Raw genomic sequence first — 53,762 nt, forward strand, 5'->3', positions numbered from 1 at the left:
CAGGTCCGAGGCTTTCGACTTTTCGAACGGGGATACACGGCGGGCCGGAAGGCTGTGGCTCCCCGCTGGAGAGGAGACCGACAAGGCGCCGGTGGCAGCCGTGGTGCTGGTGCATGGCGACGGCCCGCAAGACCGGACCTCCGACAATGGCTATGCGCCGCTGATCAACAGCCTGCTGGACGCCGGCATCGCTGTCGCCTCCTGGGACAAGCCGGGCATCGGCGCTTCGTCCGGCGACTGGCTGGCACAATCCATGCAAGAGCGGGCCGACGAAACAGCGGCGGCGCTTGCGGCCCTCAGAGCGAGGTTCCCGGGTGTTGCGACCGGCGCGCTCGGTTTTTCCCAAGCCGGATGGGTGCTGCCGAAACTGCGTGCGCCGCAGGCCGATTTCCTTGTTCTCGCCGGGCCTGCCATCTCCTGGATCGATCAGGCACGGTATTTCCGCATCACCTCCCATGTGCGGGACGGCATGGATCGAGGCACTGCCGAGAGGGCGGCCGACGCCCAGGCGCTGCGCGACAAAGTGGACTTCGGCCCGCAGGCTGATGAGGACGCCATCCGGCGGACGGGTCTCACCCCTGCCCGCCATGCCTTTGTCCGGCGCAATCTGCACGCCGACGCAACCCAGGACCTTCGTGGACTTGACATCCCGCTGCTGGCGATCTGGGGCACGGAGGACATGAATGTCGACGCGAAGGGCGATTCCGAGATCTATCGAACCGTCCTCGCCGGTCGGGCAGATACACAGGTGGTCTTGGTGCCGAATGCGACCCACGGCCTGCTGAAAGCCGATGTCTATAATGCCCAACTTGTCTCCGAATGGTCGACGGCCCGCATCCTGCGTTTTCTTGTTGAAGGTCGCCGTGCCTATGCCCCGTCAGCGCTCGATACCATCACCGGCTTCATCCAAGCGCATAGCCGCGCTCGGGCGGATCATCGCTGATCCAGCCGATCGTCGCCTTTAAAAAATTCCCCGAGTCGCTGCTGCCGGCTGTGAATCGACGCGAATTTGGAACCCTGACAATTTCCATGCCGGAAGAACTGGATTATTGAGTCGCTTTTCCCGACGCAGCACCGGAGCCTGCCCCCATGTCCCTTCCCGATAAAGCCTTCCCCGTTTCCTGGGATCAGTTCCACCGCGATGCGCGCGCGCTTGCCTGGCGCCTTGCCGGCCTCGGCCAGGAGTTCCGCGCCATCGTCTGCATCACCCGCGGCGGCCTCGTGCCGGCAGCGATCATTTCGCGCGAGCTCAACATCCGACTGATCGAGACGGTCTGCATCGCGTCCTACCACGACTACGTCAACCAGGGCGAAATGAACCTGCTCAAGGGTATTTCGGAAGAACTGAAGGTCAACGGCGGCGAAGGCGTGCTGGTTGTCGACGACCTGACGGACACCGGCAAGACGGCGCTTGAGGTGCGCGAGATGATGCCGAAGGCGCATTTTGCCTGCGTCTATGCCAAGCCCAAGGGCGTCCCAACCATTGACACCTTTGTGACCGAGGTCAGCCAGGACACCTGGATCTACTTTCCCTGGGACATGGGCTTCACCTATCAGGAACCGATCGCCAAGGGCTCCAAGGGCTGAAAAACACCAAAGCGTCGAGCTTTTCTCACCCGCCTCCCATGAGGCGGGTTTTTTATTGGCCCGGGTCACGTTCGTCGGACCCGGCCTCATCGACACGTCTGCGCCTCCCGGTTTCGCCGCCGTCTTTCCGCGCGGGCGGAACAAAAGCCCCCCTCGACCGTATGGCTTTCATGTTCCACCCCCAACGGTAGAGATCGATTGATGGCCATCCATTCACCGCCCGCCGCCAGAAACGCCTATCCGCTTTCGGCGCTGTTCGTTCCCTTTCCCTTCGTCTGCTTCACGCTGACGCTGATCACCGACATCCTCTACTGGCGAACTTCGCATCTGATGTGGAGCAACTTCTCCGACTGGCTGTTGTTCTTCGGACTGATCTTCGGCGCGTTTTCGGTCATCGCCGGGCTGATCGACCTTGCAAGGCCGGCGACCAGGGCCCTCAGACCGGGATGGCTCGCCGTCGTCGCCTATGTGGCAGTCCTGGTTCTCGCCATCATCAACAGCTTCATCCATGCCGGAGACGGCTGGACCGCGATCGTCCCTTACGGGCTCACGGCCTCCGCCGTCACGGTCATCGCGATGATTGCCTGTGTCTATCTCACCGCCGAACAACGCAGCGCCGACGCCTGGAGGACGCCATGACCCGCAAGCACCTTACCCTCCGTCACGCGGCCCTCGCCTCGACCGCCGTCCTGTTGCTGGCGATCAGCGGCTGCAGCGACGACAACGAAAACTTCGATGTTTCGACCCAGATCGGCCCGGATCCGGTGCTTCCCGAACCGTCCCAGGACCTCCTGCCCGACCTCAAGGTTGCCGAGGTGGTCGGCTGGGCGGAGAACGAGACGCCTGCCGTCGTCGACGGTTTTGCCATCTCCGCCTATGCGAGGGACCTCGCCAATCCGCGCACCCTGCACACCCTGCCGAATGGCGACGTGCTGGTCGTGCAGAGCAAGGCCCCGCCGGGCAAGCCGGTCGAGCGGCCGAAAGATGTCATCCGTGACTTCATCATGGCCTTTGCGGCCGGCAGTGGCGGGGACAAGCCGACCAACCTCATCACCCTGCTGCGCGATACGGATCGGGACGGCACCGTCGATGAGCGCCATGATCTGCTGACCGATCTCAACTCGCCCTTCGGCCTTGCCTATGTCGATGACACCCTTTACGTGGCCGCCGCCGATGCCGTGCTTGCCTATGACTACCAGCTCGGCCAGAACGAGATCACCACGCCGCCGCGGGTCCTGACGCCCCTGCCCGGCGGGCCGATCAATCACCATTGGACCAAGGATCTGGCGCTGAGCCCGGACGGCCGATTCCTCTATGCCTCCGTCGGCTCCAATTCCAATGCCGGCGAGCGCGGGCTCGAAGCGGAAAAGGGCCGCGCAGCGATCTGGCAGATCGATCGGGAGACGGGGGCCTCACGCGTCTACGCGTCCGGACTGCGCAACCCGAATGGCCTTACCTTCAATCCGGAGAGCGGCGCGCTCTGGACCGTCGTCAACGAGCGCGACGAACTCGGCCCCAATCTGGTGCCGGATTACATGACATCCGTTCAGGATCGCGGCTTTTACGGCTGGCCCTGGAGCTATTTCGGCAACCATGTCGATCCCCGCCTGCATCCGCCTCGTCCCGACATGGTCGAGCAGGCCATCAAACCCGATTACGCGCTGTCCAGCCATGTGGCTGCCCTCGGCCTTGCATTCTCGATGGGCATGGCGATGCCGGAAGCCTATGCCAACGGTGCCTTTGTCGGCAATCGCGGCAGTTGGAACCGCAGCCAGTTCAACGGCTACAAGGTGCTCTATGTGCCCTTCGAGAACGGCAGGCCCACCGGCGAAGCGCGAGACGTGGTGACCGGCTTCCTCGACGCCGAAGCAGAGGAAGCCCATGGTCGTCCGGTCGGTCTGGGCTTTGATGGCACCGGAGCATTGCTGATTGCCGACGATGCAGGCAACACCGTATGGCGTGTCGCTGCCCAGGATGCGGCCGCCCTGGCGGAGCCGATCGGCACGGATCAGATGCCCCCTGGGTCACCCGTTGCCGAAGAGCAGGCCGCCGCCGCAGAAGCCGTTGAAGGTGCAACGCCGTCCACCGCACCGGCTGCGCCAACAACGGCCACGGATGCGCCTGCATCCGGCAGCGCCCCGGCCCCGGATGCCTCGGCGTCGCCCACCGCGCCGCCCCCCGCCGAGGATCCGGCTGTCGCACCGACACCGGATGCCCCCGCCAATACAGGCGACGGCACGCTGGCCGCGCCGACGCCCCCGCAGACGGATGTCCCTGCGACAGGACCGGAAGGTGGCGTGCAGGATGCCAACCCACCTTCGGCGCCCACACAGCCATGAGAGCTGCTGCAGCTCGTCGATCAGGAAAAGCCCCCTCACCATCGGCGAAGGGGCTTTACCGTGGACTGGTCGGTCTTTGTGATTTGCGTTTGTGTCAGGCGGGGATCCGACGATCGTAATCGTCCTTGAGCCTCAGCCATCCGTCCCAGAAGGGGTCCGCCTGCCTGCCAGTCAGCTTTGCCGCGAGGATGTCGAGATGCATGTGCCAACCGGCCCCGACCATAAGCAGATTTGCCCGGTCCGTGATCCGTCTATGCGTGACGGTCAGCAGGACCTCGTCGCCCTCTTCCTTCAGATCGAATGACACCTCGCCGCTTTCGCCCCAGGTGAAGACCAGCCGCCTGTGCTTGTGAACTTCGAGAATGCGGCTCTTCATCCGCATCTCTTCGCTGAAACCTTCCGGTCGGCTACCGGGCGGATCGGTGAGTTCGTCATTGCGCCAGACGAGCTCGAAGGTGGCGCCCGCCTTTTCGTCCATGTCTCCGTCGGCCAGCCATTGCCGGCGCATGTCACCTTCGGTCAGATAGCGCCAGATCCGCGAGGCGGGCCCGGGAAGCAAACGTTCTATCACCAGCGTCGCCGGCTCGGTCACGCGACCATAGGGATCGATGTCCAGTCGTTGTGTCATCGTCATTCTCCATCCTGTTTGTCGTGGGGGAATGCGGCATCCTCCGCGCGGAGGAGCTGTTCGAGGACATCCAGCCGGCCGGTCCAGAAGTGCTCGTAGGCGCTCAGCCACTGGTGGGCGTCCGCGAGCGGCCCCGGCTCCAGTCGGCAAAGATGGGTGCGACCTCGGACCTCGCGCCTGATCAGCCCGGCCGCCTCCAGCACCTTGATGTGCTTCGATGCGGCGGCAAGCGACATGGTGAAGGGTTCGGCCAACTCGCCGACGCTTCTTTCCCCATCTGCGAGCGCAGCCAGCATTCGCCGTCGCGTCTCATCGCCCAGTGCGTGAAAGATCATGTCCAGAGGATTTTGTGTAATTTCAACCATGTGGTTGAATATGACCCCGACACGACGCATTGTCAACCAATCGGTTTAATGAAAGTGCGCCGGTTTCCTTCGCTCAGATGAGGAGCAGGCCGCCCAGCACCAGCAGCAGGAACGCTGCGCCAATGACAAGCGACCAGGCCGACAGCGCGAAGCCGGGCTTGGTCCCGTGATCGGACTGAGCGCTATAGTCCGTCTCCTGCCGCACCTCAGTCTTGCCGTCACCTGAATCCGTTGCCATCCGATCCTCCGGGGCCGATTGCCTGAGCGGGAAACACGCCGATGCCCGTTCGGTTCCGGCGGTGGCCCCGGATGGGGTCGTGCCAAGTGTCGATGATGGGGACCCATGGGATCGGCTCGACCGCCCTTTCTGGCTGGGAGAGGTCCGAAGGGTGATCCTGTCGCATCGGTCAAGGAGCTTGACGACGCCGGAGCGGGCGGGAAGCCGAGCAAAGCTGGGCGCGCCGCGCCTAGCCAGAGACCCGCAATAATCATCCTATCGGTTCCTGTCATCGACACTTGGTATAACGAGCCCAACGGAACCCAGCCTTCCCTCCTCCGTTTTCCGTGCAGACAAGGAGAGGGTTTCATGAATACGCGTTCCAAACTTCACCTGATGGCCCGTGCCGGGTATGGCGCGCGCGGCGTCGTCTTCCTGCTGGTCGCGGCGCTTGCCCTGTTTTCCGGATTTGCGGGCGCCAGGCCCGACACCAATTCGGCGCTGGAAACCCTGCTGCAGCAGCCTTTCGGACGGATCTGGATCGGACTGATCGGTCTGGGGCTCGCAGGCTTCGTCATCTGGCGTCTCGCCCAGTCGCTTGGCAATGCCGATGGACAGGATGACGACGCAAAAGGTTATGCCATTCGCATCGCGCTCTTCGGCAGTGCAATCACCTATGCCGGACTTTCTCTCACCAGCCTGATGATGGCGTTGCAGATGTCGAACGGCAGTGGCTCCGGCGGTGAAGAAGGGCTTGCGGCCTGGGTCATGGCACAACCCTTTGGCCGCTATCTTGCAGGTGTGATCGGCATCGGCTTCGTGATCGGCGGCATCGTCACGGCCATCAAGGGCGTCAAGCGCAGGTTCGGCCGCTATCTGGAACTCGATGCAGAGAAAAACTCGCCGGCCGTGCTGATCTCGATATATGGCCTCGTCGCCAGGGGCACTGTCTTCGGGATCATTGGTGTATTTTTCCTCTACGCCGCCTTGACCGTCAATCCGGAGCAGGCGGGCGGCATGGCCGAAGCGCTTGACTGGGTGCGCGGCCTGCCTTTCGGCGGGATCATCTATGCCGTGGTCGCGCTCGGGCTCGCAGCCTTCGGCCTCTACAACTTTGTCGAGGCGCGCTACAGGCGCATCCATGCGCCCGATGCTGCCGACATCCGTCGAGAGATTCCGCTTGGCCGCATGCATTGATGCACCAGTCCAGACGGACGAGCCTCGCCTGATGCTAGAGCATGGCCTTCGAGGGCACGATGGTCACGCCCTGCCTGGCATTCAAGGCGGCCTCCAGCATGACACGCGCAATTGCCTCGGGCTTGTTGGCCCGAGCCGAAGCAGGGAGCACCGGCCTTAAGACCGAAAGCACTCTGCGCGCCAATTGCTCCATCGGGCGGGGTTCATTGCGGGGACCATCGATCAGTCCCGGACGGACCAGGACGGTACGTTCGAAGCCGAGCGCTACAATATCCCGCTCGACCTCGCCTTTGACCCGACTGTAGAAAAACAGCGACTTCACGTCCGCGCCCATGGCAGAGTTCAGAACGAAGGTGTTGGCTCCGTTTGCTTTTGCCAGACGGGCGATCTCCAGCGGATAGTCGTGGTCCACCCGGTAGAAGCGTTCGCGCGATCCTGCCGTCCTCAACGTGGTACCGAGAGCGCAGATCACCGCGTCGGCCGTCCAGATCGACGGGTCGCGCGGCAGATTGTCGAAGTCGACACGTGGCGCTGACAGTCCATCTCGCGGCTCAAGGGCGCGGCGCGTCGGGGCGATGACCTCAGCAATCCGCGGGTCGGCGAGCGCCGTCTCGAGCACATGGCTGCCAACAAGTCCGGTTGCCCCCAGCAACAGCAGTTTCACGATGACGCGCCTCCTCAATCGACCGCTCGGCTTTCCGGCCTGCGACCAGGATGGTTCAAGCGATCCGGCAGGATGGCTTGTCTCGAGCAGACTGCCCGTTCTGGACCGCAAAGAAAAGAAGCGCCGCATGGCAACGGCGCTTCCAATATTTCGGTAATTCGATAATTCTCGAAGGATCAGGCTGCCGTGCGGTAGCCTGCAGCTCCAGCAGATGCGCCGCCTTGAAGCTTGAAGCGCGCGAGCTGTCCCTGCAGCTGGCGCGATTCGCCGGCGAGTACCTGGCTGGCAGCCGTCGTCTCTTCGACCATGGCGGCATTCTGCTGGGTCATCTGGTCCATGTGGTTGACCGATGTGTTGATCTCGCCCAGCGCTGCCGACTGCTCTTCTGCCGCACGGGCGATCGTCACGACGTGATCGTTGACGCGGTTGACCAGCGATTCGATCTCCTTCAGCGCCTCGCCGGTGGAAAGGACGAGCGACACGCCGCCCTTCACTTCTTCGGCGGAGGTGTTGATCAGCGTCTTGATCTCCTTGGCCGCATTTGCCGAACGCTGGGCAAGTTCGCGCACTTCCTGGGCCACCACGGCAAAGCCGCGACCGGCTTCACCCGCACGGGCCGCCTCGACGCCGGCATTCAGCGCGAGCAGGTTGGTCTGGAAGGCGATCTCGTCGATGACGGAGATGATCTGGCTGATCTTTTGCGAGGACTGTTCGATACGGCCCATGGCGTCGATGGCGTTGCGGACGATGTCGCCCGACTTGCCGGCGCTGTTCTTGGTTTCCTGCACCATGTGCGAGGCTTCCTTGGCGCGCTGGGTCGAGGTCTTCACCGTTGTCGTGATTTCCTCGAGCGCGGCTGCGGTTTCCTCGAGCGAGGCGGCCTGCTGCTCGGTGCGGCGAGCAAGCTGGTTGGCAGCCGAGGACAGCTCGCCGGAATTCCCGGTAATCGTGCCGGCCGCATGCAGAATGTTCTGCATGGTCTGGCGCAGGACGGCCATGGTCTGGTTGACGTTGCCCTGCAATTCGGCAAAGGCGCCCTGGAACTGGCCTTCCATTTCGTGCGTCAGGTCGGCATCGGCGAGGGCTGCAATCACGCGGCGGACTTCGGTGACGCCGCGATCAACGTTTTCGACGAGTTCGTTGACCGAACCGGCAAAGCGCTGCAGGTCGGCATCGTCATAGGTCTTGGAAATGCGCTTGGAGAAGTCACCGGCTGCGGCAGCGGCGACAATGCCGCTGATCGAGGTCTGCAGGTCCTTGCTCTGGGCATGCAGGGCCGCTTCCTGAGCTTCCATGACGCGCATCTGCTCTTCGTTCGTGCGGAAGATTTCCAGCGCACGCGCCATCTCGCCGATTTCGTCCTTGCGCTCGGTGCCCGGAATGCTGTTGCCGAGCTTGCCGGAGGCCATTTCGGTCATGATCGCGGTCAGGCTGCGGATCGGGTTGACGATGCCGCGCCGGGCAAGCAGGAAGCTGATGGCGACACCGGCGAGAATGCAGACGGCGGCGGTGATGACCTGGACCAGCATGGTGAAGCCGGAGGCCGTGAGCGCGTTCTCACGCGATGCCTTCAGGCTTTCGGCCGAAGAGGTCGAATACTCCTTGACCACTGATGTGACGACCTTCTGGGCTTCGAGCGCCTTGGCCAGCTCCGCCTTCATGACGGCGATGTCCTGGCCGGCGGGGGTTGCGGCCACGGCGACCATTGCACGGATCTGGTTGAAATAGGCGTCGAGCGCCGTCTTCGTGCGGTCGAGGATCTGGACTTCCGCCGAGCTTGCGGTGGTCGCGATCTTGGGCAGGCGGGCCAGCATCTCGCCGGCACGCTTGTCGGTCTCTGCGGCGAAGTCGGCCGCCTTTTCCGGCGATAGCGCCAGCTGATAGGTCATGCGGGAGATGGCGATGATGTCGATGCGCAGGTCCATGGCCTCGCGGGCCACCTCCTCGCGGGATCCGGTTTCCTTGAGCGCCGATCCGAGCGAGGAGAGACCGCTCGCACCGACAGCCGCGATTGCGGCCGCTGCGACGCCCATGAGGACGACGACAAGGCTGACCTTTTTCAAAATGGAAAGATTGGCAATACTCATGGAAAACTCACTCCGTGCGACCCGCCGTCCTGGCAGGCGGCCCTGACGGCCGCGCATGGAGCTCATTCCACACCCATGCCCACCCAATAGCGGGCACATGTTTCGATTTGGTTGATAGCGGATACCCCCATATGCGGCGCACAGGGGCCCGCATTGTGGCGGGGGCAATGTCGCGTCACATCTTGATGTCAAGCATTGCGAAGGGAAATCTTGATCCCCAGATTTTTGGGGCTGTCGACAAGATCTTGGCACGGTCGGAATGAAACGCCTGAAATCCCGCCTAAACGCCTCTTTTCGGGACGATTTTTCGCTCGTGACATTTCTTCGACGATGCGGCATGGACCGGGGGCTTCGTCACACCAGCGGAGAAAGCTCTGTCATTCCCGTGACTTCGCTCTTTTGCCCGTTATCCACAATCAATCACCACAACATATAGCGTTAATATTTCCTTCACAGACCACCCCTTGACGGAATCAGTCGAGCCGATGTTAATGGACCCTGTTGCGGCGGCGACTGGACCGGGCATTAACGAGGCCGGGTTTCATCAAACATTGTGGCGGCTTTCTCACATGTGGAACGGCGTTCTGACGTCGCCTTCCGCAGCAGGAAAATTGTGCGATTTTTGACCGCTGAGCGGGGGTCTTGGATCTGGCGGCAATAAGTTGTTAGTACTATATTTAGTGTTTGCAGCCACCATCTCTACCATATACAGGGTGCCCATCTCCGGATGAATCACCTGACGGACGAACAAGAAGACGGCTGCGCGGTTCGGCGTGCAGACGATACATTTTATCGCGCCGATTAGCGGCGCCCTAGATCGAGGGACACAGGCAGATGCGCATTGAACGTCGCTTCACCAAACCGGGGCAATCCGCTTACGCGGAGATCGAGTTCCGCAAGGCCATCAGCGAAATCAAGAACCCCGACGGCTCAATCGTATTTCGTCTTGCCGACATCGACGTCCCCGCCCAGTTCAGCCAGGTGGCGGCAGACATTCTCGCCCAGAAGTATTTCCGCAAGGCCGGCGTGCCGAAGATCCTGAAGAAGGTCGAGGAGAACGACGTTCCCTCCTTCCTCTGGCGCTCGGTCGCCGATGAAAAGGCACTCGCCGCCCTGCCCGAGAACGAGCGCTACGGCTCGGAAACCGATGCCCGCCAGGTCTTCGATCGCCTGGCCGGCACCTGGACCTATTGGGGCTGGAAGGGCAAGTACTTCTCGTCGGAAGAAGACGCTGCCGCCTTCAAGGACGAGCTTGCCTATATGCTCGCCACCCAGCGCGTCGCTCCGAACAGCCCGCAGTGGTTCAACACCGGCCTGCACTGGGCCTATGGCATCGACGGTCCCGGCCAGGGCCATTTCTATGTCGACCCCTTCACCGGCAAGCTGGTGAAGTCCAAGTCGGCCTATGAACATCCGCAGCCGCATGCCTGCTTCATCCAGTCCGTCGAAGACGATCTGGTCAACGAAGGCGGCATCATGGACCTCTGGGTCCGCGAAGCCCGTCTCTTCAAGTATGGCTCCGGCACCGGCTCCAACTTCTCCTATCTGCGCGGCGAAGGCGAAAAGCTCTCCGGCGGCGGCCGTTCCTCCGGCCTCATGTCCTTCCTGAAGATCGGCGACCGTGCAGCCGGCGCCATCAAGTCGGGCGGCACCACCCGTCGCGCGGCCAAGATGGTCGTTGTTGACATCGACCATCCGGATATCGAAGCCTATATCGACTGGAAGGTGAAGGAAGAGCAGAAGGTTGCCGCCCTCGTCACCGGCTCCAAGATCGTCGCCAAGCATCTGAAGGCGATCATGAAGGCCTGCGTCAATTGCGAGGCCGACAACGGCGCCTGCTTCGACCCGAACGAGAACCCTGCCCTGAAGCGCGAAATCAAGGCCGCGAAGAAGGACCAGGTTCCGGAAAACTACATCAAGCGCGTCATCCAGTTCGCCCAGCAGGGCTACAAGGATCTCGAGTTCAAGACCTACGACACCGACTGGGATTCGGAAGCCTATCTCACGGTCTCGGGCCAGAACTCGAACAACTCCGTCTCGCTGAAGGACGACTTCCTGCGCGCTGTCGAAAACGACGGCGACTGGAACCTGACGGCCCGCAAGGACGGCAAGGTGATGAAGACGCTGAAGGCCCGCGACCTCTGGGAGAAGATCTCCTATGCCGCCTGGGCATCGGCCGATCCGGGCCTGCACTTCAACACGACGATGAACGACTGGCACACCTGCCCGGCTGCCGGCCCGATCCGCGCGTCGAACCCGTGCTCGGAATACATGTTCCTCGACGACACGGCCTGCAACCTGGCTTCGCTGAACCTCCTGCAGTTCAAGGATGCCAAGACAAAGAAGATCAACATCGCCGATTACGAGCACGCCGTTCGCCTCTGGACCGTTGTTCTCGAAGTCTCCGTGATGATGGCGCAGTTCCCGTCGCGCCAGATCGCCGAACTCTCCTATGAATACCGCACGCTCGGCCTCGGCTATGCGAATATCGGCGGCCTCCTGATGTCGTCCGGCATCCCCTATGACTCGGCCGAAGGCCGCGCCATCTGCGGTGCGCTGACCGCCATCATGACCGGCGTCTCCTATGCGACATCGGCCGAAATCGCCTCGGAACTCGGCCCCTTCCCGGGCTTTGCGCCGAACCGCGACAACATGCTGCGCGTCATCCGCAACCATCGCCGTGCCGCCCAGGGTCTGTCGGATGGCTATGAAGGCCTCTCCGTCAATCCCGTGCCGCTCGTCCATGCCGACTGCACGGATCCGGCCCTGATCGCCCATGCCACCGCGGCCTGGGACAAGGCTTTGGCGCTCGGCGAAAAGCACGGCTATCGCAATGCGCAGGTCTCGGTCATCGCGCCGACCGGCACGATCGGTCTCGTCATGGACTGCGACACGACTGGCATCGAGCCCGACTTCGCGCTGGTCAAGTTCAAGAAGCTCGCCGGCGGCGGCTACTTCAAGATCATCAACGCCGCCGTTCCGGAAGCGCTGCGCACGCTTGGCTATTCGGAATCCCAGATCGCCGAAATCGATGCCTATGCCGTCGGCCATGGCAACCTGAACCAGGCGCCGGGCATCAACCCGACGACGCTGCGTGCCAAGGGCTTTACCGACGAGAAGATCGAAGCCGTCAACGGCGCGCTGAAGAGCGCCTTCGACATCAAGTTCGTCTTCAACCAGTGGACGCTCGGCGCCGACTTCCTGAAGGAGGCCCTCAAGGTCTCCGACGAGCAGCTCTCCGACATGAGCTTCAACCTGCTCGAGCACATGGGCTTCTCGAAGAAGGACATCGAGGCCGCCAACATCCATGTCTGCGGCGCGATGACGCTGGAAGGCGCGCCCTTCCTCAAGGCCGAACATCTGCCGGTCTTCGATTGCGCCAATCCCTGCGGCAAGATCGGCAAGCGTTATCTCTCGGTTGAATCCCACATCCGCATGATGGCGGCTGCCCAGCCCTTCATCTCGGGCGCGATCTCCAAGACGATCAACATGCCGAACGAAGCCACCGTTGAGGATTGCGGCTCCGCCTACATGCTGTCCTGGAAGCTGGCACTGAAGGCCAATGCGCTCTATCGCGACGGCTCGAAGCTCTCCCAGCCGCTCAATGCCTCGCTGATCGAGGACGAGGATGACGAGGACGGCGTCGAGGAGTTGTTGGCCCAGCCGGCGGCTGCCCAGGCCGTCACCATCACCGAACGCATCATCGAGCGTGTGGTGGAGCGTGTCGTGCGCGAGCAGGAAAAGCTGCCGACGCGGCGCAAGGGCTACACCCAGAAGGCCAAGATCGGTGGTCACACCATCTTCCTGCGCACCGGCGAATATGACGACGGTCGTCTCGGCGAAATCTTCCTTGACATGAACAAGGAAGGCTCGGCCCTTCGCGCCTTCATCAACAACTTCGCCATCTCCGTCTCGCTCGGCCTGCAATATGGCGTGCCGCTCGAGGAATATGTCGACGCCTTCACCTTCACCAAGTTCGAGCCGGCCGGCATGGTCACCGGCAACGACGCGATCAAGAATGCGACGTCGATCCTCGACTACGTCTTCCGGGAACTGGCGATCTCCTATCTCGGCCGCCACGACCTCGCGCATGTCGACACCTCCGACTTCTCTACCACGGCGCTTGGCCGCGGCATGAAGGAAGGCAAGGCCGACGTCGTCTCCAAGGGCCTGACCCGCGGCTACAAGCCGACGCTCGTCTCCAGCCACGTCCCGGCCGCCGCCGGTGCCGAGCCCAAGGGTGCAGCCACCGCCGCCCCCGCCAAGGCCTCGGCCACGGTCACCGCCTTCGCCTCCTCGGGCGCCACCGCCCGCAAGCTGGAAGTGGCCACCGCCATCTCCACCCATGAAGTCGTGTCCTTCAAGCGCGACTACGAGGAACGGGCCGCGGAACTGGCGGAAGAGATCGCCGAAGAAAGCGTCTTCACCGACGCCGCCGCCGACGAAGCCGCCGCCGCCAAGGCGGAAGCCAAGAAGCTCGAGGCCTCACGCCGCATGCGCTCCATCGCGCAAGGCTATACGGGCAACATGTGCTCGGAATGCCAGAACTTCACGATGGTGCGCAACGGCACTTGCGAGAAGTGCGACACGTGCGGCGCGACGAGCGGGTGCAGCTGAGGCACACAGGGATGAAAGTTCAAGATGTACCTCATAGGTCTAATTGAACCTTATCGTGCTGAGATAGCTTCGGTAGCCCTCCCTTTAGTGGGAGGGCTCATCAAATACTTGGTCAGCCCTCGATCAAAGATCGTCTACTCTAAGTCACACGCGTTCTGGTATGCCTTGAAAGGCAACGAGGGCGCTCCCAGTCTTGTGTATACAGAATCTCTTATATTCAAGAATTCAGGTAGAAAAACTGCGACAGAAATCGAAGTCGTCTTGGGTCGAGAACCGCAAAATTTTGCTATCTGGCCACAAAGAGACTACCAGACGAGCCGGAACCCAGAGGGTTTCTTTATACTGAAAACGCAGAATCTCGCTCCGAGTGAGCATTTCACACTTAACATGCTAGAGGTCGGAAACGATCCTCCGATACTCACGAACGTGCGCTGCGCTGATGGGCCTGCTAAATCAATTACCGTAGCTCCTGCTCAAGTTTACTCACGCTCAGCGAATATCAGCGCTGTAGCCCTGATGTTTCTGGGTTTCTGTACAGCGCTTTATTCTATCATCAAGTTTCTTGAATACCTCACGGGGTGAGGTTGATAAAGTACTAGGTCTTGCGACGCAGTTTGATGGTCTCCTCGTCTTTGCGGGGAACAGCAAATAAATAGAAGGCTTAGGCCAGCGCAAGCCACTTAAACTTCAGATTTCGTTGGTGAGTGGATCAGTTCCGTGGGCGCCTACCGTACCGAGCCCCCCTCTTGCGAAATCTGAGGTTTGGCCCTGATCGGGCCAATTCCTCGATTTCGCTTTCTCCCCCGCAAGGGGGGAGATAGGCGCCGCGCTCGACCATCATCCTGTGCTCCTCAGCAAGGTAGGAAATATCGCCCCTCACTGGCCGCAGTTTCTCAACTCCCCAAGAAGGAAACTGCAGACACCATCGAGATTGTCCTCGATCTCGCCGTTCCAGATCCTCAGCACCCGAAAACCCTGATCACGAAACCAGGCGTCCCGCCGTACATCGTGCTCGTTATCGGCATGCTGATGTCCATCCACCTCGACGATCACTCGGGCCTCGAAGCAGACGAAGTCGAGGATGTAACCGTCGAGCGGCACCTGCCGCCGGAACTTGAAGCCGCCGAGCTGTTTTGCGCGCAGCACCTGCCACAGCCGGTCCTCAGCCCAGGTGGCATCGGCCCGCATGGCGCGAGCAAAACGACGATGACGCTGCGGCACTTCTCTGTGCGTCATTCGAGCCTCCTCGAAACCACCAGAGATTGCATCCGGTTCGTGGCAAAGGAAAGAGGCATCCGCTAGGCATCGAGGCTGCTTTCGGAGGGAGGTCACTATGGAAAGCTGCAAGGACCGGAATGGCGATACCTGGGAGATCTACAAAAGCGATGGGTGGCGGTGGCGTCGAACTGCAGCCAACGGCAGAATTGTGGGTGCTTCTGCAGAGAGCTACGTTAACAAGAGCGACTGCATCAGCAACGCGCAACGCAACGGTATGACCTGCACCCCAAAATGAGGCGACCACCTCCCCCCATGCGGGGGAGGACGGAAAATCGAAGGCTTAGGCGAGCGCAAGCCGCCTAAACTTCAGATTTTCCCGGAGAGGGGCGCAGTTCCGTTGGCGCCAACATAACCGAGCCCCCCTCTTGCGAAATCTGAGGTTTGGCCCTGATCGGGCCAATTCCTCGATTTCGCTTTCTCCCCCGCAAGGGGGGAGATGGGCCCGCGAACGTCTTGCCCTCCCAATCAGACCCACCGATGCGTTGGAAATCGCCACGACATTGGCTGGGTCGAAATCCCGGCCGCAGTGCCCCCTCTCCCCCTTGTGGGAGAGGTTACAAAATCGAAGGCTTAGGCCAGCGCAAGCGGCCTAAACTTCAGATTTTGTTGGTGAGGGGATCGGTTCCGTTGCCACGACATAACCGAGCCCCTCGCTTCCGATTTCAGATGTTTAGGCGGCTTACGCTCGCCAATTTCTCTTCCGGCCTTCGCGCGACGTCGCGCTCAGGCCTCCGTTCGCTGAAATCGATTCACGGGATCGATTTCTGGCCTTCGGCCACCGCTCCGAAGTCTCCCCCACCAAGGGGGAGATGGGCGTCGCGCTTTCGGCCTTTGCGCCTCATCCCAATAACGTCAGCCCCTCATCCGCCTGCCGGCACCTTCTCCCCGCAGGCGGGGAGAAGGCCGAAACCTCAACCGCACGTGCCTCCCTCTCCCCGCCTGCGGGGAGAGGGTAGGGTGAGGGGCAAGGACCACGAATTCGGCGCCAACTTCCGAAAAAAGGGGGATGACTTCGAGACATTCCCCAACAAAATCAACAAAACAAAGTTTTTTCATCCCCGCCCATTTCCACCCTCTTAGACTCCTCGCTGTCCCGCCCTCGGATACACCTGACGATGCGATGTCAGGCGAGGCGGGGCCGGCGCCGGGGTGGCGTGCTCTCGCAGGCGCAAATCCCCGGCCCGCTGCAACGGTCTCCCTCCGGACGAGGGGCTGGATACGAAGGTGACGGGGTCGGATGCCCCGGAGCTGGATACCCCGATCGGAAGGACGTGCCTCAGAGGCACACAGACAAGGCGCCCACGCCGTCACGAACACACCAGACGGCGGGGCGGAGAAAACGGCGGGGATGAGCGCTGGGCCGCAAATGGCCAGACGATCATCCCCCGGGCGAGGGTCCCGGTCGGAATGGTGCACCATCCGGCGGGAACCTCCCGGGCCACCAGCCAGGCTCTGGCAGACATTCCCACGGGAGGTGTTTGTCGAAGCCGGACCCGCGCCCGGTCAATCTTTGGGACGAAGGTCCCGAAGACCGTCGCCGCCTTGCCAGAGAGACGCATGCAGCGGGAATAGACGCTGAACGAGGCGCCGGAAGGAGCCACATACATTCCTTAGACAGGTTGCTTCTGGCGCCTCGTCCGATCCCTCGGGGCAAACCCGAGGACAAGTTTTGACCCACCCGGAGGGAGATGATCCCGACCGGTGGCGAAGCTTGCGCTTTTTGACAGCAATAGATTTCCCCTCACCCTGAGGCGCCCGACCGCGTCGGGCTTCGAAGGGCGAGGCCACCACCCCTGCCCCAACCTCATGCTGAGGTGCCGGGCTTGCCCGGCCTCGAAGCACGAGGCCACAGGTACAGCAAGAAAGAGGGATGCTTCGAGGCCCGCGCTTCACGCGGGCACCTCAGCATGAGGGCGTTCAACCGACCGCAGTCCCCATGGGCGGCAGCAGGCCCCCGGAACCAATCTCATTTGAAACTGTTAGCCCCAGACCACACCAACGGAGAGAACATCATGCGCGCCCTCAACCTCGTCACTCTGTTTCTTGTCATCGTCGGCGGCCTCAACTGGCTGCTCGTCGGCATCGCCGATTTCGATCTCGTCGCCGCCCTGTTCGGTGGCCAGGATACGGCTCTTGCCACCATCGTCTACGTCCTGGTCGGCCTATCCGCACTCTGGCAGCTCGTGCCCTTCGTCAAGGCCATGTCGGTTGGCGAGACCCATGCCGAAGCCAATATCGGCAGCCATCGCTAAGTCCGAAGCCGCTCACCCGTCTTGCAGCAGGGCCGGTCGTTCCGGCCCTGCTTTCATTTCGGTGAATGCAGAGTCCCGAAAAAGTCCGTCCGTCCAGGGCATGGCGGGCGGTCCGGCCAACGCTTCCTTAACGGCATGGCGGTATCATGGGCCAGCTTGAAAAGACTGGACGGAGACTTAAGCGAAATGTCCAAGCCGACCTTCCGCTTCACCCATTACGACCTCAAGGAACAGCGCGCCGGCACGATCATCGAGGTGACGCTTTCCGCCGTCAACAATGTGCGGCTGATGACGCCGACCAACTTCCAGCGCTTCAAGGAAACGCTCGACTACAAGTTCCTCGGCGGTGTCGCGAAGAAATCGCCGCTCAACATCGTCATCCCCGAAAGCGGTCACTGGCATCTGATCGTCGATATGGAAGGCCATCACGGGCTTGCCGAATCCAAGGTGAAGATGATCGCCGCCCCGGCCGCCCAGCCGAAGCAGAAGGCCTCGTAACAGGACCCGTCCCCGTCTGCGTTCGATCAGCCCTTGCGCCCGGCCAGCAGCGCTTCAGCGGCCCTTTCGCCACTCATCAGCGCCCCGTGAACGGTGCCGAAATAGTCGGCACTCGTATGCTCGCCGGCGAGAAGCAGGCGTGGCGAGGCGGGCATGGCGAGCGCCTCGAAATCGGATGGCGAAGCGCCCACCGCAATGAAGGAATAGGCTCCCAGCGCATGGGGATCCCGCGACCAGACATGGCGCAAGACGGCCTTTGGCGCGGAGGCCTTCTCGCCGAAGATGTCGCGGAGCACCGCCGTGACATCGGCACGAAGGGCCGCCTCATCCATGGCATCGACCTTTTCGGCATAATCGCCGCTCGCCACCATGGTCAGCACGGGCGCCTCGTGGATCGGAACCAGATTCAGCATATCGGCGAAACGACCACGGGTTTCTGCGGCATAGCCGATGAAATGCGGCTCTTCCGGCCAGAAGGCCTCGTCGAAGGCGACGGCGACCTTGGCGAGGCGACCGAAGCCGAGGGCGGCAATCGCCTTGCGCTGCGGCTCCGGCAGCGGCGGATCGAAGGTGATCGCACCGGACTTCAAGACCCCGAGCGGAACCGTGACGATGCAGTGATCGGCGGTCAGGACACCGCCTGAGGTTTCGACGGAGACCACGTCGCCGGCATGGCGAACAGCGCGCGCCGTCTGGCCGAGACGGATGTCGAGCCCTTCGGCCAGATAATCGGCAAGCGTGACATAACCCTCCTTCAGCACCGCATCCGGACCGTCAAAGCTCTCGCCCGCATCGAAATGCAGGGCGGAAATCTGAGCGAGAGGCGCACCGAACTCACCCTCGTAGGCGTCAGTCAAAGCCCAGTTGCCGATCGGCTCCTTCAGCAAGGCGGGGTCGAACATCTCGATGATATCGAGCAGCGACTGTTGGGCATCACCATCGGCCTCTTCGACGGCCCTGTCCTCGATCACCTCGAGGTCGTCGAAGACATCGTCGAGCTCGAAGTCTTCCGGCTCGGAGCCGCCCCGCTCGAAAACCTGCCACTGCTCGCCGTCGATGAAAAACGGCGTGGCGCCAGCCTCGGTCGACAGTTCGGCCACCGGATTGCCGTTGAAGCCATGGATGAAGTTTGCACCATGCTCGACCGGAATGCCGAGGCTGTGATCGGTGAAGATACGGCCGCCGATGCGATCGCGGGCTTCGAGCACGATGACCTCGGCACCGGCCTCGGCCAGACTGGAGGCGGCGGTGAGCCCTGCGATTCCAGCCCCGATGACAATGACCTTCAGGCCCTTGCCAGCCCCATCCGCCGCTGTCCCGGACGCCGTCCTCGCACGACGCGTTTCCTGCGCCAGCACCTGGCGGGACAGAGGCAAGGCGGAAAGGCTGGAGGCCGCCAGCAGCAGAAGCAGGCGGCGGCGCAGCGGGTCAGGCCGCATGGACGGCCACCTTTTCCGCGTTTTGCGCAAGATCCTCGGCGAAGAAGGCGCGGCCACGCCCGCCTTCCTTGGAGGTATAGAGCGCCCGGTCCGCCATTTCCATGATATCGCCCGCAGATGCGCCGCTTTCCGGTGCAGTTGCAATGCCGAGACTGATGCCGACATCGACCACGGCGCCGGTCGAGAGCGTGATCGGCAGCGAGACCGAGGAAATGATCGTCTGGGAGAGAAGCGAAAGACGTGTCCGTTCGCGGAAGGCATTGATCAGGATGACGAATTCGTCGCCGCCGACGCGGCTTACAAGTCCGAGGTCGCCGACCGCCTCGCGCAGCCGCTCCGCGACGATCCGGATCACCTCGTCTCCGGCCGGATGGCCGTGAATGTCGTTGACTGCCTTGAAGCGGTCAAGATCGCCGGCGATCACCGCAAAGGGGGCATGGGCGAGCCGGTCTGCAGCATCGTTCAGGGCCTTCTCGAAACAGAGGCGGTTGGCGAGACCCGAAAGGGCATCGCGATGGGCAAGCTCACGGTTCTGCCGCTCGCTCTCCTCCAGCCGCGCAGACAGGCGGCTGATATAGCGACCGAGGACGAAGCTTGCGGCAAACAGCAGGCCGCAGAGCAGGAAGACCGCCGGCACGACGATCTTCCAGATGTCGGCGCCGGGTTTGAAGACCTTCCAGCCGAAGCTGCCGAGCAGCTTTCCGTCAGCGCTCATGATCGGCAAAAGACCATCCGCATTGCGGTTGAAGCTCAGGTCTTCGAATTCCATCTGGCTGTTGATGTCTCCAATGAATTCCGCATCGATCGGGCGGGCAGAGACGAGAATGACGGGATCGCCCTCGGGCAAGGCCACCTCCCCGTCGTCGGGCACGATGGCCATGGCCGTGGTCAGCATCACGTCGCCATCGATTTCGGCAAAACCGAAGGCGGCGATGGCGTGAACTTCCGAGGCAGGCACGGGCTTCTGGCCAAAGCCGCCGTCGATGGTGGTGCGATGGTCGAGATGGCGGGCCACGGCCTGCTCGGCGATGGCGCGCAGATGGTCGCCGACGGGCAGATCGCGCGCCGTGAGGTCGACCTCGTCGTGCCAGGCTGACATCAACAGCCGGCCGCCCGGCGCGATCAGGAAACTGCGCTCATGGCCGAAATCGTACCAGAGCGAGGAGACGAAATCCTCGATGACATAGGAGCTGCGAAACTTCAGGGTGATGTATTTGACCGAGCGATCCCAGCGGGCCAGACCCAGTTGATCCCGCGCCATCAGGTTGTGGCGATCCCGCAGAACATTCTCCAGGAGCACAACCTGTTTATCGGCTGCAATGTCGTCAGCCTTGCGCGACGAAATGTAACCGACAAAGAGCAGCGAAAGCGCCGAAAGGGTGATGAGAACACAGGCAAAGACCTTGACCAGTGTCGGCAAGCCAAAGCGCAGCGATCGATCGCCGCCTGGATCGCGCCTCGAATATCCGTCCTTGCCAGCCATGTCATACCCCCTATTTGGCCGGGGATATTAAGCCGGATCGCTTAAAACCAGCTTAAGCTGAAATGACGATGGACAAATCGATGATCAGCCGCCGCCCCGCTCGCGGCGGAGCTTTGCCCACCAGTCGAGGCGCTTCCTGATTTCGCGCTCGAAGCCGCGCTCCGGCGGATCGTAGAAGGTCTTGCGGCCCATCTTTTCCGGGAAATAGTCCTGGCCGGAAAAGGCGTCCGGCTGGTCGTGGTCGTAGAGATAGCCGTCGCCGTAACCTTCGCCCTTCATCAGCTTGGTCGGGGCGTTCAGGATGTGTTTGGGCGGCAAAAGCGAACCGTGTTCCTTGGCCGCGCGCATGGCTGCCTTGTAGGCGACATAGACACCGTTCGATTTTGGGGCGGTGGCGAGATAGACGCAAGCCTCTGCCAACGCCAGTTCGCCTTCCGGAGAGCCGAGATAGTCGTACGCGTCCTTGGCGGCATTGCAGACGACCAGCGCCTGCGGATCGGCAAGACCGATATCCTCGACGGCCATGCGCACCAGCCGGCGGCCGAGATAAAGCGGGTCTTCACCGGCATCGAACATGCGGCAGAGATAGTAGAGGGCTGCATCGGGATCCGAGCCGCGCACGGCCTTGTGCAGGGCCGAGATCAGATTGTAATGGCCGTCCTGGCCCTTGTCGTAGACCGGCGCGCGGCGCTGGACGATGCGACCAAGACCCTCGGTGTCGAAGATTTCGCCCGGGCGGGCAGCGCGCCACACTTCTTCGGCCAAGGTGAGTGAGGCACGTCCATCGCCATCGGCCATGCGGATGAGGCTTGCGCGGGCGTCGGCATCAAGCGGCAGCGGCTTGCCTTCCGTATCCTCGGCGCGCTTGAGCAACGTCTCGATGCTCGCTTCGTCATGGCTCTTGAAGGTCAGTACCCTCGCCCGCGACAGAAGAGCGGCGTTGAGTTCGAAGCTTGGATTCTCGGTCGTTGCACCGACAAGGATGACGGTGCCGTCTTCCATGACGGGTAGGAAACTGTCCTGCTGGGCGCGGTTGAAGCGATGGATCTCGTCGACAAAAAGCAATGTCTGGCGGCCCTCCATGCGCCGCAGACGGGCGCTTTCGAAGACCTTCTTGAGATCCGCCACGCCGGAAAAGATTGCCGAGATCTGCTCGAAGGCGAGCCCCGCCTCGCCCGAGAGCAGTCGGGCGACGGTGGTCTTGCCGGTGCCCGGCGGGCCCCAGAAGATCATCGAGCCGAGCGAACCCGACGCGATCATCCGGGCGAGAACGCCGTCCTCGCCGGTCAGATGCTCCTGGCCGGTGACCTCGGCGAGGCTTTTCGGCCGCAGCCGATCGGCGAGCGGGCGGCGCTCGGCCATTTCCTTCGACATCTGCGGCGCGAAGAGGTCACTCATCGGAAGATCTGCCGGATGCGCTGGCCGTCGCGCTCGATCTCCACCCGCCAGAAGCCGGGATCGGCCTGGGAGATCTCGGCGAGATCGTCCACGGAGCGGATCGCCTCGCCATTGACGGAGACGACGATGTCGCGCGGTGAAAAGCCGAGACGGGCGGCCGGAGATCCGCGAAGCACCTCGGTCACCACGACACCGGTGACTTCAGATGGCATCTTCAGTTCATAAGCCAGGCGTGGCGACAGGTTGCCGGCGCGAATGCCGGCAAAGGGGCTGCGGCCCTCGATCAGTTGGATGTCACGCGGGCGGGTTTCGGGGGCTGCGGCCAGCGTCAGCGGGATGGTTGCCTCGCGCCCGTCCTGCTGCACGGTCAGTTCGGCGATCCGGCCAAGACCAGCTGTCGTGAGACGGTATCCCAGGGCATCCGGATGCTCGACGGCTATACCGTTGACAGCGGTGACCACCTGCCCCGGCTTCAGGCCCGCCTTCTCGGCCGGCCCGCCCTCAACGACACGGACGACGAGGGCGCCTCGCACCGTCTTGAGGCCCAGCGCCTCGGCAACATCCGAGGTCACCGGCTCGAAGCTTGCACCGACATAGGGGCGTTCGAAGGAGGCATCACCCCGGTCGGCGGCATCGAGGAAGACACGGACAAGATTGGCGGGGATGGCAAAGCCGACGCCGTTGGAGCCGCCGCCGCGCGAGAAGATCGCCGTGTTGATGCCGATCAGCTCGCCATTCATGTTGACCAGCGCGCCACCGGAATTACCGGGATTGATCGCTGCATCGGTCTGGATGAAGAAGCCGAAATCGCCCTCGGTCACCTGGTTGCGGGCGAGTGCGGAGACGATGCCGGAGGTGACGGTCTGGCCGACGCCGAAGGGGTTGCCGATGGCAAGCACGAGATCGCCGACCTCGGTCGCATCGGAATTGCCGATCGGCAGCGTCGGCATGACTTCATTGGTCTCGAATTTCAGCACCGCGAGGTCGAGCCGGTCGTCCTTCAGCACGACCTTGACGGGGAACTCCCGGCCATCGGCGAGCGCCACCTTGATGTCGTCGGCGCCATCAATGACGTGGTTGTTGGTAACGACCACACCATCGGCCTCGACGATCACGCCCGAGCCGAGCGAAGACTGCCGCTCCGTTCGGTTGGGCATGCGCTGGCCGAAGAACTGCTCGAAGAAGGGATCGCCGGCAAACAGGCTGGAGCGGGTCTGGACCAGACGCTCGGCATAGACATTGACGACCGCGCCACGCGCCTGCTTGACCAGCGGCGCGAAGGACAGCTGCATCTCGATCTGGCTTTTCGGCACGGTCTTGTCCTGCGCCAATACCGGAGCGGAAACCGGCAAGACCAGGGCAGCGATGACGGCGAGGGATTTGAGACAGTCGAAATGCGGCATGCGACGATCCTTCATGCGATATGGACGTTCTAGTCCCGGTTCGTGCGCCGGCAAATAGGCAGAACCAAGGAAGACCGATCGCAGATGGGGATAACGCCCCTTCGGCTCAAGCCCTGGCGGCTCCGATGATACGCGTCATCAGTTCGTGCAGTTCGTCGCGGTAGCCGGTGCGCGCCGAAGGTGCTGCTTCATTCGAGGTCATGACGACCGTCAGACCGAGGCTCGGAATGATGTAGAGCATCTGGCCGCCATAGCCCCAGGCATAGTTCACCTGCACGCCCCCCATCTGCTTCAAAAACCAGGCATAGCCGTAGCCATCGCCGTTGAAGACGGAATTGGTGCGCCGGATCCAGCTTTCGCGGATCCATTTCTCGGAGATGAGGCGCCTGCCGTCTTCAGTCACGCCCCCACGACGGTAAAGTTCCCCGAAGGCATGCAGCGAGCGTGGCGTCATGGCCATCTGGTTGCCGCCCAGATAATAGCCCTGGGGATCGCGGTGCCAGGAGCCGATGCGGAAGCCTTCGAGCGGCTCCAGCCATTCGCGGGCAAGCGCCAGGGTCGGCTTGCCGGAGACCTTGCTGAGGATGACGGACAAGAGATGGGTCGAGGCGGTCGAATAGAGCATGCCGCCGCCCGGCTCATCGACGAAATCAGCGGCAAGAGCAAAACGCGTCCAGTTGCGGCTTGCGACCCAGCGGCCGTAATTCGGGCCCGACATGCGATCAAGGCCCGCCCGCATCGAGAGCAGATGGCCGATGGTGATCTTCGACAGGCGCGGGTCTGGGTTGGCCGGAAATTCCGAACGCAGCACCGTTTCGATGCGCTGATCGACGCCTTCCAGCAGACCCTTGTCGATGGCAATGCCGACCAGGGCAGAGACGACGCATTTGGATGCGGACTTGATGTTGGTTGAGCCCGTGAGCGAACTATTGCCATAGGCACGTTCGCCGATCGTCTGGCCGTTGCGGGTGGCGATCACGGTTTCCAAAGTATCGAGCCGCCGGGCCTCCTCCAAAAGGGCGGCTATCCGCGGTCGCACCACGTCGAGATCGACTGCGGTTGCGGCCTGGAGAGACGCTGCCGGCTCCGTCGCAGATGGCGCGGGAGGCGCTGCGGTCTGCGCCAGGGACTTCGAACTCGAGAGGACGGAGACGGCGCTGGAAGCTCCGAGAAGGGAAAGGAAGGTTCGTCTTTGCATAGGCAGAAGGTAATGGCTGCCGCGCGCAAGGAAAGGTCGAAAACGCGCGTCCTCACTGCATCGTGACGCAATCGCTTCAAATCGAAGGGCGGAACGTTCTGCCGCTCACGATCGTTGCCCCGGCAAGTCGAAAGGAGACCAACCATGTCCCGCACCCGCTTCCTCACGAGCAGCCTTGCCGCCCTTACGCTCGCTGCACCACTGATCACCGCCCTGCCCCAGTCTGCGCGGGCTGCAAGCTTCGACTGCCGCACGCCGGGCCTTGCCCCAGACGAGGCGGCGATCTGCCAGAACATCGACCTCAACGACATGGATGTGCGGATGGTCACCACCTTTGAGCTCCTGCGCGAGGTCCTGCCCATGGGCAGCCGCGGCGCACTCGAGACCGCGCAGATCGAATGGCTGGAGAAGCGGCGCGCCTGCGAAGCCAATCTCGACTGCCTCGCGGCCGCCTATGCCAGCCGCATGGCGGAGCTTAGAAATGCAGTTGGCGAGGTCATCAAGATGACCGAGACGCAGGGGCAGACGACGCAATCCAATTAGCGAATTTCCTAATTCCCGATTTACTTTTACAAAAGGCGTAGACATGCGCTCCAAAAACCAAAGCGCTCGGCCTCAGGTTGCGTGACTGGCGAGCTTCTGGTCTTGTCTTGACCACTGGGGACTCTTCCTCAAGTGCCACAACAAGGAGCCGCGATGACTGCCCCAGTGCTCTACGGCGCGGATTATAGTGCCTATGTCCGGATTGTACGCCTCGTTCTGATCGAAAAGGGCGTGGATCATCGTCTACAGCCAATCGACATCTTCTCTCAGGACGGTGTGCCCGGTTCCTATCGTGACTTGCACCCGTTCGGCAAAATACCCGCTCTGGATCACGACGGCTTCGTCTTGTACGAGACGAGCGCCATCACCCGCTATGTCGATGAGGCTTTCGACGGCCCTCCCCTCCAGCCCACTGACGTGCGGCGTCGGGCGGTGATGAATCAGGTCATTGGGATAGCCGACAGCTACCTGTACCCAGACCTCGTCTGGGGGATCTATGTGGAGACTGTCGAAAGGGCCGCCCGCGGGAGCCCGGTGGACCAGGAACGCCTCGCACATGCAGTTTCACGCGCATCGCACGACCTCGGTATCGTCGCAGGCTTCGTTGACGAAAGCCGGTGGATGGCAGGTCCAGACATCAGCCTCGCGGATTTTCACCTGGCGCCGATGGTCGGATACCTGTTGAAGGCTCCGGTCGGCCCCGAATTGTTGGCGATGCACCCGCGCCTTGCAGCGTGGTGGCATGCTCTCTGCGAGAGAGCGAGCATGGTTCAGCTGTTGAACGGTCCGGGCGAAGAAGAGCGCTTTAGCGCGGAGTGAGCGGCGTCAGGCCACCCCTTCGCCCCCTTCCGAGTTTGCGCCAAGCCAGGCGACAAAGGCCTTCACGGGCGGTCGTTTGGCAGCCGCGGGTGCCACCGTCGCAAAGTAGGCGGTGCCGAGGTCAAGCGCGGCGTCGGGCCAGGGCTTGAGACTGCCATCGGCGACGAGCGCGTCGGTGATCGAGCGCCAACCGAGCATCAGCCCGCGGCGGTCCAGCGCCGCCTGCACCGCCTGCACATAGTTGTCGAAGATGTGGGACTGGCCACGCGGTTTGGGCAGGCCGCGCCTGCCGAGATAATCGGTCCAGCCCTCCCAGTGACGCGCCTCGACCGTGCGGACATGGATCAGCGGCGCTGCGTCCAGACCCTCGCCCTTGGCCAGCAGGCTTTCCACCAGCGCTGGGTGACCGACGGGACAGACGATCTCGGAGAAGAGACGCAAGGTGGTGCCGTCCGTCCAGGTGCCACGGCCGTAGCGCAGGACAAGATCGGTCCCCGGCCAGATCTGCGGCAGGTCGGTGGGTGGCACCTGCACATTGACGAAGAGGCCGGGGTTTCGGGCATAGAAGTCGCTGAGGCGCGGCATCAGCCAATGGGTCGCAAAGCCCATGGTGCAGGCCACGGTCAGGCGCTGGTCTTCGAGACCGGTGCTGGTCCGGATTTCCTCGATGGTGTCGGCGATCAGGTCGAGGCCATCGCGGGTGGCGCGGGCAAGCTCAAGACCGGGCTCGGTGAGCCTGGCCGGCCGGGTCGAGCGGTCGATCAGCACGGCCCCGACATGATCCTCGAGCGCCTTCAGGGCTTGCGTCACGGCTGGCTGGCTGACGTTCAAGGCGGCGGCCGCTTCGCGCATCGAGCCGAGGCGGGCTACGGCCTCGAATGTGGTCAGCAGGCGCAGGGGCGGAAGACGGCTCAACTTAACCTCCAGCTTAACTCAGCATAAGCATAATCGGTCTGGCTTCTCCTGCAAAGTCGGATGATGATCGTCAAATGCGAGGTGCTCGCCGCCCATCCATACTTAAGGAAGCCGACCATGAACATGCATGTTGCGACCGACGCCGTAACGCTCTCCGACAAGGGCCTGCACCTGCCGCTTGGCGACGGCAGACAGGCCTACTTCAACTACTACTGGCTTCGCGACAATTGCCCCACCTCCTTCGACAGCAAGACGCGCGAGCGCAGCTTCGACATCTTCCATCTGTCGGCAGCACCGCGCGCTGATAGTGCCGAGATCGAGGGAGACACGCTTGTCATTCGCTGGGCGGGCGAAAACCACGTGTCGCGGTTTCCGCTGTCGCTGCTTGCGCTCTATACCGAGGGCAAACACCGGCCGGATCCCGCCGACCTGCCGCGCAAGGCCTGGTTCAGCGACCACTATCCCGACATCCCACGCTTTTCGCAGCCGGAGTTGATGCGCGATCCGAAGATGGTGGCAAAATGGCTGGAAGCGATGATCGTCGAAGGCCTGACGATCGTCACCGACATGCCCGACAGCAATGAAGGGCTGACCGAAACGGTCAAGCTGATGGGCCATGTGCGGCCGACCTTCTTCGGCGAATATTTCGACGTGAAGACGCATATCAACCCGACCAACACGGCCTATACCGCCAAGGCGCTGGAACTGCACACCGACACACCGGCGGAGGAGCATGCGCCGGGCATCCAGTTCCTGCACTGCCGGGCCAATACCGTCGAGGGCGGCATGAGCATCTATTCGGACGGCGTGGCTGTCGCGAATGCCTTCCGGGAGATCGATCCTGAGGGGTTCAGACTGCTGTCGGAGATCGACATCCCCTTCTATTGCGAGCATGACGACTACGACATGCGCTCGCGGCAACGGGTGATCGAGCTCGACAAACATGGAGAGGTCTCGGGGCTTACGATCAGCCAGCACATGGCTGACATGTTCGATCTGCCCCAAACCGTGCTCGACGACTATTACCCGGCCTTCTGCCGCTTCGGAAAGATGCTGCAGGACGACAAGTTCATGATGCGCTTTCTGATGAAGGCTGGCGAGTGCATGGTGTTCGACAACCATCGCATCGTGCATGGCCGCATGGCCTATTCGGCGACCAGCGGCGATCGTTATCTGCGCGGCTGCTATGCCGATCGCGAGGAGATGCGCTCGACCTACAGGGCACTGACGACGGAAGGACGGTTCAAGGCATGAACATCGCGGCTTCCCGAAACGACATGCTCGATGAGGCAGCACTCACCACGCTGCGTCAGGATCTCGCCGCCGCCTTCAGGCTCTGCCATCGCTTCGGCTGGAGCGAGTCGGTCGGCAATCATTTCAGCGCGGCGGTTTCAACCAATGGGCGGAAGTTCCTGCTCAATCCGCGCTGGCAGCATTTTGCGACGGTGAAGGCGAGCGACCTGCTGTTGCTCGACGCCGACGATCTCGATGTGATGAACCGGCCCAATGCGCCCGATCCCTCGGCCTGGACGGTGCATGGCACGCTGCACCGGATGCTGCCGGAGGCGCGCGTGATCCTGCATTGCCACTCGCCTTATGCCGTAGCGCTCTCCTGCCTCAAGGACCCGACGCTGCTGCCGCTCGACAACAACACGGCGCGCTTCTTCGGGCGGATCGGCTATGATCTCGACTTCGGCGGGATCGCGGATGCGGCAGAAGAAGGCGAGCGGCTGGCGGAGATGATCCGTGGCAAGGCGGTGCTGGTCATGGGCAATCACGGCGTGTCGGTTGCCGGCGAGACGGTGGCGGATGCCTTCGAGGACCTCTATTTCTTCGAGAAGGCCGCTCAGACCATGATCCTGGCGCTCTCGACCGGCCAGCCACTGGCGGTTCTCTCCGACGAGATCGCGCAAGGCACGTCGGACGGCTGGATCCCCTATCGCGGCATGGCGGAGAAGCATTTCGCCTATCTGAAATCGTGTCTCGACAAAGAGGATCCGAGTTACCGGGACTGAGGTCCAGGCGGTGTCGCTGGCCAGTTTCTTCGCTTTCGCGGCAATTGGAATAGTCAACACGCATTGCGCGAACACCGAGCTGCGCCTATCTGCTCTGCGTCATGGCTATGGGCGGAGGAGCAGCAATAGTGAAAGCCGAACGAATCATGGTGGCGCTGGCACAGGTGCTGCCGGGCGTGGATATCGAGGCGCTCTTCGCCCAGGCGGCAGCGGAAAGCGCCGACGTTATCGTCTTTCCGGAAATGTTCTCGAATGGATATCGCCGGTATGACACGACACCATCAGGCCGCGCGGCGTGGATCAACGCGGCCGAGCCGATTGACGGGGCTTTTGTCGAACGGTTTCGCCAGGCGGCGCAGCACTACCGGATCGCTGCTGTCGTGACCCTGCTGGAGCGGGGTCAGGAAAAGCCGTTCAACACCGCGCTTTTCATCGACCGAGAGGGCCGTACGGTGTTGCAGCAACGCAAGCGGCATATCTGCTTTTTCGATAATCCGGAAGACGCCTGCGCTGCGGGGGAGCGGTCGGACGTGGTCGAACTCGGCACCGCGCACGGCTCGGTCACGGTCGGGATGATGATCTGCATGGACCGGGAGTTTCCGGATGTCGCCACAGACCTGATGCGCGCGGGCGCCGAGATCATTCTGGTTCCCAACAGTTGCGCGCTGGCCAACGATCCCGAGATCGGGGATGTGCGTCTAGCTGGGATTCGCGCCACGGCTTTCCAGACTGTGACCTGCATGGCGGTGGCCAATTATCCTGAACCCAAAGATGACGGGCATTCGGTGGCTGTTGACGAGCTAGGCCACGTCGTCGCTATCGGCAAGCCCGATACTGGTCTGGTGTTTGCCTCGTTCGATCTGACGAGGGTCCGCGAGACCCAGAAGCAGGAATGGTTCCGACGGAAACGGTGATCGCCCACGCGAACGGGCCCGTCAGCCACGCCCGTCCGGGTACTCGGCCGGGCCCTTGATCTCGATCGTATTTCCGAAGGGGTCCTTCACGTAGAAGGAATGGCCCATGCCGCGGGCGCCGCCGTGTAGGGCTTCGCGGTCGATCGCAACGTTATGGCTTGCGAGATGCGCGCGCAGTTCGTCGTGGTCGAAGGGGCCGGTGGCGATGCAGATGTGGTCGACGTTGCGACCTCCTGCAACCGGCGGGGCGGCTTTGTGGCCGCCCGGATGGGTGATGTCCCAGAGCACGATCAATGCGCTGCCACACCAGACCTGCTCCATGCCGAGCGCCGGATAGGTATAGCCGGGCCGGCAGCCGAGGACGTCGTAATAGAAGCGCAGCGCCTTTTCCATGTCGTCGACGATGAAGACGACATGATCGATGCCGACGAGGCTGAAAGGGACGGTCATCTGGGCTCCTGAGAACAAGACATTCAGGCGAGCGGCTGGCCGTCGGGAGAGCGATTTCCAGCGGAGGAAACAAGCAAAGGCTACAGTATTTGAGAGGCGGCGAACCGCCTCCCAAGCAGTTTCTTAGCCGCTTATTCCGGCAGCTGGCGTACCGCGCCCTTGTCGGCGGAAGCCGCAAACGCGGCGTAGGCCTTGAGCGCGGTCGTGACGTTGCGCTTGCGCGTTTCGGCCGGCTGCCAGCCGAGCTTGTCCTGTTCCGCGCGGCGGCGTTCGAGTTCGGCCGGATCGACGACTAGATTGATCGTGCGGTTGGGGATGTCGATGTCGATCAGGTCGCCTTCGCGCACCAGGCCGATCGCGCCACCCTGGGCGGCTTCCGGCGAGGCATGGCCGATCGAGAGACCCGAGGTGCCGCCGGAGAAGCGGCCGTCGGTGACGAGCGCGCAAGCCTTGCCGAGGCCCTTCGACTTCAGATAGCTCGTCGGATAGAGCATTTCCTGCATGCCCGGGCCGCCCTTCGGGCCCTCATAGCGGATGACGACGACGTCGCCGGCGACGATCTGGTTCGACAGGATCGCCTTGACGGCGGAATCCTGGCTTTCAAAGACGCGGGCCGGGCCCTTGAACTTCAGGATCGACTCGTCGACGCCAGCGGTCTTCACGATGCAGCCGTCGAGGGCGATATTGCCCTTCAGCACGGCGAGACCGCCATCCTTCGAGAAGGGATGTTCGACGGAGCGAATGACGCCCTTTTCGCCATCGGTGTCGAGTTCTTCCCAGCGCGAGGCCTGCGAGAAGGCCTGGGTGGTGCGGACGCCGCCGGGCGCTGCCTTGAAGAATTCGCGGACCGTCTCGGAATTGGTGCGGGTGATGTCCCAGCGGTCGATAGCGTGGCCGATGGTCTCGGCATGGACGGTCGGGCAATCACGGTTAATCAGGCCGCCGCGGTCGAGTTCGCCGAGGATGCGCATGATGCCGCCGGCGCGGTGGACGTCTTCCATGTGCACGTCCTGCTTGGCCGGTGCCACCTTGGACAGGCAGGGCACCTTGCGCGACAGACGATCGATATCGTCCATGGTGAAGTCGATGCCACCTTCATGGGCCGCCGCCAGGATGTGCAGGACGGTATTGGTCGAGCCGCCCATAGCGATGTCGAGCGCCATGGCGTTTTCAAAGGCGGCCTTCGAGGCGATGTTGCGCGGCAGGACACTTTCGTCGTCCTGCTCGTAGTAGCGGCGGGTGATGTCGACGATCAGATGGCCGGCCTCGACGAAGAGGCGCTTGCGGTCGGCATGGGTGGCGAGCGTCGAGCCATTGCCGGGCAGCGACAGGCCGAGGGCTTCGGTCAGGCAGTTCATCGAGTTGGCGGTGAACATGCCCGAGCACGAGCCGCAGGTCGGACAGGCATTCTTTTCGATCTCGTCGACATCGGCGTCGGAGATCTTGTCATCGGCTGCGGCAACCATGGCGTCGACGAGGTCCAGCGCGACCTTGCGGCCCTGCAGCAGTGCCTTGCCGGCTTCCATGGGACCACCGGAGACAAAGACGGCCGGGATATTCAGGCGCATGGCGGCCGAGAGCATGCCGGGGGTGATCTTGTCGCAGTTCGAGATGCAGACCATGGCGTCGGCGCAGTGAGCGTTGACCATGTATTCGACGGAGTCGGAGATGATTTCGCGCGACGGCAGCGAGTAGAGCATGCCGTCATGTCCCATGGCGATTCCGTCATCGACGGCGATGGTGTTGAACTCCTTGGCCACCCCGCCGGCGGCTTCAATCTCGCGTGCGACGAGCTGGCCGAGGTCCTTGAGGTGGACGTGGCCGGGCACGAACTGGGTGAAGGAGTTGACGACCGCGATGATCGGCTTGCCGAAATCGCCATCCTTCATGCCGGTGGCGCGCCAGAGGCCGCGCGCGCCGGCCATGTTGCGGCCATGCGTGGTGGTTCTCGAACGATAGACGGGCATCGGGTGATCCTCTTTTGTCTTTTTTCTGGCCGTTCCGGGTTTGGGAACACGGCCAAGCAGCTTCATTTGCTGCACTTCTACCCGATTTGGCAGATCGAAGCACCATCAGAAGCTTGAAAAGCGGTACGCTTTCCGAAACGTGATTTGCGGCAGCGCGGGTGGAAGGCTGCAAAGTTTGGACGCTGTGGGCACCTGACATCTGCCTAATCTCGCCGGATATCAAACCTGTCCGGGGATCTTCATGACCAAAGCACTCAGCCGCCTCCTGTTTTCCGGCCTGCTCGTCGCCGCTCTGCCCGCGCAGGGGCAAATGCTGCCGGATTATCCGGTCTTCCTGCGCAATGCGGCCAGCGGCCTCTGCCTCGATATCTTCCAGAACGACACCCGTCCGGGTGGCCAGCTCATTCAGTGGGACTGCCACAGCAATGCAAACCAGCAGTGGATGCTCTATCCGCTCGGCCGGGCCTATCAGATCGTCAATCGGAACAGCGGCCTATGCCTCGATGTGCGGGGGGCGCAGCGTGGCAACGGGATTGATGTCATCCAGTGGAACTGCAGCGGCCAGGCCAATCAGCTCTGGTACGTGACGCCTGGGCCGAACGGCCTGTTCTTCCGCAACGTCAACAGCAACAGGTGCATGGATGTGCGCAGCTCCTCGACGCGATCAGGCGAACGGCTGATCCAATGGGACTGCAATGGCGGGCTGAACCAGTCCTTCGGCGCGGAGGTCGGCTGATAGCTGCCCCGGGGCAGAGCTGGTCCAGCTCGTGCGTTCCGGATGCCATCTTTGCCGATCGGGCGCATTGCGGGTCGGTCTTCGTTCAAATTTGAATGATCGGCTTAAGCCTGAGGCAAGACGTCTTTCCTAAAGTTTACTGCGGAAGGAGGCGTCATGATGACCCGGAAACCTGCCCGCGTGATCTTGCTGAAGGATGCCCGTCAGAAGCTCAATCCGCCGCCTCCGCCGCGCTGGAAGCCGTTTGCCGCGCTCTATCGCATCCGCCATGCCCTGGTCAGCATCTGCCTTGTCAGCCTGGCCGTCATTCATTTCGAAAAGCTTCCCTACTCCTATCTGATTGTGCCGATCGGCAACAAGCTGATCGATTATGGTGTGACCGGTGCAATCTCCCCCCGGACTGAGGCGATCGACGGGCGTTTCGTCACCTGCTCCGGGCCCCACCGCGTGAACTGCGTGGTCGATGGGGACACGTTCTGGTACCGGTCGGTGAAGTACCGGATCTCCGATATCAACGCGCCGGAGATCGGACGTCCTTCCTGCGAGGCCGAGAGGCGTCTTGGGCAAGAGGCACAGGTGGCGCTCTTGCAGACGCTGAATGGTTCTGGACTGACCATGGAACGACGGGAGCGGCGCGATGTGGACCAGTATGGCCGCAAGCTGCGCGTTGTGCTCCAGGATGGCCGATCGATCGGGGATGCCCTGATCGCCCGTGGTCTTGCCCATCGCTGGGAAGGCCATAAGCTCAGCTGGTGCGGCTGAGGCGTCGCGGCAGCGGGCCTTTTCTTACATTCGAAAGCCTGCGTTCCCCTACACGAAATTGTTCCTCGCCACCTTCTTTTCCATGGCGTGAAACTCTGTTCTCCTCTGTATCGTCTCCTATGTCATAGGCACTGAGAGTGCGAAGAGGTCCACCATGTCCACGTATCGTCCGTCCAAAATCGCCAGTTCCGAAATCACGCCGAAATCGCTTTATCTTCGGCGCCGGGAATTCATGGGCGTGGCTGCGGGCGGCCTTGCGGCGGCCGGGCTCGGATCGCAGGCGCTGGCTGCACCGCTTGCCGCAAAGCCGAGCATCTACAAGCTCGACGAGAAGCTTACCTCCAAGGAAGACGTCACCAGCTACAACAATTTCTATGAGTTCGGCACGGGCAAGGAAGACCCGGCCCGCAATGCCGGTTCGCTGACAACGCGGCCCTGGTCGATCGAGGTTGGCGGGCTGGTGGCAAAGCCCCAGGTGATCGACATCGAGACGATCATGAAGGAAATCCCCATGGAGGAGCGCGTCTACCGGATGCGCTGTGTGGAAGCCTGGTCGATGGTGATCCCGTGGATCGGTTTCCCGGTCTCGGCGCTTCTCGACCGTGTCGAGCCGCTGGGTTCGGCGAAATATGTCGCCTTCGAGACGCTGGTGCGGCCAGAGGAGATGCAGGGACAGGCCGGGCTCTTCCAGGCGCTGGAATGGCCCTATGTCGAGGGACTGCGGCTCGACGAAGCGCGCCATCCGCTGGCGATCCTCGCGACCGGACTTTATGGCGAGACGCTGCCGAACCAGAACGGTGCGCCGATCCGGCTGGTGGTGCCGTGGAAATACGGTTTCAAGGGCATTAAGTCGATCGTCAAGATCACGCTGACCGAGCAGGAGCCGCCCTCGACCTGGAACCGGCTGCAGCCGTCGGAATACGGCTTCTACGCCAACGTCAATCCTGCGGTCGATCATCCGCGCTGGAGCCAGGCGACCGAGCGGCGGATCGGCGAAGCAGACGGGCTGTTCGGTGGCGCGCGCATCGATACCCTGCCGTTCAACGGCTATGCCGACGAGGTCGCCAGCCTTTATGCCGGCATGGACCTGACGAAGTTCTACTGATGACAACGCTCGCCTTCCCTGCCCTGCCCGCCCGCTACAAGCCGGCGTCGATCTGGGTGCTTTATGCGGTCGGGCTGATGCCGGGGCTCTATGCCTTCTATCTCGGGATCTATGGCGGACTGGGCGCGGATCCGGTCCGTGCCTTCGAGCATCTGCTGGGCCTCTGGGCGTTCCGTTTCCTGTGTCTCGGGCTTGCGGTGACGCCTTTGCGTGATCTCTTCGGCATCAACCTCATCGCCTATCGGCGGGCGCTCGGCCTCATCGCCTTCTATTACGTTTTGGCGCATTTTGCCGTCTACCTGACGCTCGACCGGGGCATGATCCTGTCGTCGATCGCCGGCGACTTGCTGAAGCGGCCCTATATCATGCTCGGCATGGCGGGGCTTTTGATGCTGATCCCGTTGGCGCTCACCTCGAACCAGTGGTCAATCCGGCGGCTCGGCCCGCGCTGGAACCGGCTGCACAAGCTCACCTACCCGATCCTGATCGTCGCGATCCTGCATTACGCGCTGTCGCTGAAGGTGATCGATCCGGAGGCGGCCTTCTACATCGTGGTGACGATCGTGCTTATCGGCTATCGGCTGGTCAGGCCGAAGATCATGGAGCGGCGCAGGGCAAAGCGAATGGCGGGTGCGACCCGCTAGTGCATTTCCGGTGAAAACGATATCACCTGAAATGCTCTATCTATTTGTTTTTACGCAGTCCGGACGCAAAACCGCTGACGCACTTTTGCTGGACCTGCTCTAATCCGGCGCCCGGCCCGCATGGGTGACACCACGCGCTTCGAAGAGTGCAGCCAGGGCAATGCCTGCTGCATAGGCCAGGATGTTCCACCAGGAAAAGATGCGGCCCAGCAGCAGCGCTCCCGCGAGGGACAGGCGGAATTCATCGAGCCATGGCGTGTGGTAGAGGCGGCTGAACTCAACCAGCGCTGCGATAACGACGGCCAGAAATGCCAGGCGTATGAGCGGCTGTCGCGGCAGGAGCAGGCCGAGCAGGAAGTAGACCATGGCGCCCCAGAGGGTCGAGCCGCCATATTTGACCAGGAGATACGGCAGGCCAATTTCATAGCCGCCGAGCCGGAGCGCCAGACCACAGGCAATGATGCCAAGCGCTATCCCCAGCCGGCGCATGCGAAGTGACGTCGATGCCTTGATTTCTTGCATGGCCGCTTAGTAGTGAGGTTGCAACGGAATGCAACTGGGAAGGCGGTCGCGATGACACTGGTGGCGGAGGGGCGAAGCGGCCTCCTGAGCGCGATCGACCACAGGCTTATCCACCACAAGCCCCATCCCGCGCTGACCGGCTTCAGGCGCTTCGTCGTCGAATTCCTGCTGTTTGGCATCAAGGAAGCTCGGGCCTGCCTGTTTGCCGGGCTTTTCTTCCTGTCGATCTTCGTCGTTCCGCGCGCCGGGCTTCTTGGCATTCCGCGCTACGATGTGCTCCTGATCATCGCGCTTGCGATCCAGATCTGGATGGTGTGGACGAAACTCGAGACCACGGACGAGCTGAAGGCGATCTGCCTTTTCCATATCGTCGGCTTCGCGCTCGAGGTGTTCAAGACATCGGGCGCCAATCCCTCCTGGTCCTATCAGGACTTCGCCTATACCAAAGTGCTCGGCGTGCCGCTGTTCTCCGGCTTCATGTATGCCGCCGTCGGCAGCTATATCATCCAGGCCTGGCGGCTCTTCGATCTCAGGGTGCGCCACCACCCGCCCTACTGGATGGCGACCCTCGTGGCACTTGCCATCTATCTCAATTTCTTCACCCACCACTATATCGGCGATTATCGCTGGTATCTGGCAGCGCTCGCCATCGGGCTCTATGCCCGCACCACCGTGATCTTCCGTCCCTTCGACCGCGACCGGCAGATGCCGATGCTGCTTGCCTTCATCCTGATCGGGTTTTTCATCTGGGTGGCGGAGAACATCTCGACCTTCTTTGCCATCTGGCACTATCCGAACCAGCTCGGGGCCTGGTCGACGGTGCATCTGGGCAAGTGGAGTTCCTGGACGTTGCTGGTGATGATGACGTTTACGATCGTTGCTTCGCTGAAACACATCCGGGCGACGATCCATATTCCGAAGTGATCCGCTGCTGGAACCGCAGATTCCGGCAAAGTTTTTTTTCGCATGCCGTGTCGAAATCGGGTTAGCTCGTTCGTTAGGGGGCAGGATCGAAAAAGCGGTCCTTCAGAACGAGAGGAGAGACGACATGCGTGTCATGGTTATGGTCAAGGCGACGGAAGACAGCGAAGAGGGCATCATGCCGCCGCCGAAGCTGTTCGAGGATATGGGCAAGTTCAACGAGGAACTGGTGCAGGCCGGCATCATGCTCTCGGGCGACGGGCTCAAGCCATCGAAGATGGGCAAGCGGGTCGCCTTCGACGGTCCGGACCGCCGGGTGATCGACGGACCCTTTGCCGAAACACGGGAGCTGGTTGCCGGCTACTGGATCTGGGAGGTGAAGGACATGGACGAGGCGATAGCCTGGGTCAAACGCTGCCCCAATCCGATGATGGGACCGAGCGAAATCGAGATCCGGCCCTTCTACGAGATGGAGGATTTCGCCGAGATCGCCTCACCCGAGGGCCAGGCGAGCCACGATCGCGCCGCTGAAGGACTTGCCGCGCAGCAGAAGTCGAAGGGCTGAGCATCATGAGCAAGATGATCTTCATCAACCTGCCGGTCACGGACCTCGCCGTCTCCACCCGCTTCTACCAGGCACTGGGGGCGACGAAAAACCCGCAATTCTCCAACGACAATGCGGCCTGCATGATGCTGACCGACACGATCGGCGTGATGATCCTGACACACGACTTCTACCGGACCTTCACCAGCCGTCCGATTGCAGACGCCAAGGCGACGAGCCAGATGCTTCTGGCGCTGACCGTCGACGCCCATGCGGATGTCGACAGGGTGGTGGGCGCGGCAAGTCACGCCGGCGGACGCGCCGATCCCAACCCGCCGCAGGATCACGGCTTCATGTGGAGCCGGTCGGTGGAGGATCCGGACGGGCATGTCTGGGAGATCTTCTGGATGGACCCGGCAGCCGCAGCCGGCGACACGACCGGTGTCGACGCCTGAACGCAATGACCGCGGTTGACCGGGCGGGTGGTCGGTCCATACTCCTGACCATGAGACGAGACGGAGACCCCTGTTCGGCCTCACCTGTCAGGGTCGAGGCCATCGCCCGGGACATCGAAGGCATCTATCGCATGGAGCGGGTCCGGCTGACTGCCGGGCTCGCAAGACATGTCAGGGACCTGAGCCTTGCCGAGGAGCTGGCGCAGGAGGCGCTGGTGTCAGCACTTGCGACATGGCCGACCTCCGGCATCCCGCCCAATCCCGGCGGTTGGCTGATGACGACAGCGAAGCGCCGGGCGGTCGATCTCTGGCGCCGGCGCCGGATGATGGCGCGGCACGAGGCCTCACTGGCGCATGACATCGAAACCGGCAGGGCGGACGAACAGGCGACCATCGAGGCCGCACTTGACGACGAGATCGGCGACGAGCGGCTGTCGCTGATCTTCACCGCCTGCCATCCACTGCTCTCGCGCGACCAGCGCACCGCACTGACGCTGAAGGTGATCGCCGGACTGACGACGGAAGAGATCGCCCGCGCCTTCCTCACCCCGGAAACGACCGTGGCGCAGCGGATCGTGCGGGCGAAGAAGATCCTGCGTGACGGCGACGTGGCCTTCGATGTGCCTGTCGGAGAGGCGCGCGATGCCCGCCTCGCCTCGGTGCTGGAGGTGATCTATCTGATCTTCAACGAGGGTTATGCGGCAAGCCGGGGCGAAGACCTGATCCGGCCGCAGCTTTGCGACGAGGCGATGCGGCTGGGACGCATCCTGGTGGGCCTTGCGCCAGCCGAACCCGAAGCGCATGGGCTGCTTTCACTGATGGAGCTGCAGGCCTCGCGCTTCAAGGCACGGGTCGGACCGGATGGCAGCGCGCAGACGCTGGAAACGCAGAACCGGCGCCTTTGGGACAGGTTGCTGATCCAGCGCGGGCTGGACGGCCTGGCGATGGTGACGCGACTTGGCGGCGAGGACGGGATCTATGCGCTGCAGGCGGCGCTCGCAGCCGTGCATGCGCGAGCGGTGACGTTTGAGGATACGGACTGGGGCAGAAGTGCCGAACTGTATGACCGGCTGCTGAACCGTGTCCCCTCGCCCGTGGTGGCGCTGAACCGGGCCGTGGCGCATGCCATGGCGTTCGGACCGGAGACGGGGCTCGCGCTGCTGGCGGAGATCGAGGCGGAGCCGCAGCTTGCCGACTATCTGCCGCTCTATGCGGCAAAGGGGGATTTCCTCTTTCGACTGGGGCGGAAGGCGGAAGCGCGGGCGGCATACGACCGGGCGGTCACTCTCAGCGATAATGCGGTGGAGCGGGCATTTCTAATGGGGCGTGTTGCCGACTGTGGCCGTTGAATTGCGGTCCGTCAAACGCAAAAAGCCGGGTGATCGCTCACCCGGCTTTTTTCATCCTTCCCTTGCGGGAGGAAACTTACGCAGCTTCAGCTTCGGCTTCAGCAGCAACGCGGGCCTTGTCGGCTGCGCCCTTGGCGTCAACGTCGCGCTCAACGAACTCGATGACAGCCATGGCGGCGTTGTCGCCCTGGCGGAAACCGGCCTTCATGATACGCAGGTAGCCGCCGTTGCGGGTTGCGTAACGCGAAGCGATGGCGTCGAACAGCTTCTTGACGGCATCGACGTCCTTGATCTGCGAGATGGCCTGACGACGAGCGTGCAGGTCGCCGCGCTTGCCGAGGGTGACCAGCTTCTCGACGATCGGGCGAATTTCCTTCGCCTTCGGGAGCGTGGTGACGATCTGCTCATGGGTGATGAGCGAAGCAGCCATGTTGGCGAACATCGCCTTACGGTGGCTGGCGGTACGGTTCAGCTTGCGGCCGGCTTTCTGGTGGCGCATTGCTATTCTCCTTTAAGTGCAGGCTCTGTCTCAGAGGCTGCCGTTTCCTGACACATACGGGCATTCGCCCGCAGTTTGACTGGAAAAGGCAGAGACGGCCCTGCCTTTTTGTTTCTTAGTACTGGTCTTCGTAGCGCTTGGCGAGATCTTCGATGTTCTCGGGCGGCCAGGCCGGTACTTCCATACCGAGGTGCAGGCCCATGGAAGCGAGAACTTCCTTGATTTCGTTCAGCGACTTGCGGCCGAAGTTCGGCGTACGCAGCATTTCTGCCTCGGTCTTCTGGATCAGATCGCCGATGTAAACGATGTTGTCGTTCTTCAGGCAGTTTGCCGAGCGGACCGAAAGCTCCAGCTCGTCGACCTTCTTGAGCAGCGCCGGGTTGAAGGCGAGCTCGGTGACGGCTTCCTCTTCGGCTTCCTTCTGCGGTTCGTCGAAGTTGACGAAGACCGAGAGCTGGTCCTGGAGGATGCGGGCAGCGAAAGCGACGGCGTCTTCACCGGTGACAGAGCCATCGGTTTCGATGGTCATGGTCAGCTTGTCATAGTCGAGAACCTGGCCCTCGCGGGTGTTTTCGACCTTGTAAGACACCTTCTTGACCGGCGAGTAGAGGCTGTCGACCGGGATGAGGCCGATCGGAGCATCTTCCGCGCGGTTACGCTCGGCCGGGACATAGCCCTTGCCGTTGTTGACCGTGAACTCCATGCGGATCTCAGCGCCCTCGTCGAGAGTGCAGATCACATGGTTGGGGTTCAGGATCTCAATGTCGCCGACCGTCTGGATGTCACCGGCGGTTACAACGCCCGGACCCTGCTTGCGGACAACCATGCGCTTGGCATCGTCGCCGTCCATCTTGATGGCGATTTCCTTGATGTTCAGGACGATGTCGGTGACATCTTCGCGAACGCCCGGGATAGACGAGAACTCGTGCAGAACGCCGTCGATCTGGACAGCCGTGACGGCTGCACCACGAAGCGACGACAGGAGAACGCGACGCAGAGCATTGCCCAGCGTCAGGCCGAAGCCACGCTCAAGCGGCTCGGCGACGAGGGTCGCCTTGGTGCGGCCGGAGGAGGAAAATTCCACCTTGTTCGGCTTGATCAGTTCCTGCCAATTCTTCTGAATCATGATTTTACCTTCCGTTCGCCATCACCATTCAATCGTGACGGCCGAATATGAGAAGCACCGGGAAGGCGAATAAGCCTGCCCGGCAAAACGAAGAATGATTAGACGCGACGCTTCTTGCGCGGACGGCAGCCATTGTGCGGGATCGGGGTCACGTCGCGGATGGACGTGATCATGAAGCCGGCAGCCTGGAGGGCGCGCAGAGCGGATTCACGACCCGAACCCGGACCGCAGACTTCCACTTCGAGGGACTTCATGCCGTGTTCCTGGGCCTTCTTGGCGCAGTCTTCAGCAGCGATCTGGGCCGCGAACGGGGTCGACTTACGCGAACCCTTGAAGCCCTTGGCACCAGCAGACGACCAGGCAATCGCATTGCCCTGTGCGTCGGTGATGGTGATCATCGTGTTGTTGAAGGTCGAATTGACGTGGGCAACGCCCGACGAGATGTTCTTGCGTTCGCGACGGCGGACGCGTGCGGCTTCCTTGGCCATGGTCTTCCTTTCAGTTGATCTAAGCACCGCCGTAATGCCAGCGGCTACACCAATCGAGGCAATAGGATTTAGGCAGTAGCCAGTAGTATCCCTACTGCCCACTGCCTATTGCCAACTGCCTCGAAAAAATTACTTCTTCTTACCAGCGATCGCCTTCGCCGGACCCTTGCGGGTGCGGGCGTTGGTGTGCGTGCGCTGACCGCGAACCGGCAGACCACGACGATGGCGCAGGCCACGGTAGCAGCCGAGGTCCATCAGACGCTTGATGTTCATCGCGGTTTCGCGACGCAGGTCACCCTCGACCTGATAATCGCGGTCGATGGTTTCGCGGATCTGGAGAACTTCAGCGTCGGTCAGCTGGTGAACGCGCTTGTCAGCCGGAAGACCGACCTTCTCCATGATTTCCGATGCGAACTTCGGGCCGATCCCGTGAATGTAGGTCAGCGCGATAACAACGCGCTTCGCAGTCGGGATGTTGACGCCAGCGATACGTGCCACGCCTATTCTCCTTGCTTCCAGTTGCCATCCGGCAAGTGGTGTCTCGTTACACGGCCCAGAGGGACCGCAATTACAATTCGGGTTCTCGACAAACCAAAACGATCGAACCCGGTCTCCCAGCGTTTTGGAAGAACGCGCCGATCGCAGTCATGTCGCGAGTTGGCGCGGTCTTTAACGGAATCGGTGGCCAAAAGCAACCGGCTCCGCGAAGATTCTTAAGGTTGCCAGGCTTCAGACCTTGGCGAGAATGGCATCGATCTCGCCGGTCACGGCATCGATCTCACCCATGCCATCGACCGAATGCAGCTTACCCTTGGCGTGGTAATATCCGATCAGCGGCGAGGTTTCCTTGTAATAGGCCTGAAGGCGGGTACGGACCGTGTCCCGGTTGTCGTCGGGGCGGCGCTTGAAGTGGGTGGAACCGCACTTGTCGCAGACGCCCTCAACCTTCGGCTTCAGGTTTTCGTCGTGATAACCGGCACCGCAATTGGCGCAGGTATAACGGCCGGCGATTCGATCGGCGAGGATCTCGTCGTCGACGCGGATCTCGATCACGGCCGACAGATCCAGGTTCTTGCCCTTGAGCATGGCCTCGGTGGCATCGGCCTGCACGAGCGTGCGCGGGAAACCATCCAGGATGAAGCCATTGGCGCAGTCGGGCGCATCGATGCGCTCGGAGACGATGGCGATGACAATCTCGTCAGAAACGAGCTTGCCGGCGTCCATGACAGCCTTGGCGCGTTTGCCGACCTCCGTGCCGGCGGATACCGCGGCACGGAGCATGTCACCGGTGGAAAGCTGCGGGATGCCGTGCTTCTCCACGATCCGCTGGGCCTGGGTCCCCTTACCCGCGCCCGGCGGTCCTAACAGAATCAGTCTCATCGTCCCCTCTTTCCTCCACGCAACTTCGACTTCTTGATCAGGCCCTCATATTGCTGGGCGATCAGGTGTCCCTGAATCTGTGCTACAGTATCAAGGGTCACGCTGACAACAATCAAAAGCGAAGTACCACCAAGGGCTAATGGGATCCCGGTGCGTGCGATGAGGATTTCGGGCAGGACGCAGACGAAGACGAGGTAGACGGCACCGACAACCGTGATGCGGGTCAGCACGTAATCGATGTATTCGGCCGTGCGATCACCGGGGCGAATGCCCGGAATGAAGCCGCCGTGCTTCTTCAGATTGTCGGCCGTATCCTTCGGGTTGAAGACGATGGCCGTGTAGAAGAAGGCAAAGAAGGCAATCAACGCGCCGTAGAGCAGCATATAGACCGGGTGGCCATGCTGCAGGGCTGCAATCACGGTCGTTGCCCAGCCCGGAAGCTGGCTCGTGCCGGCAAAGCCTGCCGCAGTTGCCGGCAGAAGCAGCAGCGACGAGGCAAAGATCGCCGGGATGACGCCTGCGGTGTTCAGCTTCAGCGGCAGGTGCGAGGTATCGCCCTGGAACATGCGGTTACCCACCTGGCGCTTCGGATACTGGATCAGAAGGCGGCGCTGGGCACGCTCGACGAAGACGATCAGAGCAATGACGGCAATCGCCACGACGATGACGGTCAGGATCAGGAACGTCGACAGGGCGCCGGTGCGGCCAAGCTCGAGGGTGCGGGCGACCGCGGTCGGCAGCCCGGCTGCGATACCGGCGAAGATGATCAGCGAGATACCGTTACCGATGCCGCGCGAGGTGATCTGCTCACCGAGCCACATCAGGAACATGGTGCCGCCGAGCAGGGTGAGCACGGTGGAAATGCGGAAGAACCAGCCCGGATCGGCCACGATGCCCTGGCCCGATTCGAGACCGACGGCGATGCCGTAGGCCTGCAGGGTGCCGAGCAGAACGGTGCCGTAGCGCGTGTACTGGTTGATGATCTTGCGGCCCTGCTCGCCCTCTTTCTTGAGCTGCTCGAGGGCGGGGACGACGGAGGTCATCAGCTGCACGATGATCGACGCGGAGATGTAGGGCATGATACCCAGCGCGAAGATCGCCATGCGCTCGACGGCGCCGCCGGCAAACATGTTGAAGAGGCCGAGGATGCCACCGGACTGGCCCTGGAAGGCCGCGGCGTAAGCTTCGGGATTGAGGCCGGGCAGCGGAATATGCGTGCCGAGGCGATAAACCAGCAATGCGGCCAGTGTGAACCACAGACGCTTCTTCAGATCTTCCGCCTTGGCGAAAGTCGAGAAGTTGAGGTTCGAGGCCAGTTGTTCCGCTGCAGAAGCCATAGAATTCTCCGCAAACCTAAACCGGCGACGACAGATCGTCAGACCGGGAGGCTATTCGTTCAAACTGCTTTTAAGAAAACAGGGCGCGGGAGAAGTTGCGAACAACCGCATGCCTCACACCCTTGTTTTCCAGATGACCCGGAAGACGAAACGACGTCCATTCCGTCCTGGGATCGTGAGGCTCACATATGGGAGCAAAATCGCCCGGTGTGAAGCACCCCGGGCGATTGTCTTTCACTTATTCAGCGGCTTCCTTGGCTGCTTCGAGCAGCTTGATGGAACCGCCAGCCTTTTCGATTTTCTCGACGGCAGCCTTCGAGGCGCCGGCAACTTCGATCGTCAGCTTGGCCTTCAGTTCGCCATCGGACAGAACGCGAACGCCGTCCTTGGCACGACGGATAACACCGGCGGCCTTGAGCGAAGCGGCGTCAACCGTTGCCTTGGCGTCGAGCTTGCCAGCATCGATCGCGGTCTGGATACGGCCGAGCGAAACGGTGACGTATTCGGATGCGAAGATGTTGTTGAAGCCGCGCTTCGGAAGGCGACGGTAGATGGGCATCTGACCGCCTTCGAAGCCGTTGATGGCAACGCCCGAACGAGCCTTCTGACCCTTGACGCCGCGACCACCGGTCTTGCCCTTGCCGGAACCGATACCGCGACCTACGCGGATACGCTCCTTGGAGGCGCCTTCGTTGTCTTTGATTTCATTCAGTTTCATGATGACTTCCCCCGTCTCACTTCTCGTCGACGACGCGAACGAGATGCTGGACAGCACGGATCATGCCGCGAACCGAAGGGGTGTCCTCCAGGGTGCGGACCCGGTGCATCTTGTTGAGGCCCAGACCGATGAGCGTCTTGCGCTGCACTTCCGGACGGCGAATGGGCGAACCGATCTGCTCGATCGTGATCGTCTTTGCTTCAGTCTTCTTCGTAGCCTTAGCCATGGATCCGACTCCTCTTATTCTTCAGCTGCGTTGCCAGAGGCAGCGCGGCGAGCCTGGAGGGTAGCGTACTTCAGGCCACGCTGAGCAGCGATGTCCTTCGGATGTACCTGGTGCTTCAGGGCGTCGAAGGTGGCGCGAACCATGTTGTAGGGGTTCGACGAACCGGTCGACTTGGCGACGACGTCGTGCATGCCGAGCGTTTCGAAAACGGCGCGCATCGGGCCACCGGCGATGATGCCGGTACCGGCCTTGGCGGAGCGAAGGAGAACCTTGCCTGCGCCGTGACGGCCGTTGACGTCGTGATGCAGGGTGCGGCCATCACGCAGGGGAACGAAAATCATGTCGCGTTTGGCGGCTTCGGTCGCCTTGCGGATGGCTTCCGGCACTTCACGTGCCTTGCCATGGCCGAAGCCTACGCGGCCCTTCTGGTCGCCGACGACGACGAGGGCTGCAAAGCCGAAACGACGGCCGCCCTTGACGACCTTGGCGACGCGGTTGATCGCGACAAGCTTGTCGACGAACTCGCTATCGCGCTCTTCACGGTTCTGGCGATCTTCGCGCGAACCACGCTTTTCTTGTGCCATTGTCCTTTTCCTTTTTCTTTTCCGGGTGCAATCGGCAGATTACGCAAAGTTCCACCCTGCCCTTCCGGTGCAAGGTGGAATCCGGTGTGACCGGCTTAAAGCCGGAAATCCACCCGGACGCAAGCCCGGGTGGAAACTTCTGATTAGAAGGTCAGGCCACCTTCACGAGCCGCCTCGGCGAGAGCCTTGATGCGGCCGTGATAGATGAAGGCGCCACGGTCGAACACAACTTCCTTGACGCCAGCCTTGGTGGCGCGCTCGGCGACCAGCTTGCCGACGGCAGCAGCTGCTGCGATGTCCGCACCGGTCTTGAGCGAGCCCTTCAGGCCGCCATCGAGAGTCGAGGCAGCCGCGAGGGTCTTGCCAGCGACGTCGTCGATGATCTGAGCGTAGATGTTCTTCGACGAGCGATGTACCGACAGACGCGGACGGCCATTGGCCACCGCCTTGATCTGACGCCGTACGCGGTTGGCACGACGAACAAGTGCTTCTTTTCTGCTTGCCATTTCGCGCGTTCCTTACTTCTTCTTGCCTTCTTTGCGGACGATCCGCTCTTCGGCATACTTGACGCCCTTGCCCTTGTAGGGCTCGGGGCCGCGGTATTCACGGATCTCAGCGGCGACCTGGCCAACCTGCTGCTTGTTGATGCCGGTCACGATGATTTCGGTCGGCTTCGGAACAGCAATGGTGATGCCCTGCGGCGGCTCATAGACAACGTCGTGGCTGAAGCCGAGAGCCAGCTGCAGGTTCTTGCCCTGGAGCGACGCGCGGTAACCAACACCGTTGATTTCGAGCTTGCGCTCGTAGCCGTCCTTAACACCCTTGAAGATGTTCTCGATCATCGTGCGGGACATGCCCCACTTCGAACGAGCATTCTTGGAGTCGTTGTTCGGCTGAACGACAACAGCGTTGTCTTCGAGCTTCACGGAGATTTCGTCATTGGCGACGAAGAAAAGTTCACCCTTCGGGCCCTTCGCCGTGACCTTCTGGCCATCGACGGCGGCAGTCACACCAGCCGGAACCGGAACGGGCTTCTTACCGATACGAGACATAGTTTTTATCCTGTCTGTTCGCTATGGAGATCCCCTGCCCGTCTTAGAAGACGGAGCAGAGTACCTCACCACCAACGTTCTGTTCGCGAGCCTGGTGATCGGCCATCACACCCTTCGGAGTCGAAAGGATGGTGATGCCGAGGCCGTTCGCGACCTGCGGGATGGACTTAACCGAGACATAAACTCGGCGGCCCGGCTTGGATACGCGGCCGATTTCGCGAATGACCGAAGCACCTTCGTAGTACTTCAGTTCGATCGTGATCTCAGACTTGCCATTGTCGTAATCGACCTGGCTGTAGCCACGGATGTAACCTTCGGCCTGCAGAACGTCGAGAACGCGTGCACGGAGCTTGGAGGCCGGGGTGGTGACGGAGCTCTTGCGGCGAGCGGCACCATTCCGGATACGGGTGAGCATATCGCCCAACGGATCAGTCATCGTCATATTGGCCTCTCCTTACCAGCTCGACTTCACAACGCCCGGCACCTTGCCGGTGTTGCCAAGCTCGCGAAGCGCGATACGCGACATTCCAAGCTTGCGGTAGAATGCACGCGGACGACCGGTGACTTCGCAACGGTTGCGAATACGGGTCTTGGAGCCATCGCGCGGCAGTTCTGCCAGCTTCAGGGTGGCCTTGAACCGCTCTTCAATCGAAAGAGACTGGTTCATGATGATCGCCTTCAGGCCTGCGCGCTTGGCAGCCTGGTTGGCGACGGTCTTGCGGCGGCGCTTGTTCTTTTCAACTGCGCTTGTCTTCGCCATATCGAAGTTCCTCTTCTACGCTCGTCGTTACGGTTACTGACGGAACGGGAAGTTGAACTCTTTCAGAAGAGCCCGAGCTTCGTCGTCGTTGGTCGCCGTCGTGCAAACGATGATGTCCATGCCCCACATCTGATCAACCTTGTCGTAGTTGATCTCCGGGAACACAATGTGCTCCTTGATGCCCATGGCGAAGTTGCCACGGCCGTCAAAGGACTTCGGGTTCAGGCCGCGGAAGTCGCGAACGCGCGGAAGCGCGATGTTGACCAGGCGGTCCAGGAACTCATACATGCGGGCGCCGCGCAGGGTGACCTTTGCGCCGATCGGCATGTTTTCGCGGACCTTGAAGCCAGCGATCGAGTTGCGAGCGCGCGTGATGACCGGCTTCTGGCCGGCGATCGCTGCGAGGTCGGCAGCAGCAACGGTGGGCTTCTTGGAGTCGGCAGTCGCCTCGCCCACGCCCATGTTGATGACGATCTTGTCGAGCTTCGGGATCTGCATCTCGTTGGCGTAGGAGAACTGCTCCTGCATCGCCTTGCGGATGCGGTTTACGTATTCGGCCTTGAGCCGCGGCTCATACTTTGCCTCAGCCATCGATCACTTCTCCCGAACGCTTGGCCACACGAACCTTCTTGCCGTCGACGACCTTGAAACCGACGCGGGTCGGCTTGCCGTCCTTGTCGACGATCGCGATGTTCGACAGGTGGATGGAGGCTTCCTTGCTGATGATGCCGGCTTCCGCGGTCTGCGTCTGGCGCTGGTGGCGCTTGACAACATTGATGCCGCGGACGACCGCACGGTCTTCCTTCGGCAAGACCTGGAGGACTTCGCCCGAACGGCCCTTGTCCTTGCCAGCGAGTACGACGACCTTGTCGCCCTTACGAATCTTGTTCATCGCTCGTCGCTCCCCTTACAGTACTTCCGGAGCCAGCGAGATGATCTTCATGTGGTTCTTGGCGCGAAGTTCGCGCGGAACCGGTCCGAAGATACGGGTGCCGATCGGCTCTTTCTTGTTGTCGATAAGAACGGCTGCGTTGTTATCGAATCTGATGACGCTGCCGTCGGCGCGACGGATGTCCTTGGCGGTGCGAACGACAACCGCCTTCATCACATCACCCTTCTTCACGCGGCCGCGCGGAATCGCTTCCTTGATCGAAACGACGATGATGTCGCCGATCGAAGCGTACTTGCGCTTGGAGCCGCCCAGCACCTTGATGCACATGACACGACGTGCGCCGGAATTATCCGCCACGTCGAGGTTAGTCTGCATCTGAATCATGTCAGGTCGCCTTCTTGTTGTAACCCGAACGGTTGGGCCGAGGCCCCCTATCCAGGCTTATGATAAATTTCTGGTGTGCGCGGGAAGATAGATACAGGGTGGTTTCCCATACGGGACCTTCCGTGCGCTCAAAGCAAAAGAACGCCCGATTCCGAGCGTTCTCAGCCAGTGGCCTGCTTCATACAGATTTCTGCGCAAGGTGCAAGCCCTTGCGCAGGAAGTCCGTAAATTAAGCCTGGGCGGCAATCACCGTCCAGCGCTTGTCCTTGGAGATCGGTGCACATTCCTGGATGGAAACGACGTCACCGGTCTTGTACTGGTTGTTTTCGTCATGTGCCTTGTACTTCTTCGACCGGCGAACGGTCTTCTGAAGCAGCGGGTGGGCGAATCGACGCTCAACGCGAACAACGACAGTCTTGTCGTTCTTGTCGCTGACAACTACGCCCTGCAGAATGCGTTTCGGCATATTCTTCTGGTCCTTAGGCCTTGGCTTCTGCCGCCTTCTGGCGGGCAATGGTTTTCACGCGTGCGATGTCACGACGGACTTCCTGAATACGGGAAGACTTCTCGAGCTGGCCGGTGGCCTTCTGGAAGCGCAGGTTGAACTGCTCCTTCTTCAGCTTAGCAAGCTCGTCGTTCAGCTGGTCGGCGCTCATGGCGCGTACGTCTGCGGCTTTCATCGACTTGATCCTCACTCTGCAATGCGCTGTACGAAGCGCGTCGTGACAGAGAGCTTGGCGGAACCGAGGCGAAGGGCCTCGCGCGCGATCTCTTCCGAAACGCCGTCGATCTCGAACATGATACGGCCGGGCTTGACCTTGCATGCCCAGTATTCGACCGAACCCTTACCCTTACCCATACGAACTTCGGTCGGCTTGGCCGTGACCGGAACGTCAGGGAATACGCGGATCCACACGCGACCAGCACGCTTCATGTAGCGGGTGATCGCACGACGGGCGGCTTCAATTTCGCGAGCGTTGACGCGGTTCGGTTCCAGAGCCTTCAGGCCGAATTCACCGAATGCCAGATCAAAACCGCCCTTGGCGACGCCCTTGATGCGGCCCTTGAACTGCTTGCGGTACTTTGTACGCTTTGGCTGCAACATTTTCTTACTTCTCCGAGCTTATCTTTCGCCAGCGTTCAATCAAGCGTTCTCGCGGCGACGATCGCCACGTTCACGGTTCGACGACGGACCCTGGGCGTCGCCCTCGAGCGCACGGCGCTCGGAGGCCATCGGATCGTGCTCAAGGATTTCGCCCTTGAAGATCCAGACCTTCACGCCGCAGATGCCGTATGCGGTTTCGGCTTCAGCCGTACCGTAATCGATGTCTGCGCGCAGGGTGTGGAGCGGAACGCGACCTTCGCGATACCATTCGGTACGCGCGATCTCGGCACCACCGAGACGGCCGGCGCAGGTGATCTTGATGCCTTCGGCACCCAGACGCATGGCCGACTGAACGGCGCGCTTCATGGCGCGACGGAAAGCGATACGACGCTCGAGCTGCTGGGTGATCGACTGGGCAACCAGGGTTGCGTCGATTTCCGGCTTGCGCACTTCAACGATGTTGAGGTGCGTTTCCGAGTTGGTCATCGACGAGATCTTCTTGCGAAGCTTCTCGATGTCTGCACCCTTCTTGCCGATGATCAGACCCGGGCGAGCCGAGTGGATCGTGACGCGGCACTTCTTGTGCGGACGCTCGATGACGACCTTGGCGATGCCGGCCTGCTTCAGCTCGTCCATCAGATACTTGCGGATCTTCAGGTCTTCGTGGAGCAGCTTGCCATATTCGGCGTTGTCGGCGAACCAACGGCTATCCCAGGTGCGGTTAATCCCGAGGCGGAAGCCAATCGGATTGATTTTCTGACCCATTATGCGGCCTCCCCTTTGGCTTCGACTTCGCGCACAACGATGGTGAGGTGCGAGAACGGCTTTTCGATGCGCGATGCGCGGCCGCGGCCACGAGCGTGGAAACGCTTCATGGTGATCGACTTGCCAACATAGGCCTCGGCGACGATCAGCTGATCGACGTCGAGATCATGGTTGTTCTCGGCGTTGGCGATCGCGGATTCCAGGGTCTTCTTGACCGTGCCGGCGATGCGCTTGCGGGAGAATTCCAGGTCAGCGAGAGCGCGCTCGACCTTCTTGCCGCGGATGAGCGCGGCAACCAGGTTGAGCTTCTGGGGGCTGACGCGGATCGTGCGGGCGACTGCCTGCGCTTCGTTGTCCTTCAGCCGGCGTTCGGCTTTTGCCTTGCCCATTGTTACTTCCTCTTCGCCTTCTTGTCCGCACCGTGACCGTAGTAGGTCCGGGTGGGAGCGAATTCACCGAACTTGTGGCCGACCATGTCTTCGTTGACAGAGACGGGCACATGCTTTGAGCCGTTGTAGACGCCGAAGGTGAGACCGACGAACTGCGGCAGGATGGTGGAGCGACGGCTCCACATCTTGATCACTTCATTGCGGCCGGTCTCGCGAACCTTCTCAGCCTTCTTGAGAAGATAGCCGTCGACGAACGGGCCTTTCCATACTGAACGAGCCATTTCTGACTACCTCTCTTACTTCTTCTTCAGGTGGCGCGAGCGCATGATGAACTTGTCGGTCGACTTGTTCGAGCGGGTGCGCTTGCCCTTGGTCGGCTTGCCCCACGGGGAAACCGGGTGACGACCACCGGACGTGCGGCCTTCACCACCACCGTGCGGGTGGTCGACCGGGTTCATGACAACACCGCGGTTGTGCGGGGTCTTGCCGCGCCAGCGGGTACGACCAGCCTTGCCGTCGTTGATGTTGCCGTGGTCCGGGTTGGACACGGCGCCAACGGTGGCGAGGCAGGCGCCCGGAACGAGGCGCTGTTCACCCGAGTTGAGACGCAGGATCGCCATGCCGGCATCGCGGCCGACGAGCTGGACGTAGGTGCCAGCCGAACGTGCGATCTGACCGCCCTTGCCGGGCTTCATTTCGACGTTGTGAACGATCGAGCCGACCGGGATGTACTGCAGCGGCATGGTGTTGCCGGGCTTTACGTCGACGGCCTTGTCGGACGAGATGACCTTGTCACCGGCAGCGATGCGCTGCGGCGCCAGGATGTAGGCCTGCTCGCCGTCGGTGTAGGTGACGAGAGCGATGAAGGCCGAACGGTTCGGGTCGTATTCCAGGCGCTCGACGGTGCCTTCGACGTCGAACTTGCGACGCTTGAAGTCAACCAGACGATAGGTGCGCTTGTGACCACCACCGATGAAGCGAGCCGTGATGCGGCCGAGGTTGTTACGACCACCGCTCTTGGAGAGACCTTCCGTCAGCGCCTTGACCGGCTTGCCCTTCCAGAGGCCCGAACGGTCGACGATGACCAGCTGACGCTGGCTGGGGGTCGTCGGATTGTAGCTTTTCAATGCCATTGTTCTTGTTCCCTACCTCAGACGCCCGTCGACACGTCGATGGACTGACCTTCGGCGAGCGTCACGACGGCCTTCTTGACGTCCTTCTGCTTGCCGGCGAAGCCGCGGAAACGCTTGGTCTTGCCCTTGCGGACGAGCGTATTGACGGCGGTGACCTTGACGCCGAAGAGGGCTTCGACAGCAGCCTTGATTTCCGGCTTGCTTGCACCCTTGGCGACGTTGAGGACGACCTGGTTGTACTCAGACACCATGGTCGACTTTTCCGTGATCGACGGAGATACGATCACGTCGTAGTGGCGAAGATCCGTCATTTGAACCGCTCCTCCAGAGCTTCCACCGCAGCCTTGGAAAGCACGAGCTTGCCACGGCGCAGGATGTCATAAACGTTGATGCCCTGAACCGGCAGAACATCGATGTTCGGGATGTTCGAAGCGGCGAGCTTGAAGTTGCTGTCGATCTCGGCACCGCCGATGACGAGAGCGTTGGTGAGGCCGAGCGAGGCGAAGCTGCCGACGAGCGCCTTGGTCTTGGCTTCAGCCGCAACCAGATTGTCGACGATGATCACGTCTTCCGACTTGAACTTGGCAGACAGAGCGTGACGCAGAGCGAGCGCACGGACCTTCTTCGGCAGGTCATGGGCGTGGCTGCGAACAACCGGGCCATGAGCCTTACCACCGCCGCGGAACTGCGGAGCGCGGGCCGAATGGTGACGAGCACGACCGGTGCCCTTCTGCTTGTACATCTTGGAGCCGGTGCGGGAGACTTCCGAACGGCCCTTGATCTTGTGCGTGCCGGCGCGCTTCTTGGCGAGCTGGTAGCGGACCATACGGGCGATCAGGTCTTCACGGGGCTCAAGGCCGAAGATTTCGTCCGACAGAGAAACCTTGCCGGCGTCCTTGCCCTCGAGGGTCTTGACGTTAAATTCCATGTGCTTGGCTCCCTTACTTCGCCGACTTGACGGCGTCGCGGACGATGATCCAGGAACCCTTGGAGCCGGGAACGGCGCCCTTCACAAGGATAAGACCGCGATCTTCATCAGTCGAAACGACTTCGAGGTTCTGGGTGGTGACGCGCGTCTGGCCCATGTGACCAGCCATGCGCTTGCCCTTCCAGACCTTGCCCGGATCCTGGTTCGAACCCGTCGAACCGTGCGAGCGGTGCGAAACGGAAACACCGTGGGTAGCGCGGAGACCGCCGAAGTTGTGGCGCTTCATGGCACCAGCAAAACCCTTACCGATCGTCGTGCCGGTGACGTCGACCAGCTGGCCGGCTTCGAAATGGCTCGCGGTCAGCTGGGAGCCGACATCGATGAGGTTGTCTTCGGAAACGCGGAACTCGACGAGCTTGGCCTTGGGCTCAACGCTCGCAGCAGCGAAGTGGCCACGCAGGCCCTTCGTGGTATTCTTGACCTTGGACGTGCCGGCACCGAGCTGGAGCGCGGTGTAGCCGTTCTTGTCAACCGTACGCTGGGCAACGACCTGTACGTTATCCAGCCGCAGAACTGTTACCGGGATATGTTCGCCGGCGTCGTTGTAGACGCGGGTCATTCCCACTTTCTGTGCAATCACACCTGAACGCATTGGTTCATTCCTCTTGAGAGTCGCGGCCTCGAT

At 61.8% G+C, this 53,762-nt stretch carries 63 protein-coding genes (1 of these 63 only partly in view); 22 read left to right on the forward strand and 41 right to left on the reverse strand.

What is annotated here, in order from left to right; all coding sequences use genetic code 11:
- From H6M51_RS13850 to H6M51_RS13865, 4 genes are all read left to right on the forward strand, one after another.
- Window positions 1-943 carry the 3' portion of a S9 family peptidase gene (locus tag H6M51_RS13850; protein ID WP_246780516.1) on the forward strand. Its footprint begins 110 nt before the window's first position, so the window shows 943 of its 1,053 coding nt (coding positions 111-1,053); its start codon lies beyond the left edge, outside the window; it ends in the stop codon at window positions 941-943.
- Window positions 944-1,089: 146 nt separating this feature from the next.
- Window positions 1,090-1,587 carry a xanthine phosphoribosyltransferase gene (gene gpt / locus H6M51_RS13855; RefSeq protein WP_185810406.1) on the forward strand — a complete coding sequence of 166 codons (498 nt, stop codon included), beginning with the start codon at window positions 1,090-1,092 and terminating at the stop codon, window positions 1,585-1,587.
- A gap of 201 nt (window positions 1,588-1,788) precedes the next feature.
- Window positions 1,789-2,226: a DUF2231 domain-containing protein gene (locus H6M51_RS13860; protein WP_185810407.1), complete on the forward strand. Its 438-nt coding sequence runs from the start codon at window positions 1,789-1,791 to the stop codon at window positions 2,224-2,226.
- Window positions 2,223-3,926 carry a sorbosone dehydrogenase family protein gene (locus H6M51_RS13865; RefSeq protein ID WP_185810408.1) on the forward strand — a complete coding sequence of 568 codons (1,704 nt, stop codon included), beginning with the start codon at window positions 2,223-2,225 and terminating at the stop codon, window positions 3,924-3,926. Before H6M51_RS13860 ends, H6M51_RS13865 begins: the two co-directional genes overlap by 4 nt.
- A 94-nt stretch (window positions 3,927-4,020) precedes the next feature.
- On the opposite strand, the gene H6M51_RS13870 is transcribed toward H6M51_RS13865, so the two are convergent.
- The 3 genes from H6M51_RS13870 to H6M51_RS13880 all read right to left on the reverse strand — a co-directional run bounded on the left by H6M51_RS13870 (window position 4,021) and on the right by H6M51_RS13880 (window position 5,157).
- Window positions 4,021-4,560 (reverse strand): SRPBCC family protein, encoded by a 540-nt coding sequence (locus H6M51_RS13870; RefSeq protein ID WP_185810409.1) that lies wholly within the window; start codon window positions 4,558-4,560, stop codon window positions 4,021-4,023.
- Window positions 4,557-4,850, reverse strand: coding sequence for an ArsR/SmtB family transcription factor (locus tag H6M51_RS13875; protein WP_407073584.1), 294 nt, complete (start codon window positions 4,848-4,850; stop codon window positions 4,557-4,559). The genes H6M51_RS13870 and H6M51_RS13875 overlap by 4 nt, the downstream gene beginning before the upstream one ends.
- A 142-nt stretch (window positions 4,851-4,992) precedes the next feature.
- Complete coding sequence (locus tag H6M51_RS13880) at window positions 4,993-5,157, reverse strand: hypothetical protein (RefSeq protein ID WP_185810410.1); 165 nt, start codon at window positions 5,155-5,157, stop codon at window positions 4,993-4,995.
- Window positions 5,158-5,505: 348 nt separating this feature from the next.
- Between H6M51_RS13880 and H6M51_RS13885 the strand changes: the two genes are divergently transcribed.
- Entirely contained in the window at window positions 5,506-6,333 is an 828-nt protein-coding gene (locus tag H6M51_RS13885; protein ID WP_185810411.1) for a DUF1206 domain-containing protein, read from the forward strand.
- 34 nt (window positions 6,334-6,367) lie between these two features.
- Here the strand turns inward: H6M51_RS13885 and H6M51_RS13890 are convergent, their stop codons facing one another.
- Entirely contained in the window at window positions 6,368-6,997 is a 630-nt protein-coding gene (locus tag H6M51_RS13890; protein ID WP_185810412.1) for an NAD(P)H-binding protein, read from the reverse strand.
- A gap of 176 nt (window positions 6,998-7,173) precedes the next feature.
- Window positions 7,174-9,084, reverse strand: coding sequence for a methyl-accepting chemotaxis protein (locus H6M51_RS13895; RefSeq protein ID WP_185810413.1), 1,911 nt, complete (start codon window positions 9,082-9,084; stop codon window positions 7,174-7,176).
- An 834-nt stretch (window positions 9,085-9,918) separates the two neighbouring features.
- On the opposite strand from H6M51_RS13895, the gene H6M51_RS13900 reads away from it, so the two are divergent.
- The gene (locus H6M51_RS13900) at window positions 9,919-13,701 is read left to right on the forward strand and encodes a vitamin B12-dependent ribonucleotide reductase (RefSeq protein WP_185810414.1); all 3,783 of its coding nucleotides are present in this window, start codon (window positions 9,919-9,921) and stop codon (window positions 13,699-13,701) included.
- Between the two features lie 876 nt (window positions 13,702-14,577).
- Here the strand turns inward: H6M51_RS13900 and H6M51_RS13905 are convergent.
- On the reverse strand, window positions 14,578-14,937 hold the full coding sequence (locus tag H6M51_RS13905) for an endonuclease domain-containing protein (protein WP_185810415.1): 360 nt from the start codon (window positions 14,935-14,937) through the stop codon (window positions 14,578-14,580).
- A 97-nt stretch (window positions 14,938-15,034) separates the two neighbouring features.
- Between H6M51_RS13905 and H6M51_RS13910 the strand changes: the two genes are divergently transcribed.
- The 3 genes from H6M51_RS13910 to H6M51_RS13920 all read left to right on the forward strand — a co-directional run bounded on the left by H6M51_RS13910 (window position 15,035) and on the right by H6M51_RS13920 (window position 17,729).
- A complete protein-coding gene (locus tag H6M51_RS13910) occupies window positions 15,035-15,214 on the forward strand; it encodes a DUF1508 domain-containing protein (protein WP_185810416.1) in 180 nt (59 codons plus the stop codon).
- Window positions 15,215-16,991: 1,777 nt separating this feature from the next.
- Complete coding sequence (locus H6M51_RS13915) at window positions 16,992-17,231, forward strand: DUF378 domain-containing protein (RefSeq protein WP_185810417.1); 240 nt, start codon at window positions 16,992-16,994, stop codon at window positions 17,229-17,231.
- Window positions 17,232-17,417: 186 nt separating this feature from the next.
- Window positions 17,418-17,729 (forward strand): DUF1883 domain-containing protein, encoded by a 312-nt coding sequence (locus H6M51_RS13920; RefSeq protein WP_185810418.1) that lies wholly within the window; start codon window positions 17,418-17,420, stop codon window positions 17,727-17,729.
- A 26-nt stretch (window positions 17,730-17,755) separates the two neighbouring features.
- Here H6M51_RS13920 and H6M51_RS13925 read toward each other — a convergent pair whose 3' ends face one another.
- The 5 genes from H6M51_RS13925 to H6M51_RS13945 form a co-directional block, all read right to left on the reverse strand.
- The gene (locus H6M51_RS13925) at window positions 17,756-19,168 is read right to left on the reverse strand and encodes an NAD(P)/FAD-dependent oxidoreductase (RefSeq protein WP_185810419.1); all 1,413 of its coding nucleotides are present in this window, start codon (window positions 19,166-19,168) and stop codon (window positions 17,756-17,758) included.
- Window positions 19,158-20,651, reverse strand: coding sequence for a diguanylate cyclase domain-containing protein (locus tag H6M51_RS13930; RefSeq protein ID WP_185810420.1), 1,494 nt, complete (start codon window positions 20,649-20,651; stop codon window positions 19,158-19,160). The genes H6M51_RS13925 and H6M51_RS13930 overlap by 11 nt, the downstream gene beginning before the upstream one ends.
- An 84-nt stretch (window positions 20,652-20,735) precedes the next feature.
- Complete coding sequence (locus H6M51_RS13935) at window positions 20,736-22,049, reverse strand: replication-associated recombination protein A (protein ID WP_185810421.1); 1,314 nt, start codon at window positions 22,047-22,049, stop codon at window positions 20,736-20,738.
- On the reverse strand, window positions 22,046-23,452 hold the full coding sequence (locus H6M51_RS13940; protein ID WP_185810464.1) for a DegQ family serine endoprotease: 1,407 nt from the start codon (window positions 23,450-23,452) through the stop codon (window positions 22,046-22,048). Before H6M51_RS13940 ends, H6M51_RS13935 begins: the two co-directional genes overlap by 4 nt.
- A 106-nt stretch (window positions 23,453-23,558) precedes the next feature.
- Window positions 23,559-24,650, reverse strand: a complete 1,092-nt coding sequence (locus H6M51_RS13945; RefSeq protein WP_185810422.1) for a serine hydrolase — start codon at window positions 24,648-24,650, stop codon at window positions 23,559-23,561.
- Between the two features lie 144 nt (window positions 24,651-24,794).
- Here H6M51_RS13945 and H6M51_RS13950 point away from each other — a divergent pair, with 144 nt between their 5' ends.
- Both H6M51_RS13950 and H6M51_RS13955 read left to right on the forward strand, forming a co-directional pair.
- Complete coding sequence (locus tag H6M51_RS13950; RefSeq protein ID WP_185810423.1) at window positions 24,795-25,193, forward strand: lysozyme inhibitor LprI family protein; 399 nt, start codon at window positions 24,795-24,797, stop codon at window positions 25,191-25,193.
- 153 nt (window positions 25,194-25,346) lie between these two features.
- Complete coding sequence (locus H6M51_RS13955; RefSeq protein WP_185810424.1) at window positions 25,347-26,012, forward strand: glutathione S-transferase family protein; 666 nt, start codon at window positions 25,347-25,349, stop codon at window positions 26,010-26,012.
- A 6-nt stretch (window positions 26,013-26,018) separates the two neighbouring features.
- On the opposite strand, the gene H6M51_RS13960 is transcribed toward H6M51_RS13955, so the two are convergent.
- Window positions 26,019-26,927, reverse strand: coding sequence for a LysR family transcriptional regulator (locus tag H6M51_RS13960; RefSeq protein ID WP_185810425.1), 909 nt, complete (start codon window positions 26,925-26,927; stop codon window positions 26,019-26,021).
- Between the two features lie 117 nt (window positions 26,928-27,044).
- On the opposite strand from H6M51_RS13960, the gene H6M51_RS13965 reads away from it, so the two are divergent.
- The 3 genes from H6M51_RS13965 to H6M51_RS13975 all read left to right on the forward strand — a co-directional run bounded on the left by H6M51_RS13965 (window position 27,045) and on the right by H6M51_RS13975 (window position 29,856).
- Entirely contained in the window at window positions 27,045-28,181 is a 1,137-nt protein-coding gene (locus H6M51_RS13965) for a TauD/TfdA family dioxygenase (RefSeq protein WP_185810426.1), read from the forward strand.
- Window positions 28,178-28,942: a class II aldolase/adducin family protein gene (locus H6M51_RS13970; RefSeq protein ID WP_185810427.1), complete on the forward strand. Its 765-nt coding sequence runs from the start codon at window positions 28,178-28,180 to the stop codon at window positions 28,940-28,942. Before H6M51_RS13965 ends, H6M51_RS13970 begins: the two co-directional genes overlap by 4 nt.
- A gap of 128 nt (window positions 28,943-29,070) precedes the next feature.
- Window positions 29,071-29,856, forward strand: coding sequence for a carbon-nitrogen hydrolase family protein (locus tag H6M51_RS13975; protein ID WP_185810428.1), 786 nt, complete (start codon window positions 29,071-29,073; stop codon window positions 29,854-29,856).
- Window positions 29,857-29,877: 21 nt separating this feature from the next.
- Here H6M51_RS13975 and H6M51_RS13980 read toward each other — a convergent pair whose 3' ends face one another.
- Window positions 29,878-30,306 (reverse strand): VOC family protein, encoded by a 429-nt coding sequence (locus H6M51_RS13980; protein WP_185810429.1) that lies wholly within the window; start codon window positions 30,304-30,306, stop codon window positions 29,878-29,880.
- 131 nt (window positions 30,307-30,437) lie between these two features.
- Complete coding sequence (gene ilvD, locus H6M51_RS13985; RefSeq protein WP_185810430.1) at window positions 30,438-32,273, reverse strand: dihydroxy-acid dehydratase; 1,836 nt, start codon at window positions 32,271-32,273, stop codon at window positions 30,438-30,440.
- A gap of 241 nt (window positions 32,274-32,514) precedes the next feature.
- Here ilvD and H6M51_RS13990 point away from each other — a divergent pair, with 241 nt between their 5' ends.
- From H6M51_RS13990 to msrQ, 4 genes are all read left to right on the forward strand, one after another.
- Window positions 32,515-33,009, forward strand: coding sequence for an RICIN domain-containing protein (locus H6M51_RS13990; RefSeq protein ID WP_185810431.1), 495 nt, complete (start codon window positions 32,515-32,517; stop codon window positions 33,007-33,009).
- Between the two features lie 159 nt (window positions 33,010-33,168).
- The gene (locus tag H6M51_RS13995) at window positions 33,169-33,771 is read left to right on the forward strand and encodes a thermonuclease family protein (protein WP_185810432.1); all 603 of its coding nucleotides are present in this window, start codon (window positions 33,169-33,171) and stop codon (window positions 33,769-33,771) included.
- A 154-nt stretch (window positions 33,772-33,925) separates the two neighbouring features.
- Complete coding sequence (msrP, locus tag H6M51_RS14000; protein WP_185810433.1) at window positions 33,926-34,876, forward strand: protein-methionine-sulfoxide reductase catalytic subunit MsrP; 951 nt, start codon at window positions 33,926-33,928, stop codon at window positions 34,874-34,876.
- The gene (gene msrQ, locus H6M51_RS14005) at window positions 34,876-35,520 is read left to right on the forward strand and encodes a protein-methionine-sulfoxide reductase heme-binding subunit MsrQ (protein ID WP_185810434.1); all 645 of its coding nucleotides are present in this window, start codon (window positions 34,876-34,878) and stop codon (window positions 35,518-35,520) included. The genes msrP and msrQ overlap by 1 nt, the downstream gene beginning before the upstream one ends.
- Before the next feature lie 99 nt (window positions 35,521-35,619).
- Here the strand turns inward: msrQ and H6M51_RS14010 are convergent, their stop codons facing one another.
- Complete coding sequence (locus H6M51_RS14010; protein WP_185810435.1) at window positions 35,620-36,042, reverse strand: DUF2809 domain-containing protein; 423 nt, start codon at window positions 36,040-36,042, stop codon at window positions 35,620-35,622.
- Window positions 36,043-36,093: 51 nt separating this feature from the next.
- Here H6M51_RS14010 and H6M51_RS14015 point away from each other — a divergent pair, with 51 nt between their 5' ends.
- The 4 genes from H6M51_RS14015 to H6M51_RS14030 all read left to right on the forward strand — a co-directional run bounded on the left by H6M51_RS14015 (window position 36,094) and on the right by H6M51_RS14030 (window position 39,311).
- Window positions 36,094-36,966 carry a DUF817 domain-containing protein gene (locus H6M51_RS14015; RefSeq protein ID WP_185810436.1) on the forward strand — a complete coding sequence of 291 codons (873 nt, stop codon included), beginning with the start codon at window positions 36,094-36,096 and terminating at the stop codon, window positions 36,964-36,966.
- A 124-nt stretch (window positions 36,967-37,090) separates the two neighbouring features.
- Window positions 37,091-37,528 carry a YciI family protein gene (locus H6M51_RS14020; RefSeq protein ID WP_185810437.1) on the forward strand — a complete coding sequence of 146 codons (438 nt, stop codon included), beginning with the start codon at window positions 37,091-37,093 and terminating at the stop codon, window positions 37,526-37,528.
- Window positions 37,529-37,533: 5 nt separating this feature from the next.
- The gene (locus tag H6M51_RS14025; RefSeq protein ID WP_185810438.1) at window positions 37,534-37,962 is read left to right on the forward strand and encodes a VOC family protein; all 429 of its coding nucleotides are present in this window, start codon (window positions 37,534-37,536) and stop codon (window positions 37,960-37,962) included.
- Window positions 37,963-37,967: 5 nt separating this feature from the next.
- The gene (locus tag H6M51_RS14030; RefSeq protein WP_246780518.1) at window positions 37,968-39,311 is read left to right on the forward strand and encodes an RNA polymerase sigma factor; all 1,344 of its coding nucleotides are present in this window, start codon (window positions 37,968-37,970) and stop codon (window positions 39,309-39,311) included.
- 76 nt (window positions 39,312-39,387) lie between these two features.
- Here H6M51_RS14030 and rplQ read toward each other — a convergent pair whose 3' ends face one another.
- From rplQ to rplC, 26 genes are all read right to left on the reverse strand, one after another.
- The gene (rplQ, locus tag H6M51_RS14035) at window positions 39,388-39,810 is read right to left on the reverse strand and encodes a 50S ribosomal protein L17 (protein ID WP_185810439.1); all 423 of its coding nucleotides are present in this window, start codon (window positions 39,808-39,810) and stop codon (window positions 39,388-39,390) included.
- 115 nt (window positions 39,811-39,925) lie between these two features.
- A complete protein-coding gene (locus H6M51_RS14040) occupies window positions 39,926-40,936 on the reverse strand; it encodes a DNA-directed RNA polymerase subunit alpha (RefSeq protein WP_185810440.1) in 1,011 nt (336 codons plus the stop codon).
- A gap of 98 nt (window positions 40,937-41,034) precedes the next feature.
- Window positions 41,035-41,424 carry a 30S ribosomal protein S11 gene (gene rpsK, locus H6M51_RS14045; protein WP_112641742.1) on the reverse strand — a complete coding sequence of 130 codons (390 nt, stop codon included), beginning with the start codon at window positions 41,422-41,424 and terminating at the stop codon, window positions 41,035-41,037.
- Between the two features lie 129 nt (window positions 41,425-41,553).
- Window positions 41,554-41,922 carry a 30S ribosomal protein S13 gene (gene rpsM / locus H6M51_RS14050; protein ID WP_113462289.1) on the reverse strand — a complete coding sequence of 123 codons (369 nt, stop codon included), beginning with the start codon at window positions 41,920-41,922 and terminating at the stop codon, window positions 41,554-41,556.
- A 231-nt stretch (window positions 41,923-42,153) separates the two neighbouring features.
- On the reverse strand, window positions 42,154-42,804 hold the full coding sequence (locus tag H6M51_RS14055; protein ID WP_185810441.1) for an adenylate kinase: 651 nt from the start codon (window positions 42,802-42,804) through the stop codon (window positions 42,154-42,156).
- The gene (gene secY, locus H6M51_RS14060) at window positions 42,801-44,141 is read right to left on the reverse strand and encodes a preprotein translocase subunit SecY (protein ID WP_185810442.1); all 1,341 of its coding nucleotides are present in this window, start codon (window positions 44,139-44,141) and stop codon (window positions 42,801-42,803) included. The genes H6M51_RS14055 and secY overlap by 4 nt, the downstream gene beginning before the upstream one ends.
- A gap of 238 nt (window positions 44,142-44,379) precedes the next feature.
- Complete coding sequence (gene rplO, locus H6M51_RS14065; protein ID WP_113462292.1) at window positions 44,380-44,859, reverse strand: 50S ribosomal protein L15; 480 nt, start codon at window positions 44,857-44,859, stop codon at window positions 44,380-44,382.
- Window positions 44,860-44,875: 16 nt separating this feature from the next.
- Complete coding sequence (gene rpmD / locus H6M51_RS14070; protein ID WP_113462293.1) at window positions 44,876-45,085, reverse strand: 50S ribosomal protein L30; 210 nt, start codon at window positions 45,083-45,085, stop codon at window positions 44,876-44,878.
- Between the two features lie 14 nt (window positions 45,086-45,099).
- Entirely contained in the window at window positions 45,100-45,669 is a 570-nt protein-coding gene (gene rpsE, locus H6M51_RS14075; RefSeq protein ID WP_185810443.1) for a 30S ribosomal protein S5, read from the reverse strand.
- Between the two features lie 143 nt (window positions 45,670-45,812).
- Window positions 45,813-46,175 (reverse strand): 50S ribosomal protein L18, encoded by a 363-nt coding sequence (gene rplR / locus H6M51_RS14080; RefSeq protein WP_162549194.1) that lies wholly within the window; start codon window positions 46,173-46,175, stop codon window positions 45,813-45,815.
- 12 nt (window positions 46,176-46,187) lie between these two features.
- Entirely contained in the window at window positions 46,188-46,721 is a 534-nt protein-coding gene (rplF, locus tag H6M51_RS14085) for a 50S ribosomal protein L6 (protein WP_162549193.1), read from the reverse strand.
- 43 nt (window positions 46,722-46,764) lie between these two features.
- Window positions 46,765-47,163, reverse strand: coding sequence for a 30S ribosomal protein S8 (gene rpsH, locus H6M51_RS14090; protein WP_136597312.1), 399 nt, complete (start codon window positions 47,161-47,163; stop codon window positions 46,765-46,767).
- 12 nt (window positions 47,164-47,175) lie between these two features.
- Window positions 47,176-47,481, reverse strand: a complete 306-nt coding sequence (gene rpsN, locus H6M51_RS14095) for a 30S ribosomal protein S14 (protein WP_162549192.1) — start codon at window positions 47,479-47,481, stop codon at window positions 47,176-47,178.
- Window positions 47,482-47,514: 33 nt separating this feature from the next.
- Window positions 47,515-48,072 (reverse strand): 50S ribosomal protein L5, encoded by a 558-nt coding sequence (gene rplE / locus H6M51_RS14100; protein ID WP_162549191.1) that lies wholly within the window; start codon window positions 48,070-48,072, stop codon window positions 47,515-47,517.
- Window positions 48,065-48,373, reverse strand: a complete 309-nt coding sequence (rplX, locus tag H6M51_RS14105; RefSeq protein ID WP_185810444.1) for a 50S ribosomal protein L24 — start codon at window positions 48,371-48,373, stop codon at window positions 48,065-48,067. Before rplX ends, rplE begins: the two co-directional genes overlap by 8 nt.
- A gap of 15 nt (window positions 48,374-48,388) precedes the next feature.
- Window positions 48,389-48,757 carry a 50S ribosomal protein L14 gene (rplN, locus tag H6M51_RS14110; protein ID WP_006728677.1) on the reverse strand — a complete coding sequence of 123 codons (369 nt, stop codon included), beginning with the start codon at window positions 48,755-48,757 and terminating at the stop codon, window positions 48,389-48,391.
- Window positions 48,758-48,986: 229 nt separating this feature from the next.
- Window positions 48,987-49,223, reverse strand: coding sequence for a 30S ribosomal protein S17 (gene rpsQ / locus H6M51_RS14115; protein WP_162549189.1), 237 nt, complete (start codon window positions 49,221-49,223; stop codon window positions 48,987-48,989).
- 13 nt (window positions 49,224-49,236) lie between these two features.
- Complete coding sequence (gene rpmC / locus H6M51_RS14120) at window positions 49,237-49,437, reverse strand: 50S ribosomal protein L29 (RefSeq protein WP_028735898.1); 201 nt, start codon at window positions 49,435-49,437, stop codon at window positions 49,237-49,239.
- Between the two features lie 11 nt (window positions 49,438-49,448).
- Window positions 49,449-49,862 carry a 50S ribosomal protein L16 gene (gene rplP / locus H6M51_RS14125; protein WP_006728680.1) on the reverse strand — a complete coding sequence of 138 codons (414 nt, stop codon included), beginning with the start codon at window positions 49,860-49,862 and terminating at the stop codon, window positions 49,449-49,451.
- A 39-nt stretch (window positions 49,863-49,901) separates the two neighbouring features.
- Window positions 49,902-50,627 carry a 30S ribosomal protein S3 gene (gene rpsC / locus H6M51_RS14130; protein ID WP_162549188.1) on the reverse strand — a complete coding sequence of 242 codons (726 nt, stop codon included), beginning with the start codon at window positions 50,625-50,627 and terminating at the stop codon, window positions 49,902-49,904.
- A complete protein-coding gene (gene rplV / locus H6M51_RS14135; protein ID WP_162549187.1) occupies window positions 50,627-51,016 on the reverse strand; it encodes a 50S ribosomal protein L22 in 390 nt (129 codons plus the stop codon). Before rplV ends, rpsC begins: the two co-directional genes overlap by 1 nt.
- A 2-nt stretch (window positions 51,017-51,018) precedes the next feature.
- Window positions 51,019-51,297: a 30S ribosomal protein S19 gene (gene rpsS / locus H6M51_RS14140; protein WP_102019766.1), complete on the reverse strand. Its 279-nt coding sequence runs from the start codon at window positions 51,295-51,297 to the stop codon at window positions 51,019-51,021.
- 15 nt (window positions 51,298-51,312) lie between these two features.
- Complete coding sequence (gene rplB / locus H6M51_RS14145; protein ID WP_162549186.1) at window positions 51,313-52,149, reverse strand: 50S ribosomal protein L2; 837 nt, start codon at window positions 52,147-52,149, stop codon at window positions 51,313-51,315.
- Window positions 52,150-52,166: 17 nt separating this feature from the next.
- Window positions 52,167-52,460 carry a 50S ribosomal protein L23 gene (locus H6M51_RS14150; RefSeq protein WP_185810445.1) on the reverse strand — a complete coding sequence of 98 codons (294 nt, stop codon included), beginning with the start codon at window positions 52,458-52,460 and terminating at the stop codon, window positions 52,167-52,169.
- Complete coding sequence (gene rplD, locus H6M51_RS14155; protein ID WP_162549185.1) at window positions 52,457-53,077, reverse strand: 50S ribosomal protein L4; 621 nt, start codon at window positions 53,075-53,077, stop codon at window positions 52,457-52,459. Before rplD ends, H6M51_RS14150 begins: the two co-directional genes overlap by 4 nt.
- A 13-nt stretch (window positions 53,078-53,090) precedes the next feature.
- Complete coding sequence (gene rplC / locus H6M51_RS14160; RefSeq protein WP_162549184.1) at window positions 53,091-53,729, reverse strand: 50S ribosomal protein L3; 639 nt, start codon at window positions 53,727-53,729, stop codon at window positions 53,091-53,093.
- Window positions 53,730-53,762 lie beyond the last annotated feature (33 nt).

The organism is Rhizobium sp. AQ_MP (assembly GCF_014237835.1).
In the GTDB taxonomy this organism is placed as follows: domain Bacteria; phylum Pseudomonadota; class Alphaproteobacteria; order Rhizobiales; family Rhizobiaceae; genus Allorhizobium.

Bases quoted from the DNA above. Each gene is read 5' to 3' on its own strand.
- gpt (WP_185810406.1), top strand. From the start codon at position 1,090: ATGTCCCTTCCCGATAAAGCCTTCCCCGTTTCCTGGGATCAGTTCCAC.
- H6M51_RS13860 (WP_185810407.1), top strand. From the start codon at position 1,789: ATGGCCATCCATTCACCGCCCGCCGCCAGAAACGCCTATCCGCTTTCG.
- H6M51_RS13865 (WP_185810408.1), top strand. From the start codon at position 2,223: ATGACCCGCAAGCACCTTACCCTCCGTCACGCGGCCCTCGCCTCGACC.
- H6M51_RS13870 (WP_185810409.1), bottom strand. From the start codon at position 4,560: ATGACGATGACACAACGACTGGACATCGATCCCTATGGTCGCGTGACC.
- H6M51_RS13875 (WP_407073584.1), bottom strand. From the start codon at position 4,850: ATGCTGGCTGCGCTCGCAGATGGGGAAAGAAGCGTCGGCGAGTTGGCC.
- H6M51_RS13880 (WP_185810410.1), bottom strand. From the start codon at position 5,157: ATGGCAACGGATTCAGGTGACGGCAAGACTGAGGTGCGGCAGGAGACG.
- H6M51_RS13885 (WP_185810411.1), top strand. From the start codon at position 5,506: ATGAATACGCGTTCCAAACTTCACCTGATGGCCCGTGCCGGGTATGGC.
- H6M51_RS13895 (WP_185810413.1), bottom strand. From the start codon at position 9,084: ATGAGTATTGCCAATCTTTCCATTTTGAAAAAGGTCAGCCTTGTCGTC.
- H6M51_RS13900 (WP_185810414.1), top strand. From the start codon at position 9,919: ATGCGCATTGAACGTCGCTTCACCAAACCGGGGCAATCCGCTTACGCG.
- H6M51_RS13905 (WP_185810415.1), bottom strand. From the start codon at position 14,937: ATGACGCACAGAGAAGTGCCGCAGCGTCATCGTCGTTTTGCTCGCGCC.
- H6M51_RS13910 (WP_185810416.1), top strand. From the start codon at position 15,035: ATGGAAAGCTGCAAGGACCGGAATGGCGATACCTGGGAGATCTACAAA.
- H6M51_RS13915 (WP_185810417.1), top strand. From the start codon at position 16,992: ATGCGCGCCCTCAACCTCGTCACTCTGTTTCTTGTCATCGTCGGCGGC.
- H6M51_RS13920 (WP_185810418.1), top strand. From the start codon at position 17,418: ATGTCCAAGCCGACCTTCCGCTTCACCCATTACGACCTCAAGGAACAG.
- H6M51_RS13925 (WP_185810419.1), bottom strand. From the start codon at position 19,168: ATGCGGCCTGACCCGCTGCGCCGCCGCCTGCTTCTGCTGCTGGCGGCC.
- H6M51_RS13930 (WP_185810420.1), bottom strand. From the start codon at position 20,651: ATGGCTGGCAAGGACGGATATTCGAGGCGCGATCCAGGCGGCGATCGA.
- H6M51_RS13935 (WP_185810421.1), bottom strand. From the start codon at position 22,049: ATGAGTGACCTCTTCGCGCCGCAGATGTCGAAGGAAATGGCCGAGCGC.
- H6M51_RS13940 (WP_185810464.1), bottom strand. From the start codon at position 23,452: ATGCCGCATTTCGACTGTCTCAAATCCCTCGCCGTCATCGCTGCCCTG.
- H6M51_RS13945 (WP_185810422.1), bottom strand. From the start codon at position 24,650: ATGCAAAGACGAACCTTCCTTTCCCTTCTCGGAGCTTCCAGCGCCGTC.
- H6M51_RS13950 (WP_185810423.1), top strand. From the start codon at position 24,795: ATGTCCCGCACCCGCTTCCTCACGAGCAGCCTTGCCGCCCTTACGCTC.
- H6M51_RS13955 (WP_185810424.1), top strand. From the start codon at position 25,347: ATGACTGCCCCAGTGCTCTACGGCGCGGATTATAGTGCCTATGTCCGG.
- H6M51_RS13965 (WP_185810426.1), top strand. From the start codon at position 27,045: ATGAACATGCATGTTGCGACCGACGCCGTAACGCTCTCCGACAAGGGC.
- H6M51_RS13970 (WP_185810427.1), top strand. From the start codon at position 28,178: ATGAACATCGCGGCTTCCCGAAACGACATGCTCGATGAGGCAGCACTC.
- H6M51_RS13980 (WP_185810429.1), bottom strand. From the start codon at position 30,306: ATGACCGTCCCTTTCAGCCTCGTCGGCATCGATCATGTCGTCTTCATC.
- ilvD (WP_185810430.1), bottom strand. From the start codon at position 32,273: ATGCCCGTCTATCGTTCGAGAACCACCACGCATGGCCGCAACATGGCC.
- H6M51_RS13990 (WP_185810431.1), top strand. From the start codon at position 32,515: ATGACCAAAGCACTCAGCCGCCTCCTGTTTTCCGGCCTGCTCGTCGCC.
- H6M51_RS13995 (WP_185810432.1), top strand. From the start codon at position 33,169: ATGACCCGGAAACCTGCCCGCGTGATCTTGCTGAAGGATGCCCGTCAG.
- msrP (WP_185810433.1), top strand. From the start codon at position 33,926: ATGTCCACGTATCGTCCGTCCAAAATCGCCAGTTCCGAAATCACGCCG.
- msrQ (WP_185810434.1), top strand. From the start codon at position 34,876: ATGACAACGCTCGCCTTCCCTGCCCTGCCCGCCCGCTACAAGCCGGCG.
- H6M51_RS14010 (WP_185810435.1), bottom strand. From the start codon at position 36,042: ATGCAAGAAATCAAGGCATCGACGTCACTTCGCATGCGCCGGCTGGGG.
- H6M51_RS14015 (WP_185810436.1), top strand. From the start codon at position 36,094: ATGACACTGGTGGCGGAGGGGCGAAGCGGCCTCCTGAGCGCGATCGAC.
- H6M51_RS14020 (WP_185810437.1), top strand. From the start codon at position 37,091: ATGCGTGTCATGGTTATGGTCAAGGCGACGGAAGACAGCGAAGAGGGC.
- H6M51_RS14025 (WP_185810438.1), top strand. From the start codon at position 37,534: ATGAGCAAGATGATCTTCATCAACCTGCCGGTCACGGACCTCGCCGTC.
- H6M51_RS14030 (WP_246780518.1), top strand. From the start codon at position 37,968: ATGACCGCGGTTGACCGGGCGGGTGGTCGGTCCATACTCCTGACCATG.
- rplQ (WP_185810439.1), bottom strand. From the start codon at position 39,810: ATGCGCCACCAGAAAGCCGGCCGCAAGCTGAACCGTACCGCCAGCCAC.
- H6M51_RS14040 (WP_185810440.1), bottom strand. From the start codon at position 40,936: ATGATTCAGAAGAATTGGCAGGAACTGATCAAGCCGAACAAGGTGGAA.
- rpsK (WP_112641742.1), bottom strand. From the start codon at position 41,424: ATGGCCAAGGAAGCCGCACGCGTCCGCCGTCGCGAACGCAAGAACATC.
- H6M51_RS14055 (WP_185810441.1), bottom strand. From the start codon at position 42,804: ATGAGACTGATTCTGTTAGGACCGCCGGGCGCGGGTAAGGGGACCCAG.
- secY (WP_185810442.1), bottom strand. From the start codon at position 44,141: ATGGCTTCTGCAGCGGAACAACTGGCCTCGAACCTCAACTTCTCGACT.
- rplO (WP_113462292.1), bottom strand. From the start codon at position 44,859: ATGAAACTGAATGAAATCAAAGACAACGAAGGCGCCTCCAAGGAGCGT.
- rpmD (WP_113462293.1), bottom strand. From the start codon at position 45,085: ATGGCTAAGGCTACGAAGAAGACTGAAGCAAAGACGATCACGATCGAG.
- rpsE (WP_185810443.1), bottom strand. From the start codon at position 45,669: ATGGCACAAGAAAAGCGTGGTTCGCGCGAAGATCGCCAGAACCGTGAA.
- rplR (WP_162549194.1), bottom strand. From the start codon at position 46,175: ATGGCAAGCAGAAAAGAAGCACTTGTTCGTCGTGCCAACCGCGTACGG.
- rplF (WP_162549193.1), bottom strand. From the start codon at position 46,721: ATGTCTCGTATCGGTAAGAAGCCCGTTCCGGTTCCGGCTGGTGTGACT.
- rpsH (WP_136597312.1), bottom strand. From the start codon at position 47,163: ATGACGATGACTGATCCGTTGGGCGATATGCTCACCCGTATCCGGAAT.
- rpsN (WP_162549192.1), bottom strand. From the start codon at position 47,481: ATGGCGAAGACAAGCGCAGTTGAAAAGAACAAGCGCCGCCGCAAGACC.
- rplE (WP_162549191.1), bottom strand. From the start codon at position 48,072: ATGGCTGAGGCAAAGTATGAGCCGCGGCTCAAGGCCGAATACGTAAAC.
- rplX (WP_185810444.1), bottom strand. From the start codon at position 48,373: ATGAACAAGATTCGTAAGGGCGACAAGGTCGTCGTACTCGCTGGCAAG.
- rplN (WP_006728677.1), bottom strand. From the start codon at position 48,757: ATGATTCAGATGCAGACTAACCTCGACGTGGCGGATAATTCCGGCGCA.
- rpsQ (WP_162549189.1), bottom strand. From the start codon at position 49,223: ATGCCGAAACGCATTCTGCAGGGCGTAGTTGTCAGCGACAAGAACGAC.
- rpmC (WP_028735898.1), bottom strand. From the start codon at position 49,437: ATGAAAGCCGCAGACGTACGCGCCATGAGCGCCGACCAGCTGAACGAC.
- rplP (WP_006728680.1), bottom strand. From the start codon at position 49,862: ATGTTGCAGCCAAAGCGTACAAAGTACCGCAAGCAGTTCAAGGGCCGC.
- rpsC (WP_162549188.1), bottom strand. From the start codon at position 50,627: ATGGGTCAGAAAATCAATCCGATTGGCTTCCGCCTCGGGATTAACCGC.
- rplV (WP_162549187.1), bottom strand. From the start codon at position 51,016: ATGGGCAAGGCAAAAGCCGAACGCCGGCTGAAGGACAACGAAGCGCAG.
- rpsS (WP_102019766.1), bottom strand. From the start codon at position 51,297: ATGGCTCGTTCAGTATGGAAAGGCCCGTTCGTCGACGGCTATCTTCTC.
- rplB (WP_162549186.1), bottom strand. From the start codon at position 52,149: ATGGCATTGAAAAGCTACAATCCGACGACCCCCAGCCAGCGTCAGCTG.
- H6M51_RS14150 (WP_185810445.1), bottom strand. From the start codon at position 52,460: ATGACGGATCTTCGCCACTACGACGTGATCGTATCTCCGTCGATCACG.
- rplD (WP_162549185.1), bottom strand. From the start codon at position 53,077: ATGGAATTTAACGTCAAGACCCTCGAGGGCAAGGACGCCGGCAAGGTT.
- rplC (WP_162549184.1), bottom strand. From the start codon at position 53,729: ATGCGTTCAGGTGTGATTGCACAGAAAGTGGGAATGACCCGCGTCTAC.